This is a genomic window from Telluria sp. RB2R28, from assembly GCF_059685835.1.
Genome location: NZ_JCASIK010000004.1, coordinates 112,703 through 169,497, shown reverse-complemented (window position 1 = coordinate 169,497; position 56,795 = coordinate 112,703). Strand labels below are relative to the sequence as shown.

52 protein-coding genes (1 of these 52 cut by a window edge) are annotated in these 56,795 nt (G+C 65.0%); 18 read left to right on the top strand and 34 right to left on the bottom strand.

The features are described 5' to 3' along the window. Positions 1-846: the 5' portion of an MraY family glycosyltransferase gene (locus AC56LV_RS16455; protein ID WP_499559165.1), read on the bottom strand. 249 nt of this gene lie to the left of the window's left edge; only the first 846 of its 1,095 coding nucleotides appear in the window; it begins with the start codon at positions 844-846; its stop codon lies off the left edge, out of view. 273 nt (positions 847-1,119) lie between these two features. Here AC56LV_RS16455 and AC56LV_RS16450 point away from each other — a divergent pair, with 273 nt between their 5' ends. Then, positions 1,120-1,968 carry a symmetrical bis(5'-nucleosyl)-tetraphosphatase gene (locus tag AC56LV_RS16450; RefSeq protein WP_183556326.1) on the top strand — a complete coding sequence of 283 codons (849 nt, stop codon included), beginning with the start codon at positions 1,120-1,122 and terminating at the stop codon, positions 1,966-1,968. A gap of 1 nt (position 1,969) precedes the next feature. Here the strand turns inward: AC56LV_RS16450 and AC56LV_RS16445 are convergent, their stop codons facing one another. The 6 genes from AC56LV_RS16445 to AC56LV_RS16420 are packed head-to-tail and all read right to left on the bottom strand — an operon-like array spanning position 1,970 to position 6,632. Then, the gene (locus AC56LV_RS16445) at positions 1,970-2,725 is read right to left on the bottom strand and encodes a lysophospholipid acyltransferase family protein (RefSeq protein WP_499559163.1); all 756 of its coding nucleotides are present in this window, start codon (positions 2,723-2,725) and stop codon (positions 1,970-1,972) included. A 55-nt stretch (positions 2,726-2,780) separates the two neighbouring features. Continuing rightward, complete coding sequence (locus AC56LV_RS16440) at positions 2,781-4,076, bottom strand: dihydroorotase (protein WP_499559161.1); 1,296 nt, start codon at positions 4,074-4,076, stop codon at positions 2,781-2,783. Next, positions 4,073-5,047 (bottom strand): aspartate carbamoyltransferase catalytic subunit, encoded by a 975-nt coding sequence (locus AC56LV_RS16435; RefSeq protein ID WP_183556324.1) that lies wholly within the window; start codon positions 5,045-5,047, stop codon positions 4,073-4,075. The genes AC56LV_RS16440 and AC56LV_RS16435 overlap by 4 nt, the downstream gene beginning before the upstream one ends. After that, the gene (gene pyrR, locus AC56LV_RS16430) at positions 5,028-5,558 is read right to left on the bottom strand and encodes a bifunctional pyr operon transcriptional regulator/uracil phosphoribosyltransferase PyrR (protein ID WP_499559159.1); all 531 of its coding nucleotides are present in this window, start codon (positions 5,556-5,558) and stop codon (positions 5,028-5,030) included. Before pyrR ends, AC56LV_RS16435 begins: the two co-directional genes overlap by 20 nt. Positions 5,559-5,562: 4 nt before the next feature. Beyond that, a complete protein-coding gene (gene ruvX, locus AC56LV_RS16425) occupies positions 5,563-5,949 on the bottom strand; it encodes a Holliday junction resolvase RuvX (RefSeq protein WP_499559157.1) in 387 nt (128 codons plus the stop codon). 26 nt (positions 5,950-5,975) lie between these two features. Next, positions 5,976-6,632, bottom strand: a complete 657-nt coding sequence (locus AC56LV_RS16420) for a YqgE/AlgH family protein (RefSeq protein WP_499559155.1) — start codon at positions 6,630-6,632, stop codon at positions 5,976-5,978. A gap of 194 nt (positions 6,633-6,826) precedes the next feature. Here AC56LV_RS16420 and AC56LV_RS16415 point away from each other — a divergent pair, with 194 nt between their 5' ends. Beyond that, complete coding sequence (locus tag AC56LV_RS16415) at positions 6,827-8,317, top strand: cryptochrome/photolyase family protein (protein ID WP_499559154.1); 1,491 nt, start codon at positions 6,827-6,829, stop codon at positions 8,315-8,317. Between the two features lie 17 nt (positions 8,318-8,334). On the opposite strand, the gene AC56LV_RS16410 is transcribed toward AC56LV_RS16415, so the two are convergent. The 6 genes from AC56LV_RS16410 to AC56LV_RS16385 all read right to left on the bottom strand — a co-directional run bounded on the left by AC56LV_RS16410 (position 8,335) and on the right by AC56LV_RS16385 (position 17,592). Beyond that, positions 8,335-13,620 (bottom strand): hybrid sensor histidine kinase/response regulator, encoded by a 5,286-nt coding sequence (locus tag AC56LV_RS16410; protein ID WP_499559152.1) that lies wholly within the window; start codon positions 13,618-13,620, stop codon positions 8,335-8,337. 7 nt (positions 13,621-13,627) lie between these two features. After that, positions 13,628-15,883 (bottom strand): methyl-accepting chemotaxis protein, encoded by a 2,256-nt coding sequence (locus AC56LV_RS16405; RefSeq protein ID WP_499559150.1) that lies wholly within the window; start codon positions 15,881-15,883, stop codon positions 13,628-13,630. Positions 15,884-15,941: 58 nt separating this feature from the next. Then, positions 15,942-16,484: a chemotaxis protein CheW gene (locus AC56LV_RS16400; RefSeq protein WP_499559148.1), complete on the bottom strand. Its 543-nt coding sequence runs from the start codon at positions 16,482-16,484 to the stop codon at positions 15,942-15,944. Next, positions 16,481-16,879, bottom strand: coding sequence for a response regulator (locus AC56LV_RS16395; protein WP_499559146.1), 399 nt, complete (start codon positions 16,877-16,879; stop codon positions 16,481-16,483). Before AC56LV_RS16395 ends, AC56LV_RS16400 begins: the two co-directional genes overlap by 4 nt. 26 nt (positions 16,880-16,905) lie before the next feature. After that, complete coding sequence (locus tag AC56LV_RS16390; RefSeq protein ID WP_499559144.1) at positions 16,906-17,301, bottom strand: response regulator; 396 nt, start codon at positions 17,299-17,301, stop codon at positions 16,906-16,908. Between the two features lie 138 nt (positions 17,302-17,439). After that, a complete protein-coding gene (locus AC56LV_RS16385; protein ID WP_036170087.1) occupies positions 17,440-17,592 on the bottom strand; it encodes a rubredoxin in 153 nt (50 codons plus the stop codon). Between the two features lie 98 nt (positions 17,593-17,690). Between AC56LV_RS16385 and thiD the strand changes: the two genes are divergently transcribed. Both thiD and hemL read left to right on the top strand, forming a co-directional pair. Continuing rightward, a complete protein-coding gene (gene thiD, locus AC56LV_RS16380; protein ID WP_499559142.1) occupies positions 17,691-18,500 on the top strand; it encodes a bifunctional hydroxymethylpyrimidine kinase/phosphomethylpyrimidine kinase in 810 nt (269 codons plus the stop codon). Positions 18,501-18,550: 50 nt separating this feature from the next. After that, the gene (gene hemL / locus AC56LV_RS16375) at positions 18,551-19,849 is read left to right on the top strand and encodes a glutamate-1-semialdehyde 2,1-aminomutase (protein ID WP_499559140.1); all 1,299 of its coding nucleotides are present in this window, start codon (positions 18,551-18,553) and stop codon (positions 19,847-19,849) included. Between the two features lie 18 nt (positions 19,850-19,867). Here the strand turns inward: hemL and corA are convergent, their stop codons facing one another. The 4 genes from corA to AC56LV_RS16355 form a co-directional block, all read right to left on the bottom strand. Then, complete coding sequence (gene corA, locus AC56LV_RS16370) at positions 19,868-20,833, bottom strand: magnesium/cobalt transporter CorA (RefSeq protein ID WP_183556314.1); 966 nt, start codon at positions 20,831-20,833, stop codon at positions 19,868-19,870. A gap of 96 nt (positions 20,834-20,929) precedes the next feature. Further along, positions 20,930-21,700 (bottom strand): monofunctional biosynthetic peptidoglycan transglycosylase, encoded by a 771-nt coding sequence (gene mtgA / locus AC56LV_RS16365; protein WP_499559138.1) that lies wholly within the window; start codon positions 21,698-21,700, stop codon positions 20,930-20,932. Positions 21,701-21,712: 12 nt separating this feature from the next. Beyond that, a complete protein-coding gene (gene aroE / locus AC56LV_RS16360; RefSeq protein ID WP_499559136.1) occupies positions 21,713-22,528 on the bottom strand; it encodes a shikimate dehydrogenase in 816 nt (271 codons plus the stop codon). Continuing rightward, on the bottom strand, positions 22,525-23,409 hold the full coding sequence (locus AC56LV_RS16355; RefSeq protein WP_499559134.1) for an energy transducer TonB: 885 nt from the start codon (positions 23,407-23,409) through the stop codon (positions 22,525-22,527). Before AC56LV_RS16355 ends, aroE begins: the two co-directional genes overlap by 4 nt. Before the next feature lie 362 nt (positions 23,410-23,771). On the opposite strand from AC56LV_RS16355, the gene AC56LV_RS16350 reads away from it, so the two are divergent. Both AC56LV_RS16350 and AC56LV_RS16345 read left to right on the top strand, forming a co-directional pair. Then, a complete protein-coding gene (locus AC56LV_RS16350) occupies positions 23,772-24,245 on the top strand; it encodes a hypothetical protein (RefSeq protein WP_499559132.1) in 474 nt (157 codons plus the stop codon). After that, positions 24,242-24,451, top strand: coding sequence for a hypothetical protein (locus AC56LV_RS16345; protein WP_499559130.1), 210 nt, complete (start codon positions 24,242-24,244; stop codon positions 24,449-24,451). Before AC56LV_RS16350 ends, AC56LV_RS16345 begins: the two co-directional genes overlap by 4 nt. Positions 24,452-24,557: 106 nt before the next feature. On the opposite strand, the gene AC56LV_RS16340 is transcribed toward AC56LV_RS16345, so the two are convergent. The 4 genes from AC56LV_RS16340 to mpl are packed head-to-tail and all read right to left on the bottom strand — an operon-like array spanning position 24,558 to position 29,195. Then, entirely contained in the window at positions 24,558-26,630 is a 2,073-nt protein-coding gene (locus tag AC56LV_RS16340; protein WP_499559128.1) for a ribonuclease catalytic domain-containing protein, read from the bottom strand. A 2-nt stretch (positions 26,631-26,632) separates the two neighbouring features. Then, the gene (locus AC56LV_RS16335; protein WP_499559126.1) at positions 26,633-27,220 is read right to left on the bottom strand and encodes a chorismate--pyruvate lyase family protein; all 588 of its coding nucleotides are present in this window, start codon (positions 27,218-27,220) and stop codon (positions 26,633-26,635) included. Then, a complete protein-coding gene (locus tag AC56LV_RS16330) occupies positions 27,217-27,822 on the bottom strand; it encodes a YqiA/YcfP family alpha/beta fold hydrolase (RefSeq protein ID WP_499559124.1) in 606 nt (201 codons plus the stop codon). Before AC56LV_RS16330 ends, AC56LV_RS16335 begins: the two co-directional genes overlap by 4 nt. Next, on the bottom strand, positions 27,819-29,195 hold the full coding sequence (gene mpl / locus AC56LV_RS16325; protein ID WP_499559122.1) for a UDP-N-acetylmuramate:L-alanyl-gamma-D-glutamyl-meso-diaminopimelate ligase: 1,377 nt from the start codon (positions 29,193-29,195) through the stop codon (positions 27,819-27,821). The genes AC56LV_RS16330 and mpl overlap by 4 nt, the downstream gene beginning before the upstream one ends. 89 nt (positions 29,196-29,284) lie before the next feature. Here mpl and AC56LV_RS16320 point away from each other — a divergent pair, with 89 nt between their 5' ends. The 8 genes from AC56LV_RS16320 to AC56LV_RS16285 all read left to right on the top strand — a co-directional run bounded on the left by AC56LV_RS16320 (position 29,285) and on the right by AC56LV_RS16285 (position 36,110). Further along, positions 29,285-29,917, top strand: coding sequence for a hypothetical protein (locus AC56LV_RS16320; RefSeq protein WP_183556306.1), 633 nt, complete (start codon positions 29,285-29,287; stop codon positions 29,915-29,917). Further along, a complete protein-coding gene (locus tag AC56LV_RS16315; protein WP_332532266.1) occupies positions 29,914-30,480 on the top strand; it encodes a TlpA family protein disulfide reductase in 567 nt (188 codons plus the stop codon). The genes AC56LV_RS16320 and AC56LV_RS16315 overlap by 4 nt, the downstream gene beginning before the upstream one ends. A 143-nt stretch (positions 30,481-30,623) precedes the next feature. Beyond that, positions 30,624-31,055 (top strand): type II 3-dehydroquinate dehydratase, encoded by a 432-nt coding sequence (gene aroQ / locus AC56LV_RS16310; RefSeq protein ID WP_183556304.1) that lies wholly within the window; start codon positions 30,624-30,626, stop codon positions 31,053-31,055. Positions 31,056-31,149: 94 nt separating this feature from the next. Next, positions 31,150-31,608: an acetyl-CoA carboxylase biotin carboxyl carrier protein gene (gene accB / locus AC56LV_RS16305; protein ID WP_499559120.1), complete on the top strand. Its 459-nt coding sequence runs from the start codon at positions 31,150-31,152 to the stop codon at positions 31,606-31,608. Between the two features lie 103 nt (positions 31,609-31,711). Further along, positions 31,712-33,112: an acetyl-CoA carboxylase biotin carboxylase subunit gene (gene accC, locus AC56LV_RS16300; RefSeq protein WP_258835657.1), complete on the top strand. Its 1,401-nt coding sequence runs from the start codon at positions 31,712-31,714 to the stop codon at positions 33,110-33,112. Further along, positions 33,109-34,062: a 50S ribosomal protein L11 methyltransferase gene (gene prmA, locus AC56LV_RS16295; RefSeq protein WP_499559118.1), complete on the top strand. Its 954-nt coding sequence runs from the start codon at positions 33,109-33,111 to the stop codon at positions 34,060-34,062. Before accC ends, prmA begins: the two co-directional genes overlap by 4 nt. A gap of 4 nt (positions 34,063-34,066) precedes the next feature. After that, positions 34,067-35,158: a DUF3426 domain-containing protein gene (locus AC56LV_RS16290; RefSeq protein WP_499559116.1), complete on the top strand. Its 1,092-nt coding sequence runs from the start codon at positions 34,067-34,069 to the stop codon at positions 35,156-35,158. Between the two features lie 10 nt (positions 35,159-35,168). Continuing rightward, positions 35,169-36,110, top strand: a complete 942-nt coding sequence (locus tag AC56LV_RS16285; protein ID WP_499559114.1) for a carbohydrate kinase family protein — start codon at positions 35,169-35,171, stop codon at positions 36,108-36,110. A gap of 100 nt (positions 36,111-36,210) precedes the next feature. On the opposite strand, the gene AC56LV_RS16280 is transcribed toward AC56LV_RS16285, so the two are convergent. After that, entirely contained in the window at positions 36,211-36,741 is a 531-nt protein-coding gene (locus AC56LV_RS16280) for a YggT family protein (protein ID WP_499559112.1), read from the bottom strand. 114 nt (positions 36,742-36,855) lie between these two features. After that, positions 36,856-37,434, bottom strand: coding sequence for a histone (locus AC56LV_RS16275; RefSeq protein ID WP_499559110.1), 579 nt, complete (start codon positions 37,432-37,434; stop codon positions 36,856-36,858). On the opposite strand from AC56LV_RS16275, the gene AC56LV_RS16270 reads away from it, so the two are divergent. Next, the gene (locus tag AC56LV_RS16270) at positions 37,403-38,491 is read left to right on the top strand and encodes a hypothetical protein (RefSeq protein ID WP_499559108.1); all 1,089 of its coding nucleotides are present in this window, start codon (positions 37,403-37,405) and stop codon (positions 38,489-38,491) included. The two genes, AC56LV_RS16275 and AC56LV_RS16270, sit on opposite strands and share 32 nt — an antisense overlap. A gap of 512 nt (positions 38,492-39,003) precedes the next feature. Here the strand turns inward: AC56LV_RS16270 and AC56LV_RS16265 are convergent. The 3 genes from AC56LV_RS16265 to AC56LV_RS16255 form a co-directional block, all read right to left on the bottom strand. Beyond that, complete coding sequence (locus AC56LV_RS16265; protein ID WP_499559106.1) at positions 39,004-39,423, bottom strand: hypothetical protein; 420 nt, start codon at positions 39,421-39,423, stop codon at positions 39,004-39,006. Between the two features lie 99 nt (positions 39,424-39,522). Further along, complete coding sequence (locus AC56LV_RS16260; RefSeq protein ID WP_499559104.1) at positions 39,523-41,232, bottom strand: PQQ-dependent sugar dehydrogenase; 1,710 nt, start codon at positions 41,230-41,232, stop codon at positions 39,523-39,525. A gap of 52 nt (positions 41,233-41,284) precedes the next feature. Continuing rightward, the gene (locus AC56LV_RS16255) at positions 41,285-41,968 is read right to left on the bottom strand and encodes a helix-turn-helix transcriptional regulator (RefSeq protein ID WP_499559102.1); all 684 of its coding nucleotides are present in this window, start codon (positions 41,966-41,968) and stop codon (positions 41,285-41,287) included. A 74-nt stretch (positions 41,969-42,042) separates the two neighbouring features. On the opposite strand from AC56LV_RS16255, the gene AC56LV_RS16250 reads away from it, so the two are divergent. Further along, a complete protein-coding gene (locus AC56LV_RS16250; RefSeq protein ID WP_499559100.1) occupies positions 42,043-42,468 on the top strand; it encodes a VOC family protein in 426 nt (141 codons plus the stop codon). Between the two features lie 80 nt (positions 42,469-42,548). Here AC56LV_RS16250 and AC56LV_RS16245 read toward each other — a convergent pair whose 3' ends face one another. The 6 genes from AC56LV_RS16245 to AC56LV_RS16220 form a co-directional block, all read right to left on the bottom strand. Then, positions 42,549-43,655, bottom strand: coding sequence for a ribonucleotide-diphosphate reductase subunit beta (locus AC56LV_RS16245; protein WP_499559098.1), 1,107 nt, complete (start codon positions 43,653-43,655; stop codon positions 42,549-42,551). A 144-nt stretch (positions 43,656-43,799) separates the two neighbouring features. Continuing rightward, positions 43,800-46,748 carry a ribonucleoside-diphosphate reductase subunit alpha gene (locus tag AC56LV_RS16240; protein WP_499559096.1) on the bottom strand — a complete coding sequence of 983 codons (2,949 nt, stop codon included), beginning with the start codon at positions 46,746-46,748 and terminating at the stop codon, positions 43,800-43,802. Between the two features lie 496 nt (positions 46,749-47,244). Next, positions 47,245-48,687 carry a sigma-54-dependent transcriptional regulator gene (locus AC56LV_RS16235; protein ID WP_499559094.1) on the bottom strand — a complete coding sequence of 481 codons (1,443 nt, stop codon included), beginning with the start codon at positions 48,685-48,687 and terminating at the stop codon, positions 47,245-47,247. Between the two features lie 18 nt (positions 48,688-48,705). Further along, positions 48,706-50,367, bottom strand: coding sequence for a sensor histidine kinase (locus AC56LV_RS16230; protein ID WP_499559092.1), 1,662 nt, complete (start codon positions 50,365-50,367; stop codon positions 48,706-48,708). Between the two features lie 13 nt (positions 50,368-50,380). After that, positions 50,381-50,629 (bottom strand): PP0621 family protein, encoded by a 249-nt coding sequence (locus tag AC56LV_RS16225; protein ID WP_499559090.1) that lies wholly within the window; start codon positions 50,627-50,629, stop codon positions 50,381-50,383. Further along, positions 50,629-51,432 carry a cytochrome C assembly family protein gene (locus AC56LV_RS16220; RefSeq protein WP_499559088.1) on the bottom strand — a complete coding sequence of 268 codons (804 nt, stop codon included), beginning with the start codon at positions 51,430-51,432 and terminating at the stop codon, positions 50,629-50,631. Before AC56LV_RS16220 ends, AC56LV_RS16225 begins: the two co-directional genes overlap by 1 nt. Before the next feature lie 391 nt (positions 51,433-51,823). On the opposite strand from AC56LV_RS16220, the gene ffh reads away from it, so the two are divergent. Continuing rightward, positions 51,824-53,191: a signal recognition particle protein gene (gene ffh / locus AC56LV_RS16215; RefSeq protein WP_482896243.1), complete on the top strand. Its 1,368-nt coding sequence runs from the start codon at positions 51,824-51,826 to the stop codon at positions 53,189-53,191. 233 nt (positions 53,192-53,424) lie between these two features. After that, positions 53,425-53,829: an SWIB/MDM2 domain-containing protein gene (locus tag AC56LV_RS16210; protein ID WP_332532342.1), complete on the top strand. Its 405-nt coding sequence runs from the start codon at positions 53,425-53,427 to the stop codon at positions 53,827-53,829. Positions 53,830-53,928: 99 nt separating this feature from the next. On the opposite strand, the gene AC56LV_RS16205 is transcribed toward AC56LV_RS16210, so the two are convergent. Next, positions 53,929-55,302 (bottom strand): alkaline phosphatase, encoded by a 1,374-nt coding sequence (locus AC56LV_RS16205; RefSeq protein ID WP_499559086.1) that lies wholly within the window; start codon positions 55,300-55,302, stop codon positions 53,929-53,931. A gap of 16 nt (positions 55,303-55,318) precedes the next feature. Then, positions 55,319-56,776 carry an alkaline phosphatase gene (locus tag AC56LV_RS16200; RefSeq protein WP_499559084.1) on the bottom strand — a complete coding sequence of 486 codons (1,458 nt, stop codon included), beginning with the start codon at positions 56,774-56,776 and terminating at the stop codon, positions 55,319-55,321. Positions 56,777-56,795: the final 19 nt, after the last annotated feature.

Sequence of the window (56,795 nt, the reverse complement as noted above, 5' to 3'; positions counted from 1 at the left end):
AATCAAACTGTGCAAGTGAATACCGTCAGGCAGTGTTGGGGATTTGCCGCGCACAAATATGCGGCGGTATGCAGAGAATATGGTTTCAAACGCAGGGTAAATCAGCAATAGCGCCGCATACCAGGTGGAGACAGCCGGATTGCGCATCACCAGCAGCAGAGCGAGCTCGCCCAGCAGGAAGCCAAGGAAATACGCGCCCCCATCGCCCAGGAAAATCAGGCCGACCGGATAATTCCAGATCAGGAAGCCAGCCGTGGCCCCGGCGATGATCAATGCCGCCACCAGCACGAACATATCCCCCACCTGCAAGGCGACGTACGACAGCGACAGCAGCATGAAAATGCTGATCACGCCAGCCAGGCCATTGAAACCGTCGATGATATTGATGGCGTTGGCCACGCCAGCCACGGCGACCATCGTCAACGGCAGCACGATCCAGATGGATTCGAGTGGAACGACCATCCAAGGCAAGTCGAGGCGGCCAATACGCGCATCGAGCAGCCAATAACCAAAGCCTGCCGCAAGCATCGTCAGGAACAGGCGCCGGCTCGGCGAGACCTTTCCCGTATAGTCTTCGGCAATACCGCCGGTCAGAGCAATCGTGGCGCAGGCAATCAGGGTTGCCAGCCAGGCCGCCATTTGCGGCTGGCGCAAGATCGATAAACCGGATGCCACCACCACCGCCAGAAAGATGGGAATACCGCCGATGCGCGCGACCGCATGCGTATGGTTTTTCTGTACGCCAGTAAAATCACCATCGAGTCCCAAGCCATGTTTTCGCGCGGTCTTGATGACCAGCAGCGTGAGCAATGCGCAGGAAAGGAAACTGACAAAAAACGAGAACATTATTGTTTTCTTTCGGAGCGATTCTTGTGCAGCGCTTCGCAAAGGAAGCGAATTGGCGCAGCCACGACACGCTATTCATCAATGGAAAGCCGGCCTCATTGTACCGGACTGGACGTGGATGCCGGCGCGCGTATTTATGTTTTCATCCGCTTGCGCGGCGACGCAGAAAACCCGCCTGGCGCGTAAAATCATTGAGTATCCGCCAAAGTATCATATGCTCCATTTTTCACAACGCCAGGCAGCGGGACCGCAATGTCCTGCCAGAACAAGAATATGACGACTTACGCCATTGGCGACCTCCAGGGCTGCGCACATGAAGCGCAGCTGCTGCTTGACCGCATCGCCCTCGTAGCGGGTGACGACGCGCGCATCCTGTTTGTGGGTGACCTGATCAACCGCGGCCCCGAATCGCTGATGGCGCTGCGGCGCATGAAAGCGCTCAATGAATCGAGCGGCGGGCGCGTCGATGCCCTGCTCGGCAACCACGACCTGCACCTGATCGCGGTGGCCGGCGGCGCCCAGCGCCTGAGCCGCTCCGATACGCTCGACGAGATCCTGGCCGCCCCCGACCGCGATGAACTCATCGCCTGGCTGCGCGCGCGGCCGCTGGCGATGTTCGTCGACAATCACCTGCTGGTGCACGCCGGCGTGGCCCCGCAATGGGATGCCGCGCAGACGATGGCGCTGGCCGGCGAAGTCGAACGCATGCTGCAGGGTGATGGCTGGCTCGACTTCCTGAGCCAGATGTACGGCAACCAGCCCGAGCGCTGGGACGACAATCTGACGGGCATCGAACGCCTGCGCTGCATCGTCAACGCCCTCACGCGCATGCGCCTGTGCGCGCCTGACGGCGCGATGGATTTCAAGCACAAGGAATCCGACACCGGCCCGGTCGGCAGCGACCTGCTGCCATGGTTCGATCTGCCGGCGCGCCGCACGCAGGACGTGACGGTGGTGTTCGGCCACTGGTCGGCGCTGGGCGTGGTGCAGCGCCCCAACCTGGTCGGGCTGGACAGCGGCTGCGTCTGGGGCGGCAAATTGACGGCCGTGTGCCTCGATGACCGCACGCTGCTGCAGGTGGATTGCCCCGAGTACCGCGAGCACGGCGGCAAGCAGCGCTGAATCAGCGTGGGACTGGGTTGGCTACCGCGCTTGCCACGGCAGTTGCCACGGCCTCCTGCGACGCCTGCGCCAGTTCGCGCCGGTGCGCCCCGTAGCTCTCGAGAGGCGCCAGGCAGGTCAGGCGCGCCATGACCGGCGGCCCCTGCAAAATCCGGAACAGGCTGTCGACAAAGGTCGTCTCGCCGACGTACTCGATCGACGGGTGGTGCGCGCCGTCGGCGCCGACATAGGCCAGCGCATACGGCTGCACCCGTACGCCAGCATCGATGGCCGCTTCGAACAGGTTGGCGTGGAATGGCAGCACCTGGCCTTGCAGACTGGTCGTCCCTTCCGGGAACAGCGCGACGCGCTCGCCGTGCTGCAGCACATCGACCAGCCCCTTGAACACGTGGCGCAATTCGCGCCGGTTGCCACGCGCGATGAACACGGTGCCGGCGCCGGCGGCCAGACGGCCCATCACGGGCCAGGCGCGAATCTCTGCCTTGGCCACGAACCGGCACGGGTTCAGCGCATTGATGACGAAGATGTCGAGCCACGACACGTGGTTGGCCACCACCAGCGCATGCGCGAGCGGCGCTACGCCGCCGTCATGGGCGACGCTGACACGGCACAGACGCAGCAGCTGGCTCGACCAGCGCCGCGTGATACGCGCGCGCAGTGGGGGCGACGCAAACGGAAACACCAGCGCGCACGTCGCCAGTCCTTCGCACAGATGGACGGTAACGCGCGCGAGGCGCCAGGCAAGCCGGATATTCAAGGTGGTGGGCGCCGTGAAGGCGCGCGTTTCAGGTGAAGCACGCGCCGTGGTGAAATTAACGCTGGTAGGCGACGCGGCCGCGCACGACGGTCGCGCGCACCTGCCCGGCCAGCTCGTAGCCGAGGAATGGCGTGTGCTTGCCCTGGCTGGCCAGCGCCTTGCCGTCCACAGTCCAGCGCGCAGCCGGGTCGAACAGCACGACATCGGCTGCGGCGCCCACGCCCAGCGTGCCAGCCGGCAGGCCGGCAATGCGCGCCGCTTCGCAGGTGACCTTGCCAAGTGCCAGCGCCAGCGCGGCCTGTGCGTCCTGTGCGCCATGAGGCTGGTCCTGCGCCCACTTGAGCGTGAGCGCCAGCAGCAGCTCGAGACCCGTCGCGCCGGGCGAGGCTTCGCCGAACGGCAGCAGCTTTTCGTCGTCGTCCACTGGCGTGTGGTCGGAGCAGATCGCATCGACCGTACCATCGACGATTGCGGCGCGGATTGCGTCGCGGTCGCGCTGCGAGCGCAGCGGCGGCGTGAGGCGCGCATTGGAATCGAAGAAGCCGATGTCGGCGTCCGTCAGGTGCAGGTGGTGCACGCCCACGTCGACCGTCAGGTCCAGGCCTTCTTTCTTGGCGGTGCGAATCAGGTCCAGGCCTGCAGCGGACGAAATCCGGCACAGGTGCACGCGCGCACCCGTGGAGCGCATCAGCTCAAAGATCGTGTGCAGCGCAATGGTTTCGGACATTACGGGCACGCCGGACAGGCCAAGGCGCGAGGCCAGCGGGCCGGCATGGGCCACGCCGCCGCGCCCGATGTGGGCATCCTGCGGACGCAGCCAGACGGTGTAGTCGAACGTCTTGGCGTACTGCATCGCGCGCAGCAGCACGTTGGTGTCGAGGATGGGTTCCTCGGCCTGCGCGAAGCCGATGCAGCCGGCTTCGGTCAGTTCGGCCATCTCGGTCAGCGCCTGCCCTTTCAGGCCCACGGTCAGTGCGCCCAGCGGGTGCACATTGGCCTGGTCGACAATGCGCGCGCGGTGCTTGAGCATTTCGACCAGGCCTGGTTCGTCGAGCACGGGGTCGGTGTCGGGCGGGCAGACCAGCGTGGTCACGCCGCCCTGCATCGCCGCCTGCAGCTCGGATTCGAGCGTGGCCTTGTATTCGTAGCCCGGCTCGCGCAGGCGCGCCGACAGATCGACCAGGCCCGGGGCGACCACGAGGCCGCTCGCGTCGATGCTCTGGTCGGCCGTGAAGCCTTGGGGGGCGACGCCAAGCGCCGCGATCTTGCCGTCGACGATGAACAGGTCTTGCACGGCGTCGACGCCGTTCGCCGGGTCGATCACGCGCCCGTTCTTGATATGGAGTTTCATGCGTGGGTTCCTGCCAAAATGCTCATCACTGCCATGCGTACCGCGATCCCGAACGTCACCTGCGGCAGGATCACCGCCTGGCTGCCGTCGGCCACCGCCGAGTCGATCTCGACGCCGCGGTTCATCGGCCCCGGGTGCATCACGATCGCATCGGGTTTGGCCAGCGCCAGGCGTTCGGGCGTCAGGCCATAGCTCTTGAAGTACTCTTGCGCCGACGGCAGCAGCGCGCCGCTCATGCGCTCGTTCTGCAGGCGCAGCATGATGATCACGTCGACGTCCTTCAGCCCCTCATTGATGTTGGTGAAGGTGCGCACGCCCATCTGATCCAGGCCGCCCGGCAGCAGCGTATGCGGGCCGATGGCGCGCACTTCGGGCACGCCCAGCGTGGTCAGCGCGTGGATGTCCGAACGGGCCACGCGGCTGTGCAGGATGTCGCCGACGATCGCCACGCGCAGGTTCGTGAAGTCTTTCTTGTAGTGCCGGATCGTGTACATGTCGAGCAGGCCCTGGGTCGGGTGCGCATGGCGCCCGTCGCCGGCATTGACGACGTGGACATCCGAACGGGTCCGGTTCAGGTGCTGCGCAATCATGTACGGCGCGCCCGACTGCGCGTGGCGCACCACGAACATGTCGGCATGCATCGCGGCCAGGTTGTCGATCGTGTCAAGCAGCGACTCGCCCTTGGTGGTCGACGAAGCCTGGATGTTCAGGTTGATGACGTCGGCCGACAGGCGCTTGGACGCGATCTCGAACGTGGTACGGGTGCGCGTCGAATTTTCGAAGAACAGGTTGAACACGCTCTTGCCGCGCATGAGCGGGACCTTCTTGACTTCGCGGTCGGAAATCCCCACGAAGCTCGATGCGGTGTCGAGGATGTGGTCGATGTGCGACTTCTTGAGGCCCTCGATGGTGAGCAGGTGCTGCAGCTCGCCGTTTTTGTTCAGTTGCGGATTATTGTGCAGGATCGGCATTGTCTTGTTCGATGGTGAGCGAAAGTTGGCCTGTCTCATCGCGCTGCAGGCACAGCGACTCGTTGGCCTCGAGCGTGGCGTGGACGCCGACGAAATCGGCGGCCACCGGCAGCTCGCGCCCGCCCCGGTCGGCCAGCGTGGCCAGGCGGATGCAGGCCGGACGGCCATAGTCGAACAGCACGTTGATCGCCGCGCGCGTGGTGCGCCCGGTCTGCAGCACGTCGTCGACCAGCACCACGGTGGCGCCGTCGACCGCGAAGCGGATGTGGGTCGGTTTCACGTCCGGGTGCAGGCCCTTGCGCGCGTAGTCGTCGCGGTAGAACGAGACGTCGATGGCGCCGAGACGGTGCGTCAGGTCGAGGTCGCGCGCAAGGCGCTCGGCCAGCCAGGCGCCGCCGGAATGGATGCCGACGATGGCCGGCTCGGCAACGCCGTTCAGGCCCGTGCGGACCTGGGCCAGCAGCTCGCGGTAGAGCGCTTCGGCATCGAATGCGTGTTTGTTGGTGGGCATAGGGTTAGCGTGATGCGTCAAAATACTGTTGCAAAATAATGGCGGCCGCCTTGTCGTCGATGACGTCGCCGCGCTTTGAAGCGATCACGGCCGACGAATAACGTTCATCGACCAGTTCGACGGGGAGGTTGAAGCGGCCATGCAGCTGGTTGGCAAAGCGGCGGCTGCGCAAGGTCATGTCGTGCTCGGCGCCATCGGGATGGCGCGGCTCGCCCACGATCAGGCGCGCCGGCTGCCATTGGGCGATCAGCTCGCCAATGATCTGGAAGCGGGTGGCGTTGTCGATCGCGCTGACGACTCTCAAAGGCTGGGCTTGCCCGGTCAGGGTGTTGCCCATGGCGATGCCGATCCGCTTGATGCCGAAGTCGAAGCCCAGAACGATATCAATCATGCACGTGTTTCTTGTACGGGAACGCCTTACGCATGGCCGGCTTCGGTGGCGAGCATCAGGGGATCGATGCCCAGCAGCTTGATGGCGGCGTGATAGCGCTCTTCGATCGGGAGGTCGAACAGCACGCGCGCGTCGGCGCCCACCGTCAGCCAGCCATTGCGCGAAATTTCTTCTTCGAGCTGGCCCGGGCTCCAGCCGGCATAGCCGATGGAGACGAGCATGCGCGCCGGGCCACCGCCACTGGCGACGGCCTCGAGCACGTCGATCGAGGTGGTAAACGAGACGTCATCGGTGACGGTCAGCGACGACGAATAGCGCCCGCCCGGCGAATGCAGCACGAAGCCGCGGTCGTCCTGCACGGGGCCGCCGAACATGATCGGCTCGTCGACGACGGTGGCGCGCAAGCCTTCGGCCAGCTTGAGATCGACGCGGTCGAACAGGGTTTCCATCGTCATGTCGGTCGGCTTGTTGATGACCACGCCGAGCACGCCCTTGTCGTTGTGCTCGCAGACGTAGACGACGGTGCCGCCGAAGACGGGATCCTGGATCGACGGCATGGCGATCAGGAAGTGGTTTGCCAGATTCAGGCCGGATGCTGCAGGACCCGCCACGGTGGGGGAGCCATCCTGCTCACGGGGCATGCCCGGCATGGGAAGAGTTTGGCCAACTTTGGTTTTTTTCATACGATTGCTCTCAAAAGGCGCACTCTCGCGTTGTTACTTCTGTTGAACGGCTGCCAGGCATCTGCAGAACAACCTTACGCTTTTCGACAGTTTACACCCATTTGCCCCTGAGGCCATTGGAAGCATTCCTCGGGCGCCACACGTTTCGATGATGGGCAGTAAAATCTGGATCCGCCTTGACCTCGCACACGATGATGAATTTAAGCAAGTCTTTAGTCTGGTTTCGCCGTGACCTGCGCACGTTCGACCACGCCCCCCTGCACCACGCCCTGCGTTCATCGCAGCAGGTGTATTGCGTGTTCGTGTACGACACCGACATCCTCGATGAGTTGCCAAAGGATGACCGGCGTCTGCGTTTCATCCATGCCAGTCTGGCCCAGCTCGACACTGAACTGCGTCGCCTTGGAGGCTACCTGATCGTGCGCCACGGCAGCGCGCGCGATGAAGTAGTTGCCCTGGCGAAAGAACTCGGGATCGATGCCGTGCATGCCGGCACCGACCATGAACCGTCGGCGATTGCCCGCGATCTCGCCGTGGCCGAACAACTGGCCGGGCAAGACTGCGCCTTCCACTCCTACAAGGACCAGGTCATCTTCGAGAAACAGGAAGTGCTCACGCTCGCCGGCGGCGTGTTCTCGGTGTTTACGCCGTACAAGAATGCCTGGCTCAAGCGCCTGGCGGCCCATCCCGAGACGCTGGCCACCTACCCGGTCGACGCCCATGCGCATGCGTTCGCGCCGCCCACCGGTGCGCCGGCCGCCCTGCCGTCCCTGGAAGACATCGGCTTCACGTCGGGCGAGCCGCCACTGCCTGCCGGCATGGATGGGGCCGAGGCGATGTTCGAGGCGTTTGTGACCGAGATGGCCGATTACGGTCGTGCGCGCGACTTCCCGGCCGAGGAAGGCACGTCACGGCTGTCGGCGCACCTGCGCTTTGGCACCACATCCATCCGCCATCTGGTGCGCAGCGCCCGCGACATGGTGCAGTCGGGTACCGGCGGGACCGGTGCGTCCGTGTGGCTGTCGGAACTGATCTGGCGCGACTTCTACGCGATGGTGCTGTCGCAGAACCCGCACGTGGTCGAACGTTCGTTCAAGCCGGCATTCGATGCGGTCGAGTGGGAAACCGGGGACGAGGCCGACGCGCTGTTTGCGGCCTGGTGCGAGGGGCGCACGGGCTATCCGCTGGTCGATGCAGCGATGCAGCAGCTGAACCAGACGGGCTTCATGCACAACCGGCTGCGGATGGTCACGGCGAGCTTCCTCACCAAGGATCTCGGGATCGACTGGCGCCGTGGCGAGCGTTATTTTGCGCTCAAGCTCAATGACTATGAGCTGGCCTCGAACAACGGCGGCTGGCAGTGGGCGGCGTCGACCGGGTGCGATGCGCAGCCGTGGTTCCGGATCTTCAATCCGGTCACGCAATCGACGCGCTTTGACGCGCGCGGAGAGTTCATCCGGCGCTACCTGCCGCAACTGGCAAAGCTCGACGGCAAGCAGATTCACGCGCCGTGGCTGGTAAAGCCCGATGTGCTGGCAGAGCGCGGCGTGGTGCTGGGACGGGATTATCCGGCGCCGGTCGTGGAGCACGACGCGGCAAGGCAGCGGACACTGGAGCGCTTTGCGGTGGTCAAAAAGGTGGTGGCGGAGGTGGGCGACGTGAAGGACGACGCGAACGACGACTGAACGCCGTCGTTACGCCATTACGCTGCTTCGCGCCCCAGCAAGCCCTCGATCGCCGCCAGCAGCACCGTCTCCTGGTACGGCTTGCCGAAGTAGGCATTCACGCCCAGCCCGAGCGCCACGTTGCGGTGCTTGTCGGCCGTGCGCGACGTGATCATGATGATCGGGATCGCCTTCGTTGCCTCATTGCCCCGCACGTTGCGGGTCAGGTCGAAGCCGTCCATGCGCGGCATCTCGATATCGACCAGCATCAGGTCGGGCGCGCCCTGCCCGATCAGTTCCAGCGCCTCGATGCCATCCTTGGCCAGCACCACGCGATAGCCTTCGCGTTCGAGCAGGCGCTGCGTCACGCGCCGCACCGTCAGCGAATCGTCGACCACCATCACAGTGGGGCGCCGTACCTGGGCCGCGATGGCCTGCTTCACGCGCGCCTCACCCTGCGGTTGCTGCGCCAGTGCCAGCGGATCGAGAATCAGGACGATCTCGCCCGAACCCAGGACCGTGGCGCCGTCGATGCCCGGCATGCGCGCCAGCTGGCGGCCGATGTTCTTGACGACCACCTCGCGGTTGCCCAGCACTTCATCGACGCGCAGCGCGATGCGGCGGCTGCCGCCATTCAAGACCAGCACCGGCGTCGAACGCTGCGTCGTGATGCGTTCGTCGTCATCCATGCCCAGCAAATCAGGCAAGCCGTAGAGCGCCAGTTCGTGGCCGGCCAGGTGGATAGTGCCGGCGTCGATCGCGGCGGCCAGGTCGGCCTCGCGTACCTGCTGCACCGCCTCGACCAGCGTCGACGGCACCGCGTGGGTGCGGCCACCGGCCACCACCAGCACGACCTGCGCCACGGCCAGCGTCAACGGCAGCGTGATCGTAAAGCGCGCGCCCTGCCCCGGTTCGGACGCCACCGCGACGCGTCCGCCCAGCGCCTGCGCTTCGGAGCGCACCACGTCCATGCCGACGCCACGCCCGGCCAGTTCGGTCAGCGTGTCCGCCGTCGAGAAGCCCGGCGCGAAAATCAGGTCGGTCACCTGGTCGTCTGGGGCATCGTCGCCTTCGGCAATCAGGCCGCCGGCCAGTGCCTTGGCGCGGATGCGTTCGAGGTCCAGCCCCGCGCCGTCGTCGCTGAAGTTAATCAGGACTTCGTTGCCGTGCTGGCTGACCTGCACCAGCAATTCGCCCGTCTCGGCCTTGCCGGCGTTTTGACGCGCCGCGCGCGGCTCGATGCCGTGCACGATCGCGTTGCGCAGCAGGTGTTCGAACGGCGCGGCCATCTGTTCCAGCACGCCCCGGTCGATTTCGACGGCGCCGCCCCGGATATCCAGGTTGACGCGCTTGTCGGTCTCTTTGGCGGTCTGGCGCGCGACGCGGAACAGGCGCTCGGACAGGCTGGCAAACGGCACCATCCGCACCCGCATCAGGTCGCGCTGCAGGTCGCGCGTCATGCGTGCCTGGGCCGACAGTTCTTCGTTGGCCGAATCGACCGTGCGCGCGAGGCTTTCCTGGAACGAGGCGACGTCGTCGACGCTTTCGGCCAGCATGCGCGTGAGTTCCTGCAGGCGCGTGAAGCGGTCGAATTCGAGCGGATCGAATTCGCGCTCGCCGGCAATCGACAGGCGCGAGGCGATCTGCGATTCGGCCTGCATCTCGATCTCGCGCAACTGGCGCCGCAGGCGGCCCACGTTGTCCGAGAAGTCGCCGAGCGACGACTTGAGCACGCCGATCTGGTTTTCCAGGCGCGAGCGCGTGATCGATACCTCGCCCGCCTGGTTCACCACGCGGTCGAGGATGTCGGCGCGCACGCGCACCAGCGGCGCGCGGGCCGGCTCGGCCGGCGCGGCTGCGGGGGCATCTGCGGAGGCCGGCGCCGAATCGGTGCCGCCGGCCGGCTGCTGCAGGCCCTCGAACAGCAACATCGCGCTGTCGTAGTTGGCCAGCAGTTCGTCGAACGCGGCCGGCGGCAGCGTCGAGGTGCCGGCATGGACCATGTTCTCGATCTGCGTTTCCAGTTCGTGCGCGTGCTGGCCCAGGCGCATCGCACCGGCCATGCGCGCGCTGCCCTTGACCGTGTGCAGGTCGCGCTGCATGCGCTGCGCGACGCCGGCATTGGACGGCTCCTGCTGCCACTGGCGCAGGTCGTGCCCGATGCGCGGCAGCAGGTCGGTGGCTTCTTCGAGGAAGACTGGCAGCAGGTCGGCGTCGATCTCGTCGACGTAACCGCCGGCGCCGGCCAGCTCGGGCTCGTGCAGGTCGTCGAGCGCCAGATCGGGTTCCGGTGCAGGTTCGGGTTCGGATTCTGGTTCTGGTTCGGCTTCAGGTTCCGACACCGGTTCTGACGCAGATTCGGCCAGCACCGCTTCATCGGGCGTCACCGCAACGAAGCCGGCCCCCCCCGGCTGCGGGGCGGCTTGTTCCAGCGCCGGCGCCGCGAACGGGTCGTCGCCGAATGCGCTGAAGATGTCGTCGATATCGTCGGGCTCTGCCGATGCTGGCGCAGCCTCGCGTGGCGCCGGCGCCGTGAATGGCGGCGGCTCGGCCAGCAACTGCTTGTAGGCCTCGGCAAACAGCGTATCGAGCCGGCTGGCCAGGGCCGGTTCGAGCTTGTCGAACGGCGATGTGCCCAGGCGCGCGCGCAGCGCGGCCAGCTGTTCGATCAGGTCCGGCTGCGCCGGGGCCAGTTCGCCCAGCGTGAACACGTGCAGCATTGCGCGCATGCGCGCCAGCGTCGTGTCGAACAGATCCAGCCCGTCCTCATCGACGGGCGCGCCAGGCACGGTGAGCTTCTCGAGCGTTCTTTCCAGCGCATGCGCCAGTTCGCACAGGTCGGTATAGCCGACCGTGGCCGAGGTACCGGCCAGCGTGTGCGCGGCCGTGATCGCGTCGGCCGATGCACGCTGCGCCGGGTCCTGGCGCAGCGCGCCAAACGCGTCTTCCAGCGTGGCGCACAGTGATTCGGTTTCGAGCAGGTACACGTCGTGCAGCGCCTGGCCAATGGTCAGTTCGCCCACGCGCCGCACGCCATCTTCGCCCGGCGGCGTGATCTGCACGTCGAGTACCGGGATATCATCAAACTGCGCATCAAACTGCCCGTTCAGCTGCGCATCCAGCTGGGCATCGGCCGGCGGCTCGAACGCGCCGCCCTCCTGCACCCGCGCCGCTGCCTCGATCAGCGCCGCGCCATCGCGCTGCGGTGCCTGCCCGGCAGCCAGTTCGGCCACCCAGGCATCCAGTTCGGCGTAGGCATGCGCGAGCAGCGCCAGCAGGTCGGCGGTGGCCGCGCGGCCATCGGCCAGCCAGATGTTCATGACCCGCTCGATGCTGGCGGCGGTCGCGCCGAAGGCTTCCAGGCCCACCATGCGGCTGCTGCCCTTGAGCGTGTGGAAGGCGCGGCGCAGGCCCGTCAGGGTATCCTGGTTGCCCGGCTCGTCAGCCGCGCGCGGCAGCGTCTCGACCACGACGCCCAGCACTTCCTGCGCTTCGGCGATGAAGATCCCGAGCAGTTCGGCATCGACGTCGTCCTGTGCGTCGGCGTCGGCGACAGGTGCCACCGGCGTCTCGACGGCGGCGGCGGCAGCTTCGGTGAACTCGAACGGCAGTTCGCGCAGCAGCTGTTTCTCGGTGTCGAACGTGAAGCGGCCGCGCGCCAGCGCGCTGTCCTGCGCCAGCAGGTCGGCAAAGAAGCCCAGGGCGCCGATGTTCTGCGCGATATTGTGCAGCGACGCGTGCTGCGCGGTGACATCGCGCTCGCTGTCGGCCAGCGTGCGCACTGCGTCTTCGACATGGTGCACGGTCAGCACGGCCTGCTCCTGGTCGAGGATGGCAAACGCACCCTGCAAGCCATGCAGCACCGGCCCGGCCTGTTCCAGCACCTGGCGTTTGGATGGGTCGTCGTAATAATCGTCGAGCAGTTTTTCGATCTGGCGCAGGCCGGCCTTGACTTCGCCCGCCAGCACGGCCACGGTCTGGCCCTGCTGGATCTGGCGCGCCAGTTCGCCCTGCCACTGCGGCGCATCGGGCGGGGTTTCGCCGGCGGCCAGCGCCAGCAGGCGCGCGCCGACGGCTTCGGCGTTCTGCGAAAAATCGTCGGGCAACTGGCGCAGCTGGTCCAGGCTGTTCTCGACGAACAGCATGGCGGCCGCCATCTCCAGCCCGAACTGGTCGTCGCGGCCCGACTGCACCGAGTCGCCCGCCGCGCGGCCCAGTTCACGCAGCAGTTGCGCCAGCGCGGGCGCGCCCAGCTTGTCGCTGGCGCCGGCCAGGCGCGCCAGCGCGTCGTTAAAATCGTTCTCGACCGCGGCGTCAGGCTTGCCGTCGCCGGCGATCAGGTCCCAGTCCGACTTGGTGCGGGCCAGCGCTTCGCGCGCCTCTTTCAGCGCCTGCGGATCGAGTTTGCCGTAGCGCCGTTCGGCGTAGTCATGCGGCACCGCGCCGTCCAGGTCCAGGGCCTGGCGCAGCGCGCCTGCCTCGGGGCCCGGCGCGCAGGCGGCGGCCACGAAGAACAGCGCATCGCGCAGCATCGTCTCGGGCGCATCCTGCTGGCCCTTGGCCAGGCGCCGCAACTGCAGGTTGATCTGGCCAAAGAGCTGCTTGACATACAGGTCGGTTGCGACCTGGCCATCGGCCACCACGGTGGCAAACGCATGCATGGCCTGCCAGAACAGGCGCGCGCGTGCGCTCTCCTGCGCGCCGGCGATCGGCGCGATCGCGGCGGCCATGTCGTGCGCCTGTGCGCGGCGCACCGCGTCGTCATCGTCGGCCTTCAGGTAGGGCAGGAGGGCTTTTTCGAAGTGCGCGCGGCAGGCCGCGATATCCACGTCGCCCACGGCAGTGCCAGTGGCCGGCAGCTCGGGCAGCACCGACAGGTCGAGTGGCAGCAGGTCGGCCGGATGGACCTTGGTCTCGCCCTGGCGTTCGACCATGTCGCGGTAATACGGGAACAGGCGCGCCGGCTGTTGCGGGGCCCCGCCCAGGAGTTCATCGAGGTATTCGCCCAGCGCCCCGAAGGCGCCCAGCACCACCTGCACGCTCTCGGCGTTGCATGGCAGCTGGCCATCCTTGAAACGATCGAGCACCGCTTCGGCCGCGGCAGTAAACACGCCAACGCCTTCGACATCGACCATCTGCAAGGCGCCGTGCGCCTGGTGCAGGTGCGATTTCGCATGCAGCAGCAGCGTTGGCTGCGCCTCGGGCGAGCGGCCCGCCGCGTCGCGCAGGGACGTCGCGGCGCGCGTGAGCGCGTCGCGGATTTCGCCAATGACCCAGGACAGCGGGCCGGTATCAAAACTGCTGGAGCGGTTCAAGGTCGTCATCGCCTGGTCAGGATACCACGCGGAAGCGGGACACCGAATCCTTGAGTTCCTGCGCCAGCGCGGCCAGTTCCTGGATCGACTGGGCGGTCTGGCGGGTACCCTGGCGGGTCTGTTCGGTCACGGCGAGGATCTGCTGCATCTTGTCGGCCACGCCGGTGGCCTTGGTGGCCTGGCGTTCGGTGGCGGTCGACATGTCGCCGATCAGGTCACCGAGGCGGTTCGAGACGCGCGAAATGTCCGACAGCGCGGCGCCGGCGGCGTCCGACAGGCGCGCACCCTCCACCACACCCTGCGTCGATTTTTCCATTGCCGCCACCGCATCGTGGGTGTCGGTCTGAATGGTGCGCACCAGCGCGCCGATCTGCTTGGCCGCGTCGCCCGAGCGTTCGGCCAGGCGCTGCACCTCTTCGGCAACCACCGAGAAGCCGCGCCCTGCTTCGCCGGCCGATGCGGCCTGGATCGCGGCGTTCAGCGCCAGCACGTTGGTCTGCTCGGTAATGTCCGAAATCAGCTCGGTGATCTCGCCGATTTCCTGCGACGATTCGCCCAGGCGCTTGATGCGCTTGGAGGTTTCCTGGATCTGCTCGCGGATTTCCTGCATGCCCTCGATGGCGTTCTGCACCGCGGTCGAGCCCTGCGCCGCCGCCGCCACCGACTGGCGCGCCACGTCGGCCGATTCCAGGGCCGAGCGCGACACGTCGGTAATCAGGCCGGCCAGGCGCAGTGTCGTGGCCGACGCATCCTGAATCTCGCGCGACTGCTGCTCGGCCGCGCCCAGCAGCTCGGTCGAGACGTCCTGCGCACCGTTCGATGCGCGCGCCACCTGCTCCGCAGTGCGGATGACCCGCACCACCAGCTCGCGCAGTTCTTCGACCGTGTAGTTGACCGAGTCGGCAATCGCGCCGGTGATGTCTTCCGACACCGTCGCCTGCACCGTCAGGTCGCCGTCGGCGACGTCCTGCAGTTCGTTCATCAGGCGCAAAATGGCGGCCTGGTTCTGTTCATTGGTGGCCTTGGCTTCTTCTTCCTTGGCCTGCGCCAGGTGGCGCATCGCTTCGGCTTCCTGGCGGCGCCCTTCGGCGCCCGCGGCGCGCTCACGCGACTCCTGCAGCATGGCGCGGGTGGTGCCCAGCGTGGCGAGCAGCGTGAACACGCCGGCGCCGATGGCCAGCCAGAACCACGGGCTGATCTCGGCCTGGTCGCGCTGGTAATCCATGTGCAGCCTGGCGAGCATCACGCGCAGCGGTTCGCTGTCGCGCGAGATCAGGCGCTCGGCGGCGCGGGCGCCGGCGTAGCTGGTCAGGTTGCCGATCAGCGGCGAAACGGTCTTGACGTATTCGCGCAGGCTGTCGCGGGTGCGCGACAGCCGCACGCGCATTTCGAGGTCCGTCAGCGGGGCCAGCCCATAACGGCCGCCGCCATCGAGCAGGCCATCGACGAGCGCTTCGAGCGAGGCGATGTCGCCCAGGATGTAGGTCACCGCGTTCTGGGTCGAACCCGGCGTGTTGAAGGTCTGGGCGCCGGCCGTCAGGCGCTGGGTCACCGACAGCAGGCTCAGTGCCGCCATCTGGCGCCGCGCGTCGGTGGCCTCGTCGCGCTGCAGGCGTTCGGCAATGGCGACCAGTTCCGGGCCCACTTCTTCGTACTGGGCCAGGCTCGCGCCAAAGGCGATCAGGTTGCGCCGGTTGCCGAGAATGTTGGCAGCGGCCTTGGACGAGCGGTTCCACAGCACGATGGCTTTTTGCAGGTCGTCGGCGCGGGGGCCGCTGGCGGCGGGAATGCGGCCGGTCGGCGACTGGCCGCCACGCGCCAGCAGATCGAGTTCGCGGCCCAGCTCCGTGCGGCTCTCTTCCAGCTGGAAGAAGGCTTGCGCATCGCCACGCAGCGCGATCGGCGCCGCCTTGGCGAAACGCTGCGAGTGCATCACGGCGTCACCGGCGACCTGGCTCTGCCCCGCCAGGCGGGCGTCGCTGGCGGCGTTCTGCCACATGGCCAGCACGGTCAGCACCGCACCGGCCGCAACGGCGCCCAGTAGCAGGCGCAGGCGATTCGGCTGGAAGCTGCTGCCCATGAGCGTGGCGCGCATGTCGCCCCCGCCATCGGCGACGGCGTCGTCACGGCCACGAAAGCCGCCCAGGCGCCGCGCCGCTGCGGCAGCCGAACCACTGGCCGCCCCGTCAGGCGCCGCAGCGTCGGCGACGGGCACCGGCGTTACCGGGCGCACCGCGTCATCGGCTGCGCCACCCCTGGCGAAGACATTCATGGTCAATTTCGAGGCGAATCCCATTCCGGCTCCCTGTGCTGCAAGTTAGTGTGTTCGGTTAGCGTGCAATGTGCAGGAAGCGCTCTTCGCGCACCAGCGCCGCCAGCGACAGCGGCATCCATGTGTTGCCATCGGCATCGCGCAGGGCGTCGCCGTCGCGCGTCATCGTCCCGGCATGGCGCAAGCCATATACCGTGGACGCGAGCAGCGCGCAATTCAAGCCCAGGGCTGGTGCAAACACCAGCAGGCGCGGGGTGCTGCCAGGGACCGCCGATGCGGCCACGTGCCCGTCATCGAGATAGCGTGCCAGGTCGATCACGCCCAGCAGGCTGCCGCGCACATTGGCCAGCCCCAGGTACCACGGGCGGGTCAGCGGCACGGGCGTGACCGGCACGGGTGCGACGATCTCGCCCACTTCGGCCAGGTCGACCAGGTAGCGCGCGCCGCCGATGGCCAGGCCCAGTTGCGCCACGCTGGCGCCGGCGCCGTTTTTCGCCGCCTGCATCCGTTCAAGCAGCTGCTCCTGGTACAGGCGCAGGCGGGTGCGCCGCGCCGCGGGATCGCGGCGGCCTGCACGTTCGTCCGCGCCGCCGGTGGTCATGCCTTCACGCTGCCGGCTGCGTCGCCCGGCACGGCCAGCGCCGCAATGGCCGCCAGCAGGCGCGCCGGATCGACCGGCTTGACCAGGTATTCCCTGGCGCCCTGGCGCATGCCCCAGATACGGTCGGTTTCCTGGTCCTTGCTGCTGCAGATGATGATCGGCAGCGCCGCCAGTTCCGGGTCGCGCGAGATGGCGCGGGTCACCTGGAAGCCGTTCGCGCCGGGCATGACCACGTCCATCAGGATCAGTTGCGGGCGCTCGGCGCGAATGCGCTCGATCGCTTCGTCGCCATTGACGGCGGTGCACACGGTAAAGCCGTTCTTGACCAGGATGTCGGTCAGGTACAGTCGTTCGGTCGGCGAATCGTCGACGATGAGAATCTTTTGAATGGCCACGCAGGGCTCCAGCGTTGGTTGAACCGTCAGTCTGCCGCCGGCGCATGCTCGCGCACGGCCGCCAGCAGGCTGTCTTTGGTAAAGGGTTTGGTCAGGTAGGCGCTGGCGCCGACCATCGCGCCGCGCGCGCGGTCGAACAGGCCGTCCTTGGACGAGAGCATCAGCACCGGGGTCGCGTGAAACCGCACGCTCTTCTTGATCAGCGCGCAGGTCTGGTAGCCATCGAGACGCGGCATCAGGATGTCGCAAAACACGAGCGCTGGATGGTGGTCGTTGATCTTGGCGAGCGCGTCGAAGCCATCGTCGGCCAGCACCACGTGATAACCCGCCTGGGTCAGAAAAATCTCTGCTGACCGGCGGATCGTGCTGCTGTCATCGATCACCATGATGGTCAGGCTTGATGATTGCGGCGATGTCGTCATGGTCGTTTCACTTCGGCTTGAAGCGTCACGATAGCACAACGAATCTTTCTTGTGCGCAAAGTGTTGCAGGGAGTCAACTACTCCTTTGCGATGGCATCAGGGGATTGCAAATATGCCATGCAAGCACGACAACAGGTGTTATATCGCTGTCATTTCAAAGTCGTCCTTGCGTGCACCGCACTCGGGACAGGTCCAGTTCATCGGTACGTCGGCCCAACGGGTGCCCGGCGCAATGCCGTCCTCCGGTGCGCCGGCAGCTTCATCGTATACCCAGCCGCAGATCAGGCACATCCAGGTCAGGAACGGGGCGGTGGATTCAGTACTCACGGTGTTGATCCTTGTATCTAGTAAAATGTGGAATCAGAATCCGGCATCTTAATCTACCCGTCGTGCAAAACCAACCGTTACCCCTCATCCTGAGTTTTGGCGTCTGCGATCCCGTCGGCGCGCTGGGCGTGCAATCGGACGTCGCCGCCTTTGCCGCCCTCGGGTGCCACGGGCTATCGGCCATTGCGGGTTTGCTCGTGTGCGACAGCGCCCGCGTCGAGCACATGTATGAGCTCGACAGCGACTGGATGGCCGAACAGGCGCGCGCGCTGCTCGAAGACATGCCGATCGCTGCCTTCAAGGTCGGCGCCGTCGGCACTGCGATGCACCTGGCCGCCATTGCCGAGATCGTGTCCGACTACCCGGACGCGCCGCTGATCCTCGACCCATTCCTGTCGGCCCTGCCCGACGCCGGCATGGGCGACGAAGAAATGCTGATGGCCCTGCGTTCCATTCTGGCGCCGCAAGCCACCGCCCTGATCCTGTCGCAGGCCGAACTGGGCCGCATGGCCGAGCTGTGGCGCGACGGCGGCGATGCCGATCCCGGCAACCTCGACGAAGACGTGGCCGAACTGACCTCGTCCGGCCTGCAGTACGTGCTCGTCACGGGCACGCGCGACACGGCCGGCGCCTGCTCGAACCGCCTGTTCGACACCAGCGGCGAAGTCGCGCGGGTCGACTGGCAGCACCTGCCCGGCCCGTTTCTGGGCGCCGGCAATACCTATTCGGCCGCGTTCACCGCCCTGATGGCGCGCGGCATGGATGCGCCGACGGCGCTGGCCGTGGCACAGGAATACACCACCGGCGCGCTCGAGAACGCACAACGCTTCGGCATGGGCAAATTCATTCCCGCCAAATTCTTCCGTCCCTGAGTTTCAAGCGCGCCGCGCGGGACGGTCTTTCCTCTTCTTGAAACGTCAACATGACCACTGAACAAGCCACCTCGCGCAACGATACCCTGTTCGCCCGCGCCCAACTGACCACACCCGGCGGCGTCAATTCGCCCGTGCGCGCCTTCCGCTCGGTCGGCGGTACCCCGCGCTTCATCACGCGCGCCCTCGGCCCGCACTTCTGGGACGCCGACGGCAAGCGCTATATCGACTACATCGGCTCGTGGGGCCCGGCCATCCTCGGCCACGCCCGTCCTGAGGTGGTGTCGGCCGTGCAGGCCGCCGCCGCCAATGGCCTGTCGTTCGGCGCGCCGACCGAAGGCGAAATCGAGATCGCCGAAGAAATCTGCCGCCTGCTGCCATCGATCGAGCAGGTGCGCCTGGTCTCGTCCGGCACCGAAGCGACGATGAGCGCGCTGCGCCTGGCGCGCGGCGCCACGGGCCGCGACAAGATCGTCAAGTTCGAAGGCTGCTACCACGGCCATGCCGATTCGCTGCTGGTCAAAGCCGGCAGCGGCCTGCTCACCTTCGGCAATCCGACCTCGGCCGGCGTGCCGGAAGACTTCGTCAAGCACACGCTCGTGCTCGACTACAACGACGTGGCGCAACTGGAAGACGCGTTCGCGACGATGGGCGACGAGATCGCCTGCGTGATCGTCGAGCCAGTGGCCGGCAACATGAACCTGATCCGCGCCACGCCTGCATTCCTGCAGAGCATGCGCGACCTGTGCACGAAGCACGGCGCCGTGCTGATCTTCGACGAAGTGATGTGCGGCTTCCGCGTCGGCCTGCAGGGCGCACAGGGCATGTACGGCATCCAGCCCGACCTGACCGCGCTGGGCAAGGTCATCGGCGGCGGCATGCCGGTGGCAGCCTTTGGCGGGCGCGCCGAGCTGATGCAGAAGATGGCGCCGATCGGCCCGGTGTACCAGGCCGGCACGCTGTCGGGCAATCCGGTGGCGGTGGCGGCGGGCATGACGACGCTCAAGCTGATCCAGGAAGCCGGGTTCTACGAGCGCCTGAGCGCCACGGCAAACCGCCTCGTGGCCGGCTTGAGCGAGGCGGCGCGCGAAGCAGGCATCGACTTCTGCGGCGACGCCGTGGGCGGCATGTTCGGCATGTACTTCTCGAAGGAAGTCCCGGGCAGCTACAGCGAAATGATGGCCGGCGACAAGGAGCGCTTCAACCGCTTCTTCCACGGCATGCTGGACGAAGGCGTGTACTTTGCACCGGCGATGTTCGAGGCGGGCTTCGTGTCGATCCAGCATGACGACGCGGCGATCGATGAGACCATTGAAGCGGCGCGACGCGTGTTCAAGCGGATCGGGTGACCCGCAGGGCTGGCTGGCTTATTTCAGCCAGCCACGCCTTCTGAAATACCACAGCGGTGCCACGCCGCAGCCAATCATCAACGCAATGGCGAACGGATAACCGAAGCGCCATTGCAGCTCGGGCAGCACGGCGAAGTTCATGCCGTAGACGCTGGCGATGAGGGTCGGCGGCAGGAACGCGACCGAGGCCACCGAGAAGATCTTGATGATCTTGTTCTGGTTGATGTTGATGAAGCCGACGGTGGCGTCCATCAGGAAGTTCACCTTGTCGAACAGGAACGAGGTGTGGCCGTCGAGCGACTCGATGTCGCGCAGGATCTGGCGCGCCTCTTCGAACTGGTCCGAGTTCAGCAGGCGCCCGCGCATCAGGAAGCTGACTGCGCGGCGCGTGTCCATCATGTTGCGGCGAATGCGGCCGTTCAAGTCTTCCTCGTGCGCGATCGCGTTCAGCGCCGCGGCCGCGTCCTGGTCGGTAAATTCCTTTTGCAGCACGCGGGTCGAGACTTCTTCGAGACTTTCGTAGATGCCCTCGAGCGAGTCGGCCGAATACTCGGCGTCGGTCGCGTACAGGTCGAGCAGCACGTCCATATAGTCTTCGATCGAGCCGGGCCGTGAACGGGCGCGCATGCGCACCAGGCGGAACACCGGCAAGTCGTCGTTGTGCACCGAGAACAGGATTTTGCCCGAAAGGATGAACGCCACCGTGATCACGCGCGACGGCCCGTCTTCTTCTTCGAGCAGGAAGTCGGTGCGCAGGTGCAGGTCGCCATTTTCGGCTTCGTAGTAACGCGCCGACGCTTCGATGTCCTGGACTTCGTCTTCGCCCGGCAGGATCACGTTGTACTTGGCCTTGACCCAGACGCGCTCTTCCTCGCTCGGGTCGGTCAGGTCGACCCAGACCGGCGCCACGCTCTCGAGTTCCTCGCGGGATTCGATCGTGACCTGGTTCAGGCGGCCGTTCTGTAGGACGAATACATTGATCATGCGGTGGGTCTCGCTATTCTTGGCCGGTCGACAAAAGTAGCGCAAGTGTAACCGTTTGCCCGCCGCGGAGCCAACTCCAGCGCCATAAACGCGCGTTTACGGCCGCTCATCCGCACGTGGCACGTCGGCCGACGGGATCCGGCGCTGGATCGTGCTGGTGCGGCGCTCCAGGTAGCGGGTCGAGCGGTTCTTGTCGTAGAAGCGCGGATTGGGCAGCATCACGGCCAGCCGTGCGGCCTGCGCCGTGCTCAGTTTGGCGGCGGACGTCTTGAAGTAGTAGCGCGCCGCCGCTTCGGCGCCGAACACGCCGCGCCCGAACTCGGCCACATTCAGGTAGATTTCCAGGATGCGCTGCTTGCTCATCACGGCTTCGAGCATGAACGCGATAATCGTTTCCTGGCCCTTGCGCAGATAGCTGCGCGAGCCGGACAGGAACAGGTTCTTGGCCAGTTGCTGGGTGATGGTCGAGCCGCCCCCCACCAGCTTGCCCCGGCGCTCATTGCGCTCGTAGGTGCGCTCGATGGCTTTCAGGTCCACGCCGTAGTGCTCGTTGAAATTGGCGTCCTCGGACGCCACCACCGCACGCTTCAGATTGTATGAAATCCGCTCGTACGGCACCCATTCGTGCTTGAGCGTCGCGTTGGGATTGGTCTCGCGCAGCACCGACAATTGCGCGCGCATGAAGCTGGTCGAGCCCGGATCGACCTGCGAATACCAGCACACCATCAGGAAGAAATACAGCTGGACCAGCAGCACGATCAGCAGCGGCCCCAGAAAGAGCCACTTGATCCAGCGCCGCTTGGCTGGCGCCTTCGATGATCCCTTCGCTGAACCTTTCGATGCTCCCTTAGTGCGCGATGTAGCCACGGGTTACCCCTGTTATTGTGATTGACGCATCGATGCCAGCACGTGCGCCGTGCCCGGCCGCTTGCCCCGCCACAGCGCGAACGCTTCGGCGGCCTGCTCCACCAGCATGCCCAGGCCGTCGCGCACGGCGGCGCCATGGCCGGCAGCAAACGCCATGAACACGGTTGGCTTGTTTCCGTACATCATATCCAACGCGAGCGTGTCCGGGCCGAATACGGTTGCCGGCACCGGCGGCACGGCGGCGTCCAGGCTGGCCGACGTCGCATTGATGATCACGTCGAACGGGCCGTCGACATCGGCGAAGCCGCTGACCGCCAGGCGCGCCGCATGGTCGGCAAATTCCGCCACCAGCGCCTCGGCGGTGGCCAGCGTGCGGTTGGCAATCACGATCTGGCGCGGACCGGCGTCCAGCAACGGCAGCAGCGCGCCGCGCGCGGCGCCACCGGCGCCCAGCAGCAGCACCCGCTTGCCGTACAGCGACACGCCCGCATTGCGCACGATGTCGGCCACGAGGCCCACGCCGTCGGTGTTGTCGCCGACGATCTCGCCGCCATCGAACACCAGCGTATTGACGGCGCCGGCCGCCTGCGCGCGCGGGGTCAACCGCGTGGCCAGGCGCGCGGCGTCGAGCTTGAATGGCACGGTGACGTTGGCGCCCTTGTAGCCTTCGCCGACCAGGCGCGCCACCGTGGCGGTAAAGCCATCGACGGGCGCCAGGCACTGTTCATACTGGAGATCTTCGCCCAGCTCTGCGGCATATTGCGCGTGGATCCGTGGCGACTTGCTGTGGGCAATCGGGTTGCCGATAACGCAATAACGGTCGGTCATGGCGATGCATTCCCCAGGGTTGCGCGCAGACTGTCTTCGCGGGTGAACCGGAAGCGCGTAAATACTTCCCACAAATCGTCCTTGCCCTTGGTGCGCATATTGGCCGGGAACGCGCCGTACGGCGCCGAGCGGCGCACGATGTCCAGCGCCGCCTTGTCGAGCGCAGGATTGCCCGAGCTGCGCTCGACCTTCGGGCCGCCATCCTTCAGGTACAGCGTGCCGTCCTGATAGACGGGGATGTACACCACCAGCTCGCCATACAGCTTCTTGCCGGCCTGCTGCGGGAAGTTCAGCGTGCCGACTTCCTCGATCCGCTTCTGCATCGCCTTGTAGTACAGCGCGTACCCGGCCTCGCGCGTGCTCGGCGTGATCTTCGTGCGCTTCGGGCGGCGGTTTTCTTCTTCGATGCGTTCGAAGATTTCAGCGGCGCTGCGCGAGATGGCGCGCGACGTGTCGAGGTTGTCCTCGCCCGTGCGCGACGGATCCGGCTTTTCACGCTCGGTGACCGGTGGCGCGGTGAAACTCGACGTGCGGGCGCGCGTGACGACGTTCTGCTGGATCTGCTCGAGCGCGGCGATGCGGCGCTGAAGTGCCTTGATGCTGTCGCCATCCTCGACCTTGCGCAGGTCGGGCAGCGGCGACTTGGCGCGGCCCGCTTCGGCAGCGCCGCCACCGTCCAGGTTCGCCTGGGCCAGTGCATCGGCCTTGGCCGGCGCGCGGTCATGCTTGGCGTTGACCAGAATGACCTCGAGGCCCGGGTCGGCCGGGGTCTGGCGAAATGTTTCAGGCGCAGCAAAGCGCACCGCCAGCAGCGCCGCGTGGGCTGCCACCGATACGGCCAGGGCAATGATCAGGGGACGGTTGTGTAGGAGAGACTTCACGCGCTGCGGGTGAGAATTGAATCGGAGAATTGATTCATTCTAACCTGAGGCGAACCCATAGGGGGAGGTGGAATTGGCGTGCGGGATAACGTGGTGTGTTCGGCAATAGTAGCCGAAGGGTTGAATGGTCTTGCCAATCCTTCAATGTCCACTTGATCTCAGGCACCTGCGACCCTGACTCGTGACAAGCCTACAGCGCCATACAGGGTGAATAATCGTCGGTCTTATCCAACTCACACCGGAGAGCCACATGGCGAACGATGCATACCTCAGGATCAAAGGCGTCGCCCAAGATCCCTCGGCCGACAAGCACGGCAATCAAATCCTGTTGCAGAATTGCGCAGCCAACAAGGAGTGCTGAAATGGGCCGTGCCACCAATAGCGCGATCCAGGCGAACGCCAACAAACCTCAGCCCGTACCCTACGACGGCGATGTCATGGTTCATAACGTCATCAGACCGTCGGACTTCAAGCACTGCTGTGCTGTCGTCGTCACGGGCACCTCTGCCAACTTCTGCGGTCACGCCCTGTTGCATACGGGCGGAGGCCTGTACTTCCACATAGCGGGATTCAACAACAAACCGAAGATCATGACGCAGAACGGCTACCTGCGCTATTTGAAGGAGAACGGCAAAAGGGAGATTCGACGCTGGGTGGTGTCCATCCCCGACCCTGCAGGTGCACACAGGAAGCTGGAAGAGCTGCTCGCAAAGCGATGGTTATGGCTGATGCTTCCTCAAAACTGCGCGTCATTTGTCGAGGAAGTTGTACGGGCTGGAGGCAGCAAAGCGGGCCAATATTTCAATTGCCCATCAATAGAACCATTCAAACCATGAAAGCCATTCTCAGTACCTTGAAATACTTGCTGATCGCAATTGGCTCGACCCTGTCAGTTGCGGTACTCGTCTGGCTGGCGATCTTCCTCTTCGCTCAGACTATCAGCATTGACAAGGCGTTCGCGCTGATCTTCTACCCGTCCGTCGTTGCGGGTGTCATTACGCCGTTGGCGTGGTGGCTACGAGCGCGCAGGCTGGAAGTCTGAGCAGCGGGCGACCTGCAAAATCCCGCACTCAGTCTCCTTGCCAACGGCCCACAGAGCCTGCGGCTTCAGATGACGTCCATGCCTTCGGCTTCTTTTGCCAAATCGATTATGGTGCCGAAGTACTGGACGGTGTCGCTGACGACGCTGGTTCCGTCACGTCAGCCGTTTCCACCACGGCAACCGCGCCTTCCGCTTCCACCGCTTCGGCCGCTGCCGCTTCGCCAGTGTCGGTATCGGCTTCGGCGTCCTCTTCATCCCCGATGGTCGCATCCGGCGTGCTGCTGGCCACTTCCAGCAAACGCGCCTCGAGGTTCAGCTCGATCTCGTCCCAGCGGACGATGTCGAGCTTGACCTGCGCGCCGCGCGCCACCTGCGACATGCCCGGCAAACGCACCACCAGCGGCACGTCGGTCAGGCGCACGAGTTCGTCCTTGAGCACGACGGCGTCGACCATCTTGACGCCCTCCTGCCCCAGCCAGCGCAGGCACCAATAGCGCTCCATGTTCTGCTGGAACTCGTTGTAAGCCGCGTACGCCGCGTCGAAGCTCGACACGATCGAGAACAGCGTCGCATCGCGGTGCTTGAACGGCGCGACCAGCGGCGCGGTGACGCCGTTTTCGGCCGCCGCGATGATCTGCCACTGGTTGACCAGGTCGGTGTAGCGGCGCAGCGGCGACGTGCTCCATGCGTACTGGTCCACGCCCAGGCCCTGGTGCGGCGCGGCGTGCGTGACCATGCGCACCTGCATCTTGGCGGCCCAGCCGCCGGCGCCCGGCCCTTGCGAGCGGTAGATGCCCGGCACGCCCGAGTCGTGCAGCAGCTTGCCCCAGGTGCTGTTGGCAAAGATCATCAGCTCGGCGACGATCTTGTCCAGCGGCGCGCCACGCTTGCGGCGCACGATCGAGACCACGTCGTCTTCGACGTAGAAATTGAAGTCCATGCGGTTGGCCTGCTCGGGCTTGAGGCCAAAGGCTTCGCGCTTTGCCATGCGGCCGGCTTCGAGCTGCAAGGCCCACTGCCACAACTGGCCCAGTTCTTCCTTGTGCGGATACTCGCCCTCGCCGCTGGCCAGTGTTTCTTCATTGACCAGGTCGTCCAGGTCGTTGTGGCGCAGATTGCTCTTGATCGGCACCAGCTCGGCGCGCGTCGTCGTCGAGATGACGCTCCAGTCTTCGGGATTGAGCACGGCGTACAGCGACAGCGCCGGGCAATCGTTGCCCTCGGCCAGCGTGAACGCGTTGACCACCTCGTCCGGCAGCATCGTGATCTTGTCGCCCGGCATGTACACGGTCGACATGCGCGCGCGGGCGATCTTGTCGATTGCATCGTCCGGACGCACGGCCAGGCCCGGCGCGGCGATGTGGATGCCCACGCGCACGGTGCCATCGTCCAGCTTGACGACGGAGAACGCATCGTCGATCTCGGTCGTGGTCACGTCGTCGATCGAGAATGCGGCGACGTCGGCGCGCGGCAGGTCGGTCGGCGCTTTCGGTACATCCACCGGCGCAAAGCCGGCGCCGCGCGGGAAGTTCTCGAACAGGAAGCGGCCCATGTGCAGGTCTTTGGGCGAGGCCAGGCCGCCGACGTCCAGCATCAGGCGCGCTGGGTTGGTCTGCAGTTCGTTGGCCGCAGCCTCGAACGCCTTGTATTCGATCGTGTTCTTGTCCGGCTTGAACAGCAGCTGGTGTACGAGCGGCTGCATCGATTCGGGCAGCTTGCCGGCCTTCAGCTCATCGACATAGCCGGCCTGGATGATCGCCTGCTGTTTTTTCTTTTCGATACCGGCCAGCGCGGCCTTGAGCGAAGCTTCCGGCGCGGCCTTGTAGCGGCCACGGCCCTTCTTGTAGAAATAGATCGGCGAGCCGTGCAGCGTCAGTACGAGGCCGGCCGCTTCGTGCGGCAGCGGTGCGTGGCCGAAGTATTCGGCGCCCAGCTCGGCAAAGCCGAATTCTTCTTCGCCCGCGACTTCCCACAGGAACTCGAGGTCGACGTCGGCCGCCACGGCCCTGGCCGCGTCCATCAGCTCTTGCGGGCCGGGCTTTTCAAATTGCAGCAGCACGTCGCGCGTCTTCACCTTGGTGCGCTTGCCGCTGGCCAGTTCGACCTGGTATGCCTCGCCGGCTTGCGACAGGATGGCGCCGACCTTGAAGTCGCCCGATTCCTCAAAAAATACATTCATGATTATTCTGTGTTGTTCGTGGTTGCGCCCGCTCCCAGGCTGAGCACCGCCGGCAAGAATACCTCGGTGACCAGGAGCAGGCCTTGACGGCGGCGATAGACGCAGCGCCGCGCATGGTAAATCGGCTGTTGGGCGCCCGCGCCGCCAATGGCCGCGTGCGCACGGCGCACGAGCGGATGGTCGGCGCCCAGGCGCGCAAATTCAAGTGATCCGCGCCGCACGAGCGGATCGTAAAACAGGGTCGAACCGAGCGAACGTTCGCCCAGCGCCGAAAACAGCGGCCAGTCGCTCGCGTCGGCATCGGGCGGCACGACCGTATGGGCAAAGACCACCGGCGTGCCGTCGCAGACGAGCAGCACTTCGCGTTCCCACACCCGTTGTGGCCGTGCCAGGCCAATCGCCGCCGCTTCGTCGGCCAGGCACACGGCGCTGTACTGGTGCAGGCGGCGCACGCGAAACGCGTCGCTGCTGGCGACCAGGCGCGCGGTCAGCGAGCCGGGCGTGATGAGCCAGTCGTGCATTGGTGCAGAAGCACGCACGGCGCGCGCATGCGGCTGCCAGGCGGCCAGGCGCAGCGAACGGTTCCTCACCGCGTTCCGTCCCCGACTGCATCCATCCCGCAGAACGCCAGCACCTCGTCGACATACATCGGAAACTCCGACACCGCATGGTCGCTGCCGTAGATCACGTGCTGGCGCGCGCCGGCGTAGTGGGCCACCATGTCGCGGTAGTCGAGCACTTCGTCGCCCGTGGCGGCCAGCAGAAAATAGCGCTCGGGCTGCGTGATGGCCGCGACGCGCAGTGCCTTGAGTTCATCGATGTATTCGGCGCGAAACTCGAACGGCTCGTCCGAATGCCAGTTGGTCGTCACGCCCACGTGGTGTTCGAGGTTGCGGGTCGGGTCGACCGACGGATTGATGACGACGGCCGGCACGTCAAGGCGCTCGGCCAGCGCGCACGCATAGAAGCCGCCAAGCGACGAGCCGACGATCGCGAGATTGCCCGGTGCGTGCTGCGCGGCCAGGTCCAGCGCCAGCGCGAACGCGGCCTTCGGGGACGCCGGCAATTGCGGGCAGATCAGGCGGTCGAGCAAGCCGCGCTCTTCGAGCGCCGCCTGCACGACGCGCGCCTTCATCGATTTGGGCGACGAGCGAAAGCCGTGCAAGTAAAGAAGATACGGCGCCGACGTCATGGGGCCAGCGCGTCCAGCAGCTTCTGGTGCACGCCGCCGAAGCCGCCATTGCTCATGACCAGGATATGGTCGCCCGGCTGCGCCTGCTGCACGATGGCCTGCACCATATAGTCGATCTGGTCAAAGCTGTGCGCAATCGTCCCCATCGGCTTGAACGCATCGGCCAGCGACCAGCCCAGCGCCTGCTGGCTGCCGAAGCCGAACACCAGGTCGGCATCCTTCAGGCTGCCCGGCAGCGCATCCTTCATCGCGCCCAGCTTCATCGTGTTCGAGCGCGGCTCGAGCACGGCCAGAATACGGCCGGAACCTTGCGCGCCCAGCTTCTGACGCAGGCCGCCGACCGTGGTGGCAATCGCCGTCGGATGGTGCGCGAAGTCGTCGTAGACAGTGATGTTATTGACCACGCCGCGCACTTCCATGCGGCGCTTGACGTTCTCGAAACGGGCCAGCGATTCGATGGCCTGCGCGACCGGCACGCCGACGTGGCGCGCGGCGGCAATCGCGGCCAGCGCGTTCGAGCGGTTGTGCTTGCCGGTCAGGTCCCAGTGCACGGTGCCTTGCGGCGCGCCCTTGAAGATGACGTCGAAGCTGGCGCCGCCCGGATGCTCGACCATCGTCCAGTCGACACCGTCGGCGCCGCCGAAGCTTTCCTTCTCGCTCCAGCAACCGCGCTTCAGTACGCGACCGATCGATGCTTCGTCGCCATTGACGACCAGGCGGCCCACGCCCGGCACGGTGCGCACCAGGTGGTGGAACTGGGTTTCGATGGCGCCGATGTCCGGGAAGATGTCGGCGTGGTCGTATTCCAGGTTGTTCAGCACGGCCGTCTTGGCGTGGTAGTGCACGAACTTGCTGCGCTTGTCGAAGAACGCCGTGTCGTATTCATCGGCTTCGATAACGAAGAAGTCCGATGGCTTGTCGCCATGCAGGCGCGCCGAGACGCCGAAGTTCATCGGCACGCCGCCGATCAGGAAGCCCGGCGCATACCCGGCATCTTCCAGGATCCAGGCCAGCATCGATGTGGTCGTCGTCTTGCCGTGCGTACCGGCCACGGCCAGCACCCATTTTTCGCGCAGGATATGCTCGCCGATCCACTGCGGCCCCGACACATACGGCAAGCCGCGGTTCAGGATTTCTTCGATCAGTGGATTGCCGCGCGTCATCACATTGCCGACCACATACAGATCGGGATTCAGCGCCACCTGCTCAGGGCCATAGCCCTGGATCAGCTCGATCCCCTGGGCTTGCAACTGCGTGCTCATCGGTGGATAGACGTTGGCGTCGCAACCGGTCACGCGGTGACCGGCTTCCTTGGCCAGGACCGCCAGGCCACCCATGAAGGTGCCGCAAATACCGAGAATATGAATGTGCATGGGAAGGTGCGCGGGTGCGATGTAAATGGACGAAACCGGGATTCTACCCGAGGCGCTGCCAAATTAAGGTTCAGAGTATGATCTCGATCATGATGCCGAACTTGAACAACGATCTTATTCAATTGCGCGCAGAGATCGCCCTCGTGGCTGCGCGCATGGTTGCCCAGGATGGCGCCGACATCGATACCGCGCGCCGCAAGGCGGCCCGCCAGGTGCTCGGCGTGAACCAGCCTGTTCCCAATATGATGCCCGACGACATCCAGGTCGAAGACGAAGTGCGCAAGTACCTGGCGCTGTTCGGCGGCCCGGACCACAGCGAGCGCCTGGCGCAATTGCGCGCCACGGCGCTGCAGGTGATGGAGGCGCTGGCCGACTTCAATCCGTACATCACGGGGCCGGTGCTGCAAGGCACGGCCGGTGAGCACGACGATATCCATCTGCAATTGTTCGCCGACAGCGCGAAAGAAGTGCAGATCTATCTGCTGAATCGCAATGTTAATATCGAGATCTCGGAAACCCCGCATTTCAAGGGGGGGCGCCATGCGCCCGTCGAGACCGTCAGTTTCCCGTGGATGAAGGAAACTGTGCATGCGCAATTGTTTGAATACCAAGACCTGCGCGGCGCGCTCAAGCCGCGCGCGGATGGCCGCCCGCAACGTCTCGACGCTGCCGGCCTGCGCGCGCTGATCGCTGCCGACTCAACACTGGAACAGAACGAATGAACAAGAAACACCTGGCCACCTACGTGGCAGTGGCCGCGCTGTTTGGCGTGATGGGCGCCGTCGTCGCGCTCTATAAAAAGGCGCCGGCACCGGCCTCCCCCCAGATCAGTACGGCTGCCGGCGCCGGCGCAGTGACCAATGCCGTCACCAATCTGTATGCGCAGTCGCTCAACAACCTGGCGGGTGAACCGCAGCCGTTGGCCCAGTGGAAGGGCAAGCCCCTCCTGGTGAATTTCTGGGCGACATGGTGCGGCCCATGCGTGCAGGAAATGCCGGAGCTGTCGCACCTGGCGGGTGAAGACAAGGGCAAGCATTTCAATGTGATCGGGATCGGCATCGATTCGCCGACCAATATGAGCGAATTTGCCGCCAAGCACCAGATTGCTTATCCACTCTACGTGGCGGGCATGGGCGGGACCGAGCTGTCGAAGGAATTGGGCAACACGATGGGCGGCTTGCCGTACACTGTGCTGATCGGCGCCGACGGGCAGGTGCTCAAGACGTATATTGGCAAGCTCAAGTTCGACGAATTGCGCGCCGACCTGGCCAAATTGAAGGGTTGAACGGGCGTTGATCGTGCATTTAACGAACGACCGTACGATTTGCAATTGCGGCCAATTTCGGCTAATCACCAGCAATTTTACCGCTTGCCAACAGCCGAGCTAGGCGGCACAATGCCTGACTTTCGGGCTACCAGACTCTCATTATGGCGAAAAAGCTACTGCTTCTCAACGGCCCCAACCTCAATTTATTGGGGACGCGCGAGCCTGCGGTGTACGGCACGACCACCTTGGCCGACATCGAGAACGCAGCAGTTGCACAAGCCACGAACGCCGGCGCAGCACTGGAGCATTTCCAGAGCAACCATGAGGGCGCCCTGATCGATCGCATCCACGCCGCACGCACCGAAGGCGTGGATTTTATCGTGATCAATCCTGGTGGCTTGACCCATACCAGCGTAGCACTGCGCGATGCGTTCGCGTCGGTGGCCATTCCATTCGTCGAGGTGCACGTGTCGAACGTGCATGCCCGCGAATCGTTCCGGCAGCATTCCTATCTCTCCGGCATCGCGCGTGGCGTGATCTGCGGACTGGGGCCGGACGGATACAGGTTTGCCATCGACTTCGCACTTAAATAGCGTTAATCTACGTCAACTTCATGTATCAGCGGCTGCGCGGCCTGTTGGACGCGCCGGCCTGCTCTCTAAAACGAATAATTCCAAGGGGTTTCACATGGATCTACGAAAACTCAAGACCTTGATCGACCTGGTCGCTGAATCGGACATCGCCGAACTCGAAGTGACCGAAGGCGAAAGCAAGGTCCGCATCGTCAAGTCGTCCGCTGTTGGCCAGGGCCAGATGATGATGATGCCGCAACAAGGCGTGCAACAATTCGCGGCGCCAGCCCCGGCCGCGGCGCCTGTCGCTGCAGCACCGGTCGTGGCCGCCGAGCCAACCGGCCACGTCGTCAAGTCGCCGATGGTGGGTACCTTCTACCGTTCGTCCGCACCGGGCGCTGCCGCGTTCGTCGAAGTGGGTGCGAACATCAAGGAAGGCGAAACGCTGTGCATCATCGAAGCGATGAAGCTCCTGAATGAAATCGACGCCGATGTCTCGGGCGTTGTCACCAAGATCCTCGTGGAAAACGGCCAGCCGGTCGAATTCGGCCAGCCGCTGTTCGTGATTGGCTAAAGCCTCAAGCTGGGCGGCAGTCCTGCCACCAGCTCACCCATGACGTGTCCGGCGCCGCTTGTCTTTCAGCTGCGCCGGTTTTCACTGAACCACCGGACCAACCATGTTTGAAAAAATCCTCATCGCCAACCGTGGTGAAATCGCGCTACGTATCCAGCGCGCCTGCCGCGAGCTGGGCATCAAGACGGTCGTCGTGCACTCCGAGGCCGACAAGGACGCCAAGTACGTGAAACTGGCGGACGAGTCGGTCTGCATCGGCCCGGCGCAGTCGAGCCTCAGCTATCTGAACATGCCCGCGATCATCAGCGCGGCCGAAGTGACCGACGCCGAAGCGATCCACCCGGGCTACGGCTTCCTGTCCGAAAACGCCGACTTCGCCGAGCGCGTCGAGAAATCGGGCTTCGTCTTCATCGGCCCGCGTTCCGAATCGATCCGCCTGATGGGCGACAAGGTCTCGGCCAAGCAGGCCATGATCCGCGCCGGCGTGCCGTGCGTGCCAGGCTCGGACGGCGCCCTGCCGGACGACCCGAAAGAAATCGTGCAGACGGCGCGCCGCGTCGGCTACCCGGTGATCATCAAGGCTGCCGGCGGCGGCGGCGGACGCGGCATGCGCGTGGTGCACACCGAAGCGGCCCTGATCAACGCTGTGGCGATGACCAAGACCGAAGCCGGCGCCGCCTTCGGCAATCCGGAAGTCTATATGGAAAAGTATCTGGAAAATCCGCGTCACGTGGAAATCCAGATCTTGGCCGACGAACACAAAAACGCCGTCTGGCTCGGCGAGCGCGATTGCTCGATGCAGCGCCGCCACCAGAAGGTCATCGAAGAAGCGCCGGCGCCGGGCATCCCGCGCAAGCTGATCGAAAAGATCGGTGACCGCTGCGCCGAAGCCTGCCGCAAGATCGGCTACCGCGGCGCCGGCACCTTCGAATTCCTGTACGAAAATGGCGAGTTCTACTTCATCGAAATGAACACGCGTATCCAGGTCGAGCATCCGGTGACCGAGATGATCACCGGGATCGACATCGTCCAGGAACAGATCCGCATCGCCTGCGGCGAAAAGCTGCGCTTCCGCCAGCGCGACATCATGCTGTCGGGTCACTCGATCGAGTGCCGCATCAATGCCGAAGACCCGTTCAAGTTCACGCCGTCGCCGGGCCGCATCACCAGTTGGCATCCGCCGGGTGGCCCTGGCATCCGCGTCGACTCGCACTCGTACGCCGGCTACTACGTGCCGCCGCACTACGACTCGATGATCGGCAAGGTCATCGCGTATGGCGCCACGCGCGAGCAGGCGATTCGCCGCATGCAGATCGCGCTGTCTGAAATGGTGGTCGAGGGTATCCTGACCAATATTCCGCTGCACCGCGAACTGATGGTCGACGCCCGCTTCATCGAAGGCGGCACCAACATCCACTACCTGGAGCAGAAACTGGCCGCCAAGCCCGACCTGCCGAAGGAAACGGCGCTGTCCGCCAAATCCGAAGTCAAGGTGAACGAATGAGCTGGACTGAAGTCGTCATCGAACTGGCGCGCGAACACGCCGAAGCGCTGTCGGACGCCCTGATGGAAGCCGGCGCGCTGTCGGTGTCGGTGGAAGACGCCGACGAAGGCACCGAGGACGAAAAACCACTGTTCGGCGAGCCGGGCATGGAGCCGACCGAAGCGGCCTGGGACCACAGCCGCGTCGTCGCTTTGACCGAGCTTGAGGCCGACCAGCTGGCGATCGTCACCGAGGCCGCGCAAGCGATCCGGCTGCCCGTCGTGCCGGCGTTCACCACCCGCAAGGTGGAAGACGCCGACTGGGTGCGCCTGACGCAGTCGCAGTTCGAGCCGATCCACATCGGCACCAATATCTGGGTCGTGCCGAGCTGGCACGTGGCGCCGGACCCGAACGGCCTGATTCTCGAGCTGGACCCGGGCCTGGCCTTCGGCACCGGCAGCCATCCGACGACGCGCCTGTGCATGGAGTGGCTCGAAGCCCATCCTGCGCCGGGCAAGTCGGTGCTGGACTACGGCTGCGGCTCGGGCATCCTGGCGATGGTGGCCAAGAAGCTGGGGTCGCAGGACGTGGCCGGTGTCGACATCGATCCGCAAGCGATCGAATCGGCACGCGCCAACGCCGAGCGCAACAACGTCGAAATCGACTTTTACCTGCCTGACACGTTTGCCGCTTCCGGCAATGCGCGCCATGCCGGCGGCAAGTTCGACATCGTCGTGGCCAACATCCTGTCGAGCCCATTGAAGCTGATGGCGCCAATGCTGGCCGGCCGCGTGGCCGATGGTGGCTCACTCGTGCTGTCGGGCGTGCTGGCACGCCAGGCCGACGAAGTGGCTGCAGCCTACGCGCCATTCATCAAGCTGGGCGTCTGGGCCGAGCAGGATGGCTGGGTTGCCCTGCACGGCACGCTGGGCCAGGACACACCGCCGGCGCGCACTGCTACTACCGGCTAAAGGCATGGCGCTCGCCACACAATGCCCCCACTGCGGCACGCAGTTCCGCGTCGCCGCGGACCAGCTCAAGCTGCGTGGGGGCATCGTGCGTTGTGGCGCATGCCAGCAGATTTTTGACGGGAACAGCGCGCTGATCGATCTGGCGGCTGGGCCGGCGCCGGTTGTTGCGGCGCCTGCTGATGCAACGCCTGAAGTTCCCTCCCCTGCTCCCGTCGACGAGACGCCGGTCGAGACGCTCGCACCGGTCAGCGAGCCGGTAAGCGAGCAGATAAGCGAGCCGGTCGCGCAGCAGGAGCCAGAACCAGAACCGGTGCCGACGCCGGCATCAACGCCCGAACCGGACATCCTCCCCGCCCCCGAGCCAAGCCGCGAACACACGGCAGACTCGATCGGCCCGCCGACCCTGCTGCTGCGCGAATCGTCGGGCGGCTCGCCGCCGATCGCATCCAGCGTGCCTGCCTCGCCGCGCAACCGCGCCGCCGAAGCACGCGCACGCCGCGTCAAGGCCGCACCGCCGCGCATCGACGAGGCGCCCAAACCATCACCGCCACCGCCCAAGCCGAAGCCGGACATCGATGAACCCGAGTTCGTGCGCAGCACACGCCAGCGCGAAGCTTCCAGCAAGACGCGGCGCATCGTGCTGGCCGTCGGCAGCGTGCTGCTGCTGATTGCGCTGGTCGTGCAGGCAGCGGTGAGCTTTCGTGACGTGCTGGCGGCGCGCCATCCGGGCCTGCGTCCGGCGCTGGTGTCGACCTGCGCCCTGTTCGGCTGCAGCGTCAACCTGCCGGCGCGACCGGAGCAACTGGTGATCGAGACCGGTGAACTCATCACGCTGGGCGGCAACGCCTATACCTTCAGCACCGTGCTGCGCAACCAGGGCGACATGGCGCTGGCCTGGCCCAGCCTCGAACTGACGCTGAACGACCTTGACGACAAGCCGCTGGTACGCCGCGTGTTCGGCCCGCGCGATTATGCCGGCGCGGCCGCTGCCGCACCCACCGGGTTCGCCGCACGCGGCGAGCAGCAGGTGCGCATCCATTTCAGGCTGGAGGGCGCAGAGCCGTCCGGCTACCACATCGCAGTGTTCTATCCATGAAAGCCACACCATGACCAAAACCGCCCTGATCTGCGGCTCGCTCGCGTTCGACAAAATCATGCAGTACCACGGCCGTTTCGGCGACACGCTGCTGGCCGACCAGCTGCACCGCGTGAACGTGTCGTTCCTGGTGCCGACGCTGCGCACCGAATACGGCGGCTGCGCGGCCAATATCGCCTACAACCTCAAGCAGCTGGGCGGCGAGCCGTTGATGATGGGTACCCTGGGCCAGGACGGCGGCGACTACCTCAAGCGCATGCAGGAACAAGGGCTCGAGACGCGCGGCATCCGCACGATCCCCGAGGCCTACACCGCGCAGTGTTTCGTGACGGCCGACCAGGACAACAACCAGATCAACGCCTTCCACCCGGGCGCGATGGAATACTCGAACCAGAACAACGTGGCCGACCAGGGCCCGATCCGCGTGGCGATCATCTCGCCCGACGGCCGCGACGGCATGATCAAGCACGCGCGCGACTGCGCCGAACAGAAGGTGCCGTTCATGTTCGACCCGGGCCAGCAACTGCCGATGTTCTCGGGCGAAGAACTGATCACGTTCATCGGCCAGGCCAGCTACCTCGCGTGCAATGACTACGAATTCGAGATGGTCATGGACCGCACGGGCCTGAGCCATGCCGACATCGCGGCGCGCCTGGATGCCTTGATCATCACGCGCGGCGAAGCCGGTTCGGACATCTACGCGAACGGCGAACACATCAAGATTCCAGCCGTGACGGCCACCAACGTGGTCGACCCGACCGGCTGCGGCGACGCCTACCGCGCAGGCCTGCTGTTCGGCATCACCAATGACCTGGACTGGGCCACGAGCGGGCGCATCGCCAGCCTGCTGGGCGCGATCAAGATCGCCTCGGCCGGTGGCCAGAACCACCACTTCACGCCGCAGGAATTCGACGCGCAGTTCGAGCAGGCGTTCGGCAGCAAGTTCCGCTAAAACGAAGGCACCGCGTAATACAAAAAAAGGCCTCTGCATGCAGAGGCCTTTTGTCATCGCCGTTGAACGCGTGGGCGGGAAACCCGCCCACCCTACCGATCTACACGTAGCCGAACACCTGCCGCAGCACGAACAGCAGGATCTGGATCAGCACGAGCGCCACCAGCACCGACAGGTCCATGCCGCCGATCGGCTTGACGACGCGCCGGATCGGGCGCAGCAACGGCTGATTGAGCGCGTGCACGAACGGCGCCAGCGGCGCATTGGGATTGACCCAGCTGAAGACCGCTTCGATGATCAACAGCGCCATGAAGCCGTACAGGATCCACGTCAAGAAGCGGTGCAGCGCGTACAGCAGCATCGTCTCGCCGCTGGCGCCGGCCAGCAGCAGCACCGTACTGGCCACCAGGACCACCAGGAAGGCGCCGATGAGGCTTGCCCAGTCGTAGCCGCGGGTACCGGGCACCACGCGCCGCAGCGGCATCACCAGCCAGTCGGTGATGGTGTGGACGAACTGGCGAATCTGGTCGGGAAGACGCACGCGGATGGCATTCGTCCAGAAGCGCAGCAACAGCACCCCGCCCAGCAGGCCTGCAACGATATCGACGATAAACTGAAGAATGGACAGCACGGACTCTCCTCAAAAAAAAACCGCTGTGCGAAGGATCACACAGCGGCATTGTGCCTGAAGCGCGCCCCACTTGCCATGCTGCGCAAGACGCGCGGCAGGCAGGGACGTTCGCGGTTACGGACGGCTGCTGGTCGGGAATGGCCAGGCGGTTGGCGCGATCACGCTTTTTGCTGGCGTGGCTGCTGACGCCGCCGGTGCGGCTGCAGGCGTGTCGCCCGCTTTCGCGTCAGCCGCTGCCGGCTTGGTCGCTGCCTTCTTGGCGGCTGGCTTCTTCGCTTCCGGCTTGGCGTCGGCCTTGCTGTCCGCTTTCACGTCCGCTTTCACGTCTGCTTTCGCATCGGCTTTGACGTCGGCTTTCGCGTCGGTGATGATTTCCGGCTTGGTGTCGGCTTTGATGTCGGCCTTCGTGTCCGGCTTTGCGGCAGCTGGCTTGGTGGTGGCCGGCTTGGCGGCGACGGTCTTGGTCGCAGCGGTCTTGGCGACAGCTGGCTTGGCCGTGGCCGTGGCCGTTTTTGTAGCAGCGGTTTTGGTAGCAGCGGGCTTGGCAGCAGCAGGCTTGGCAGCAGCAGTCGTGGTCGCAGCAGCTTTGGTCACAGCTGGTTTGGCGGCGGCGCTGGTGGTGGTCGCTTTTTTCGCGGCTGGCTTGGCAGCAGCGGTCTTGGTGACGGCCGGTTTGGCTGCGGTTTTGGTCACCGTTGCTTTTTGCGCTGCCGGCTTTGCCGTTGCTTTGGTCGTGGCCGCTTTTTTGGCGACTGGCTTGGCGGCTGCCTTGCTGGTGCCCGCTTTTTGGGTGACCGGCTTGGCTGCAGCTTTGGTCGTCGTTTTAGCGGCCGGCTTGGCGGTGGTTTTCTTTACTGCCGGCTTGGCTGCTGATTTAGCGGTCGACTTGGCCGGCGATTTAGCTGCCGTCTTGGTGGTCGATTTAGCAGTCGACTTGGTGGCCGATTTAGCGGTCGACTTGGTAGCCGATTTGGCCGTCGATTTAGTAGCGGCCTTGGCCGACGTTTTCGTGGCTGCAGGTTTGGCTGCTGGTTTGGCTGCTGCTTTCTTTGCGGCCGGCTTGGCTGCAGGTTTCGCTGCTGCTTTCTTTGCCGCTGGCTTGGCTGCCGGTTTGGCGGCTGCTTTCTTCGCTGCGGGCTTGGTTGCTGCTTTAGCCGCTGGCTTGGTTGCTGCTTTAGCCGCTGGCTTGGTTGCTGCTTTAGCTGCTGGCTTGGTTGCTGCTTTAGCCGCTGGCTTGGTTGTTGCTTTAGCTGCCGGCTTTACTGCGGACTTGGCAGCGACTTTCTTGGTTGCCGGCTTCGCTGCAGTTTTAGCGACGGCTTTCTTTACCGTTGGCTTTGCTGCAGTTTTGGCGACGGCTTTCTTTACTGCCGGCTTTGCAGACGACTTGGCGGTCGATTTAACTGCGGTCTTGGCAGCAGTGGTTTTGGTTGCCGTGGTTTTGGTTGCAGCGGTCTTGGTTGCAGTGGTTTTCTTTGCAACAGGTTTCGCGGCGGTTTTCGTCGCTGGCTTGCTCACTGCGCGGGCTGCCGGTTTGGCTGCTGCCTTGGCAGTGGTTGCCTTGGCAGTGGTTGCCTTTGCCGTGGTGGCCTTGTTGGTGGCGGCCTTGGTCGCGGCTTTTTTCGCGACTGGTTTCTCTGCTGCAGCCTTTGCGGTCGACTTCGTCGTGGACGAAGGCGCGCTCTTCACTGCTGCCTTTACAACTGTTTTTTTAGCGGTTGCCATTTTAATTCTCCTTCATCTGCGATGAGAAATACGCTCAGGGTTTAAAACCCGCCAGGTCGTTGTTGACCGGCGAGTTATTCATCGACGCAAACCGAAGATCGATATGCGTCAATGAATCCGGCACCGGCTGAACTGCTGCAACTCCTCACAGTTGCAGCGCTTCAGCCAACGTCGACAGGCCACCGTTCCAGCGTCGTCACAGCGCTACCCTTGCGGGTGCGAAAAGAAAAAGCCGCCTTGCCTGAGCAATTGGTCAGGCAAGGCGGCTTGTTCTTTTCGCTTCGCTTCCGTGCATACTGTTTGGTTCAGCGCCCTATTATTCGATCGATTTGCCCGATGCCCGCGACAATATCACATCTTCTCGATTTGACAAATTCAATCGCGTAAAGGACGTACTTTCTTTGTGTGTGCGCAACCGGGAATCGGAAACAAGGCGCGCAATATGGCCAGTCAAATAAGCAAGCGCGCCTGAATTGACGGGGATTCTGCAAATGGCGCCGGATTCACACGCGCCTTTCAACCCAAGGTTGAATCGATTCACAGATCGAACGGTCCGAACCAATAGATACTGTCGATCACGCCGCCGCGTTTGGCAATATAAGCCAGTCGAGTTTGGCAATTGACGAATACCGAATGGAACGAGCCATCCAGTTGCCGCGCCATTCGCTCCACCGGGTGGCTGCCGAGCGGCACCAGATAGACGGAGCGCGGCGCCGCATCCGCCGGCGCGCCGGCCAGGGGTGCGACCGCCATCTCTTTCGCCACCAGATTGAAACCGTGCTTGGTGGCGCGGGCGCGCGCGCCGTCGTCCAGCGCCAGGCACGCCGCATCGCGCGGCGCGCCGTCCACGTAGTCTTCGAGAACCAGTGTCTGCTTGACCGCCGTGGGTGGTGTGCCGGCGCAGCCAGCCAGCAAGGCCGCGCCACAAAGGGCCAGCTTGAGCGTATGCGAATTCATGAAAGTCCCCTACCAATAGTAGATCACCATCCTAGCGCATGCGCGGTCGCTTGTGCACGCGCGTGTCCACCCGCGTGCCACTCCCGTGTCCAGGTTGCGTCAGCGCCCCGGCGCCACGCGCCACAGCGTGCCGCCGGCATCGTCGACCACCAGCAGCGCGCCATCGCGTGCGACTTCGACTGCGGCCGGCCGGCCCCACACATCGCGGTCGCTGACCACCATGCCGCTCATGAAGTCCTGGTACTGCCCGGTGGGCACCCCGTTCTTCATGAACACGCGCACGACCTTGTAGCCGGTGCGCACGCCACGGTTCCACGAGCCGTGCAGCGCCACGAACACATCGCCCTCGTACTCCTTCGGGAACGCACTCGTCGCACCTTTGGGCGCGTGATACGCCACCATGCCCAGCGGCGCCGAGTGGGCCTGCAGCAGCACGTCCGGGGTGATCGTCTTGCCCTTCAGGTCGGGCCGGTGACCTGCCAGGCGCGGGTCTTCGTTGTCGCCGATGTAGTACCACGGCCAGCCATAGAAGCCGCCCTGCTTCACGCGCGTGAGGTAGTCCGGCGGCAGGTTGTCGCCCAGCGCATCGCGCTCGTTCACATTGCACATGACGTCGCCCGTGGCCGGCAGCACCAGCAGACCCACGCAGTTGCGCAGGCCGGTCGCGAAGGTGCGGCGGTTCTTGCCGTCCGGGTCGAACGCCATCACGGTGGCGCGGTCCGTCTCGACGCCCCAGGCGCCGCCCACGCCGTGCTGGCGCTCCCACTGCGCCAGCGGCACGGGCGGCGTACGACCGATGTCGGCCGCGACGTTGGTGGCCGAACCGATCGACAGCAGCAGCGTCTTGCCGTCCTTCGAGAATGCCAGCGTGCGCGTCGTGTGCCCGCCACTGGTCTCGGACAGTTCGGCAATCACGACCTCCGGCGCGGCGCGTGCCGTCAGGTCGCCATTGCGGTACGGGATGCGCACCACCGAATTGACGCCGGCCACATACAGATACTGCGGATTGGCGCCGCTCGGCCAGAACGCCATGCCATACGGACGCGCGAGGCCAGTGGCAAACACGCCGGCGCTGTCGGCCTTCTTGCCATCGCGCGAGCGCAGCACCTTGATCGCGCCGGCACCGGTCGCGGCCAGGAACACGTCGCCATTCGGCGCGCGCAGCGCCACGCGTGGCTTGTCGGCGTCCTGCGCGAACACGCTGACCGTAAAGCCGGGCATCACGGTCGGCAGCGTGCCGTTGGGCCGCGCCTGCACGCGCGCGCTGTTGCCGGCGCTGTCCGTCGCAAACGGCGCAGCCAGGTCGGTCGGCTTGATGTGCCAGATCTTGCCGGGCTGGTTTTCGGTCCAGGCACCGGCGCGGGAGGCAGGTTGTGCATCGGCCTTCGCAAGCGCTGGCGCGGCAGCAACAGCTGCAGCCCCCTGCAGGCTGGCCAGGTAATCGATCAGCGCGCCGCGCTGTTTTGCGTCCGGCACGCCGACCGGCATGGTCGTGCCAGGCACGCGTTTGGCCGGGTCGAGCAGGAACACGTCGAGTTCGTCGCGCGTCCACACGGTGCCGCTCGCGCCGGCCTTGGCCAGCGCCGCCGAATAATTGAACCCGGCGACACCCGCCGCCTTGCGCCCGACAACGCCGAACAGGCCCGGGCCAGCCAGCTGCGCCATCCCGGTATCGACTGTGTGGCAGCTGGCGCAGTTGTTCTGGAAGATGGTGCGGCCGGCGGCTACCTGAGGCGCAGCGTGGGCGACTGAGACTGTCGCCAGGCCGGCGAGCATGAGGGCGTGCAGCAGCGGGGTGCGGGAATTCAAGGGTGTCTCCTGGTCAGGCTTGAAAGACCGCCATCATAGGGTATGCGCGCCGTTACGTCGCGTCGAGAATCGCCTGGTAGTCGCGCAACAACGCTGCCCGCCGCGGCCGAAAGCTCGCGCCCGTTGGCGCGAGCGCCGCGATGCGCTCGGCGCGGAACATGCGAAAGTCCTCGCGCAGGCAGCAGCGTGCCAGCACGACCAGCATCCCGTCGAGATACACGATGGCGAGCGGCCAGATGGTGCGCGTGCTGGCCGCGCCGTGGCGGTCGCGGTAATCGATCGCCAGCGCTTCTTCGCGCCAGCAGCAGGCGCGGATCGTGGCCATGTCGGGCAGGCTGGAAAAGCGCTGACCGAAACGGTGGACCTGCGACACCGCATGCAGCAGGTGCTGCTGGCCAAGCGACGGCAGGGTCGCGGCCACCTTGGCCAGTACCGCGTTGGCCGCACTGGCCAGCGCCGGGTCGCCCATCTGCCGTACTTCGGCCATGCCGAGTGTGAGCGCTTCGATCTCGATGCGGCTGAACGTGTGCGGGCGCAGCGTGCCGTCGTCCACCAGCGTGTAGCCAAAACCGCGCTCGCCGCCGATCTCGGCGCCGCCCGCGCGCAGGGTCTCGATATCGCGATAGACCGAGCGTACCGAGACGCCGGTGTCGTGCGATAGCTGCGCTGCCGTGACGGGGGGCGGCAGGCGGCGAAGTGCATCGAGCAGGCGAAACAGGCGCTGTGGGCGGGACATCGGCAACTGACAAAAAGTGACAGGAGGGATTGCTATCGTAGCACCTGTCTTCCAACCCTCATCAGGAGTTCTTCATGTCCGTTCAGGCAGTCACCCATCTCAACTTCCAGGGCCAGGCGCGCGCCGCGCTGGCCTTTTATCAACAGGTCTTTGGCGGCCAGCTGATGCAGTTCACTTACCGTGACGCGGGCCGCACCGCAAACGAGGCAGACCTGGACCTGATCGTCTGGGGCCAGGTCGAGGCGCCCAACGGCTTTCGCATCATGGCCTTCGATGTGGCGGGTGACAAGCCGTGGCACCAGGGAGAAAACGCGTTCTACGTCTCGCTGCGCGGGGACACGCAGGAGGAAATCCAGGCCCTGTGGGACAAGCTGGTCGACGGTGCGGCGATAGTGCAGCAACTCGCGCCCTCCAGCTGGTCACCGATGTACGGCATGGTGAAGGACCGGTTCGGCATCGCGTGGGTGGTCGATGTGGTGGAACACGCCCGCGTCGCCTGACGCGCAACAACAAAAAAGCCCGGCTGATCCAACGCCGGGCTTTTGTTCGTGGCTGACGCAGGGCGATCGACGCCCCCGCATCAATCCCAGCTCAGCGTGCCGCCGGTCTGGTACTCGGTCACGCGCGTCTCGAAGAAGTTACGCTCTTTCTTCAGGTCGATCATTTCGCTCATCCACGGGAACGGGTTTTCTTCGTTCGGGAACAGCGGCTCGAGGCCGATCTGCACCGCGCGGCGGTTGGCGATGAAGCGCAGGTAGCCCTTGAACATCGGGGCGTTCAGGCCCAGGACGCCGCGTGGCATCGTGTCTTCGGCGTAGCGGTATTCCAGGTCGACAGCTTCGAGGAACAGGGCCTTGATCTCTTCGCGGAATTCCGGCGTCCACAGCTGCGGGTTTTCCATCTTGATCGTGTTGATCAGGTCAATGCCGAAATTCACGTGCATCGATTCGTCGCGCAGGATGTACTGATACTGCTCGGCAGCGCCGGTCATCTTGTTCTGGCGGCCCAGCGCCAGGATCTGCGTGAAGCCCACGTAGAAGAACAGGCCTTCCATCAGGCAGGCGAAGACGATGATCGACTTGAGCAGCTTCTGGTCGTTCTCGGTCGTGCCGGTCTTGAATTCAGGGTCGGTCAGCGTGTCGATGAACGGGATCAGGAACTGGTCCTTGTCGTGGATCGATTCGATTTCGTTGTAGGCGTTGAAGATCTCGGCTTCGTCCAGGCCCAGCGACTCGACGATGTACTGGTAAGCGTGCGTGTGGATCGCTTCCTCGAATGCCTGGCGCAGCAGGTACTGGCGGCACTCGGGGGCCGTGATGTGGCGGTAGGTGCCCAGCACGATATTGTTTGCGGCGAGCGAGTCAGCCGTCACGAAGAAGCCCAGGTTGCGCTTGACCAGGCGGCGCTCGTCTTCCGACAGACCGTTCGGGTTCTTCCACAGCTCGATGTCGCGCTGCATGTTCACTTCTTGCGGCATCCAGTGGTTCGCGCAGCCGGCCAGGTACTTGTCCCATGCCCATTTGTACTTGAATGGCACGAGCTGGTTCACGTCGGTCTGGCCGTTGATGATGCGCTTGTCGTCGGCATTGACGCGTTTTGCCACTTCGGCGGCAGGTGCAATGGCAAGGCCGGCGTCGGCTTGCGGAGCGCTTGGCGCGCTGGTTGGTTCGTCGTCCCAGTTAAGCATGGTGGTCCCTTCTGTGGTGCGCTGGCGCAGCGACTGCGGCCCGGGCACGTTGATGCATTGGTTATTCGTGTTGTCGGCGACTGGCGCCGTTGTACTTGCTGGAGGGCGAGCCGGCCTTGCAGGGGGCTCGCCTCCTTTACTTCATTACTGGCAGGCTTCGCATTCCTCGAAACCGTCGTCGCCCGGACGCAGATAGCAGGCGGCGCCGTCTTCTTCGGTCGCTGCTGCTGCCGTATTGGCCGCCGGTGCCGGCGCCGGAGCAACTGGCGCTTTCTCGCCAGCCGACAGGCCACCGGACAGGCCGCCCGAGACCGACACGGCGTTCAGCGCGCCGGTGCGGGTGGTCGACTTTTCCAGGTGCGTCGCGGCGATCGTGCGCAGGTAATACGTGGTCTTCAGACCGCGCAGCCAGGCCAGCTTGTAGGTTTCGTCCAGCTTCTTGCCCGATGCGCCGGCCATGTAGATGTTCAGCGACTGGGCCTGGTCGATCCACTTCTGACGGCGCGACGCAGCGTCGACCAGCCACTTCGGCTCGACTTCGAATGCCGTTGCGTACAGGTCGCGCAGGTCTTGCGGTACGCGGTCGATTTTCGACAGCGAGCCGTCGAAGTACTTCAGGTCGGCGATCATGACTTCGTCCCACAGGTCGCGTGCCTTCAGGTCGCGCACCAGGTACGAGTTGATCTCGGTGAATTCACCCGACAGGTTCGACTTCACGTACAGGTTCTGGAACGTCGGCTCGATACAGGCCGAGACGCCGATGATGTTCGAGATCGTCGCGGTCGGGGCAATCGCCACGCAGTTCGAGTTGCGCATGCCGAACTGCTTGATGCGCTCGCGCACCGGAGTCCAGTCCATCTTCGACGACGTGTCCTGCTCCAGGTACTGGCTGCCACGTTCGTCGGCCAGCAGCTGGATCGAGTCCTGCGGCAGGATGCCGCGGTCCCACAGCGAACCGGTGTAGGTCTCGTAGCGGCCGCGCTCTTCGGCCAGTTCGGTCGACGCCAGGTAAGCGTAGTAGCAGACCGCTTCCATCGACGTGTCGGCGAACTGCACCGCCCGGTCGGACGAGAACGGGATGCGCATCATGTGCAGGCAATCCTGGTGGCCCATCACGCCCATGCCGACCGGACGGTGGCGCAGGTTCGAATTGCGCGCTTTTTCGACGGCGTAGTAGTTGATGTCGATGACGTTGTCGAGCATGCGCATCGCGGTGCGGATCGTCTTTTGCAGCTTGACGTGATCCAGGCCATCGCCCTTCATGTGCTGCGGCAGATTGACCGAGCCCAGGTTGCAGACGGCGATTTCATCGGCGCTGGTGTTCAGCGTGATCTCGGTGCACAGGTTCGACGAGTGCACGACGCCCACGTGCTGCTGTGGCGAGCGGATGTTGCATGGGTCCTTGAACGTGATCCATGGGTGGCCGGTTTCGAACAGCATCGACAGCATCTTGCGCCACAGGTCGAGCGACTCGATCTTTTTGAAGACGGCCATTTCGCCGCGCTCGGCCTTGGCTTCGTACGCCAGATAGGCTTGTTCGAAGGCCTTGCCGGTCAGGTCGTGCAGGTCAGGCGTCTCGGATGGCGAGAACAGCGTCCAGTGCGACTTTTCCATCACGCGCTTCATGAACAGGTCGGGAATCCAGTTCGCCGTGTTCATGTCGTGGGTGCGGCGGCGGTCGTCGCCCGTGTTCTTGCGCAGGTCGAGGAACTCTTCGATGTCGAGGTGCCAGGTTTCCAGGTAGGCGCAGACAGCGCCCTTGCGCTTGCCGCCCTGGTTGACCGCGACGGCCGTGTCGTTGACCACTTTCAGGAACGGGACCACGCCCTGCGAGCGGCCGTTGGTGCCCTTGATGCGCGAACCGAGTGCGCGCACTGGCGTCCAGTCGTTGCCCAGACCGCCGGCAAACTTCGACAGCAGCGCGTTTTCCTTGATGGCGTCGTAGATGTCTTCCAGATCGTCACCGACGGTGGTCAGGTAGCACGACGACAGCTGCGAACGGCGGGTGCCCGAGTTGAACAGGGTCGGGGTCGAGCTCATGAAGTCGAACGACGACAGCAGGCTGTAGAACTCGATGGCGCGCGCTTCGCGGTCGTCTTCACGCAGGGCCAGGCCCATTGCCACGCGCATGTAGAACGCCTGCGGCATTTCGATGCGCACATCGCGCACGTGCAGGAAGTAGCGGTCGTACAGGGTTTGCAGGCCGATGTAGCCGAACTGCAGGTCGCGGTCGGCGACGATGGCCTTGGCCAGGCGCTCGAGGTCGTACTTGCCCAGTTCTTCGTCGAGCAGCTCGTTGGCGATGCCCTTGGCGATGTATTGCGGGAAGTAGGTCAGGTATTCGGCGGCGGCGCCGGCTTGCGCCACTTCGCGGCCGAAGACTTCCTTGCGGATCGTGTGCAGCAGGATGCGGGCGGTGACCTGGCTGTAGGCCGGGTCTTTTTCCATCAGCGCGCGCGCAGCCAGGATGGCCGATTTGTGCAGCTCTTCGACTGGCACGCCGTCGTACAGGTTCTTCATGGTCTCGGCCAGGATCGCGTCGGCGTCGACGTGCTTTTCGAGGCCGGCGCAGGCGGCGCCGATCAGGTTGATGACGGTGTTGATGTCGAGCAGGCGGCGCTCGCCGCCATCGACGATGTGGATCTGCGGTGCGACGACGGCGCCACCGCCACCAGCGGCTTCTTTCGCGGCGCGGCGCTCTTCCATGCGCTTGGCGCGGTAGAGCACGTATTCACGCGCGACATCGTGTTCGCCCGAACGCATCAGCGACAGCTCGACCTGGTCCTGCACGTCCTCGATGTGGAACGTGCCGCCGTTCGGCTGGCGACGCACCAGCGCGGTGACGACGTTGTTGGTCATCTGCTCGACCAGCTCGCGGATGCGCGCCGAGACGGCGCCCTGGCCACCGGCGATTGCCAGGAAAGCCTTGGTCATCGCGACCGAGATCTTGTGCGGCTCGAACGCCACCACCGAACCGTTGCGGCGGATGACGCGGTAGTCGCCACGGGCGACGATGTCGGCCGGGGTGGCCCCGGCGGGCGCCGATCCTGGGGTTACATGTTGGTTGATCGAACTATTCTGTGCTGTTTGCATTGCGCCTCCAGGAGCGGTCGGACCGCCGTTGTTTACGTGGCAACCGTCTTGCCGTAGTGCGCAAACCCGGTCCGTCAACAAATTAAAAAACGATGCCCTGCCAGCCGGTGGCCTGTGGTGGCAAACCAGAGAAGCAGGGTAAGAATCAGTAAATAATGCGTGTCGACAAGTGCTTAATTAACCGATCGATGGATAAGTTTGTGTGCAACTTGTGGACAACGCATGAACAACTTGCCGCAGCCTGCAATCCTGGTGCCTTTTCAGTCACTACCACTATATCTAGTGCCGGGCGTTGATATCAGACTAATTGTAGTACCTCGTTTGCGGTACAGGCAAGCAAATAAATGTCCAAAATTTTCAGTTTTATCGCGTGCGAGCCTTGACTTTCGAGAGTCGCCATAAGGACGGGGAGTACGCGGTAAGCGACTACTAACCTTAAAAAACTGTGGGGAAATGACCGGGCGTGCGGGACCGCCGCCCGGCTGCAGAGCAGCCGTCAATCGTCCGGCGCGCTGATATCCAGCTTCTGCATCTGGTAGCGCAACTGCCGGACACTGATGCCGAGCAGGCTGGCGGCCTGGGTCCGGTTGAACTGGGTTTGCTGCAGGGCGCGGCCGATGATGTCGCGCTCGACCTGCTCCAGGTATTCGGGCAGGTTGCCGGGCAATTCGGCGGGACCGACGCCCGGCGGCGCCGATACCGTTGGCGCGACCGGCGCGGCCGGCGCGACTGGCGCCGCGGCAACGGGCGGTGCAACCGCCGGCGGGGCCAGTTCCGCCCGGGCCGGTTCGATCGGCCGCGCCGCCTTGAGCGACAGGTCGCCCACCTCGATCACGCCATCGTTGGCAAACGCCAGCGCCCGCTCCAGCACGTTTTCCAGCTCGCGCACATTGCCGGGGAACGAATATGCCCGCAGCGCGTCCAGCACCCCGGCCCCAAGCGTGGCCTGCCCTGCCCCGGCCAGGCGCTGCAGGATGCCGTTCACCAGCGGCGCCAGATCGTCCAGCCGCTCGCGCAGCGGCGGCAACCCCAGCTCGATCACGTTCAGCCGGTAGAACAGGTCTTGCCTGAACTTGCCCGTCTCGACGCAGCGCGCCAGGTCCTGGTGCGTCGCGCTGATGATGCGCACGTCCACCGGCTCCTCGACCGTCGCGCCGATCTTGCGCACGCGCCGCTCCTGGATCGCGCGCAGCAGTTTCACTTGCATCGCCAGCGGCAGGTCGGCCACCTCGTCGAGCATCAGCGTGCCGCCGTTGGCCGCCTGGAAGAAGCCGTCGCGCTCGTCGGACGCGCCCGTGAACGCCCCCTTGCGGTAGCCGAAAAATTCGGCCTCCATCAGCGTTTCGGGAATCGCGCCGCAGTTCACGGCAATGAACGGTTTCGCGGCGCGCGAGCTCTGGGCGTGGATTTCGCGCGCGGCCAGCTCCTTGCCGCTGCCGGATTCGCCCGTGATCGAGATCGGCGCCATCGAGCGCGCCAGGCGGGCGATCTGGGCCCGCAATGCCGCCATCGCGGGCGAGCTGCCGATCATGCGCGAGTCGGGCGCAGTGTCGTCACCCGCCGCCGCGCTTTCGGATTGCTTGAGCGCCGCGCGCACCATCACGCGCAGCGCGTCCAGCGCCACCGGCTTGGCGATGTAGTCGAACGCGCCGGCCTTCAGCGCCACCACCGCGTTTTCGGCGCTGCCGTAGGCGGTGATCACGGCCACCGGCGTGCCCTTGCCGGAGGCACCGATTTCGCGCACCAGTTCGAGGCCCAGGCCGTCCGGCAGGCGCATGTCGGTCAGCACCAGCGCGTAATCGCGCTCGTCGAACAGCGCGCGCGCCTCGCGCAGTGTGGCGGCGCTGTCGACGTCCAGGCCCATCTTGAGCAGCGTGATCTCGAGCAGCTCGCGCAGGTCGGCCTCGTCGTCGAGCACCAGGACGCGTGGCGCGCTCATGACGGCTCCCCGGCCACGTCAGGCAAGGGCAAAGGTGATGACAAAGCGGCCACTGGCCTTGCGCGGGCCCAGCGCGGACGGGTCGAACCGGTATTCATAATCGAGTTTCGCATCGTTGTTGAGGCACAGTTCGCGCGCCAGGTAGAGTCCAAGGCCGGTGCCCTTGCTCGAGGTGGTATAGAACGGCTCGAACAGGTGGTCGCGCACTTCGGGCGTGATGCCGGGGCCGTCGTCCTGCACGTGCAGCTCGCGCCGTCCGGCCGCGTCGCGCGCAGGAAAGATGCGGATGCTGGCCGGCTGGCGGCTGGCATAGCGCACCGCGTTGTTCAGCAGGTTAAGCAGGACTTCGTGCAGGTGCAGCGGATCGAAGCGCACCGCGCTGCCGCCCGGATCGCCGATATAGACTATATCACCGGCCAGGCCGTGGATTTCGCAGAACTCGGCCTTGAGCTGTTCGAGAAACGCGCCCAGCGGCACCGGCTCGCCGTTGGGCTGGGCCTTGCGCGAGAGCTGCAGGATGTCCTCGACCATGCGGTTCACGCGCGCGACGTTATCGCCGACGATTTTCAGCAGCCGCACTTCGGCCGGGCTGTGCAGGTCTTCGGCCAGCAGCGCCGTCGCGTGACCGATGGCCGACAAGGGGTTGCGGACCTCGTGCGCGATGCTGGCGGTCAGGCGTCCCATCGACGCCAGCTTGAGTTGCTGCGCCTGGTTTTCGATGGCGCTCACGTCCTGCATGAAGATCACGCTGCGGCTACCGCCCTCACCCACTGCATCGGCCGGCGCGGCGACGCGGGCAAAGCGCAGCTTGACGTGCACCGGCTGGTCGCGCCGGCCGCGCACGTCGCCAGCGCCATCGCCTTCGCGGTAGGGCTTGACGGTGACGAAGGCGGTGTCGTTCTCGGGCGCGGCGAGCCAGGCATTGAACGCTTCGGCCAGCGGCTCGAACGCCGGCGCCGCGTTCAGCAGGAAGCCCGACGTGTCGGCCTGCAGCCCAAGCATGCGGCGCGCCGCCGGGTTACCTGTAAACACTGCGCCGTCGGCGCCCACCACCAGGATGCCGTCGCCCACGTCGGCGATCACGATTTCATTGATCGCCTGCTGGATGCGCAGGTCGGCGCCGCGCTGGGCTGCCAGTTCTTCCTGTCCCAGCAGGCGCGCGGCCATGCGGTTGGCCACCAGCACGGCGGCGAAAAAGGCTGCGCCAAACAGGCCCGCCTGCATCAGCGGCGGATCGAACCCTTCGACCAGTTGCCATACGCTCAGGCCGAGCAGGAACAGCGTGGCCACCGCCGCCGCGAACAATGCCAGCAGCAAGGGCGCGAGGATCGCAGCGCCGGCCAGTGGAAACAGATACAGGATGCCAAGGCCGCTGCGCAAGCCGCCGGCGGCCAGGTACAGCAGCGAAATGACCAGGAGGTCGAGCGCGACCTGCACGCCGAGCTGCACCAGGAAGCGGCGCTGTCGGCGCGCGGCGAGCGAAAACACCAGCGCCATGATGGCGTAGCCCAGGCAGATCTGGGCAACCTGCTGCGTGATGCGCAGCACGCCGTTCTCGAAATCGACACCGAAATACAGCAGCAGCACCAGCGCGATGACGATGCGCGTGAGCGTGAAGGTCTGCAGCGAGCGCCACAGGGCGACGCGCGCTTCGGGCGACAGGATGCGGCGTTGCGTCAAGGCCGGCCTGCGCCTACGGCGGCGGCAGGCGCACGTGGCCTGGCGAACAGTAGTCGTGGCCGTCGGCGCGCACCGATTCGGACGCCGGGAAGTACATGCCACAGTGGGAACATTGGGCCATCGCTTCGATCTGCACCGGCGCCTTGGCCGCGCCGGGGCGCGCCTGCGGCGGTACGGCCGCACGTTTGCTCATGGCGCGCAGCTTGTTGCGCACCGCGAAGACGACGAGGGCGATGAAGGCAATCCAGAATAATAGTCGCATCAGATGGTTCCCCGGTGCAGGATAACTTCAAGCACGAAACGGCTGCCGACATAGGCCAGCGCCAGCGTGGCAAACCCGGCCAGCGTGAAGCGCAGCGCGGTCTTGCCGCGCCAGCCTTGCCAGCGGCGCCCCGCCAGCAGCGCCGCAAACAGCGCCCACGACAGCAGTGCGAACACGCTCTTGTGGTCGAGCAGCAGCGGCCTGCCGAACACCTGTTCGGAGAACACGAAGCCCGACAGCACCGTCAGGCTGAGCAGGACGAAGCCGATCCAGATCACACGGAACAGGAGTTTTTCCATGGTGAGCAGCGCCGGCAGCTGGTCGAGCGCGGCGCCAAAGCGGCCACCACCGGCGGTGCGGGTATGCAGCCGCGCTTCTTGTAACGCCATCAGCACGGCGTGGAAGGCGGCAATGGTCAGGGTGCTGTAGGCCAGTACCGCGACCGCGATATGCCAGCCAAAGGCCGGCGACTTGCCGGCCAGCGGTGTCAGGGTGCCGGGGAACAGCAGCGGCAGCAGCGCGGCCACGGCGGCGAACGGCATCACCAGGCGGCGCATCCCGTCGAGGGCGAAATTGCGGTTCTCGAGCCAGTAGGCGGCCACGGACACCCACAGCGCGGACGAGAGCATGATGGCGAAACCGACGCGCAGCCGGCCCGGCACCATCACGTCCATGCCGAGCGAGACGCCGTGCAGCGCCCACGCGCCGGCCGTCACGGCCGAGATGGCAGGCGCGCGGCGCGATGGCAGCAGGGCGCATACCGCGTACAGGAAAGCCGCGGCAAGGAAGAGGAAATTCTGCATAGCGGGAGTCTACACCATTGCATGATGTCGCCGTGGGGTGGGCGGTTTTTCCATCCACGCAGTAATGGTTTGCCACCATATCATCCGGCACGCGAGCGGCGCCGGTAACGATCACCGCGTGGAAGGCAGAGCCTTCCACCCTACGTAGGGTGGGCGGGTTCCCCGCCCACGCGGTGATAGTTAGCAGTCAGATCATCCGGCACGCGAGCGACGCCGCCCACGCTTTCCTCCCGCGCAAAACGCCACGGTTTGCTGAAAAAATGTGCGCCTGCCACCCGCCGGAAGAACCACCGGCACCTGCGCAAGGTAAAATGCCGCTTTGGCGGCGCTCGCCCACCGGCATTTCGCTCGGGACCGCGCGTCCGATGTGCCCTTACTAATTAGGTTGAACATGCTAGATAACCTCACCCAACGCCTTGCCAAGGTCGTCAAGACCATGCGCGGCGAGGCACGCCTCACCGAGGCGAACACTGCAGAGATGCTGCGCGAAGTGCGCATGGCCCTGCTCGAGGCCGACGTGGCGCTGCCGGCAGTGCGTGAATTCATCGCCAAGGTCAAGGAAAAAGCCCTCGGCGAAGAAGTCGTCGGCTCGCTCAGCCCGGGCCAGGCGCTCGTCGGCGTGGTGCAAAAGGAACTGGCGGCCCTGATGGGCGCCGACCTTGGCCCCGAGGCCAGCCAGCTCTCGTTCGCCCAGCAACCGCCGGCGATCATCCTGATGGCCGGTCTGCAGGGTGTCGGTAAAACCACCACCACCGGCAAGCTGGCCAAGTACCTCAAGGAACAGAAAAAGAAGAAGGTCTTGACCGTCTCGGCCGACGTGTATCGCCCGGCCGCGATCGCGCAGCTAGAATCGGTGACCAAGCAGGTCGGCGCCGACTTCTTCCCGTCGACCGCCAACGACAAGCCGGTCGACATCGCGCTGGCCGCGCTGGACTGGGCCAAGAAGCATTACCACGACGTCCTGATCATCGATACCGCGGGTCGCCTCGGTATCGACGAAGCGATGATGCAAGAGATCGCGGCGGTGCACGCCGCAGTCAACCCGATCGAAACGCTGTTCGTCGTCGACGCCATGCTGGGCCAGGATGCGATCAACACCGCCAAGGCGTTCAACGACGCCCTGCCCCTGACCGGCATCGTGCTGACCAAGCTCGATGGCGACTCGCGCGGCGGTGCGGCGCTGTCGGTGCGGCACGTGACGGGCAAACCGATCAAGTTTGCCGGTGTCTCCGAAAAACTCGATGGCCTCGAAGCCTTCGATCCGGCCCGCATGGCCAACCGCGTGCTGGGCATGGGCGACATCCTGGCGCTGGTCGAAGAAGCGCGCAAGGGCGTCGATGCCGAAGCGGCGGCCGAACTGGCCAACAAGATCAAGGTCGGCGGCCGCTTCGACATGAACGACTTCAAATCGCAGCTGACGCAAATGAAAAAGATGGGCGGCATGGCCGGCCTGATGGACAAGCTGCCGGCCCAGTTCCAGCAAGCCGCGGCAGGCGCCAACATGGGCCAGGCCGAGAAGTCGGTGCAGCGCATGGTCGGCATCATCGATTCGATGACTCCGCTCGAGCGCGCGAAACCCGAACTGATCAAGGCCAACCGCAAGCGCCGCATTGCGGCCGGCGCCGGCGTGCAGGTGCAGGAAGTCAATCGCATGCTCAATCAGTATGACCAGATGCAGACGATGATGAAAAAGCTCAAAGGCGGCGGCCTGATGAAGATGATGCGCGGGATGAAGGGCATGATGCCCGGCATGCGCTAATCCATCGTTTTCCGCCCGCAGAACCGCGCAAAGTATCGCTTTGCGCGGTTTTTTTACGCCCCTTGTCGGCGTTTTATCGTTCCCGTGCGTTGTTGTGTGCGATAGCACCCATTTAGCCGCTTATCAGAGTGAAAAAGTTTGGAAAAAGACTTGCACGAACAGTAAAACGCTACCAATATAGGCGTGCGATAAATTACGCATTTTTCCATGTGTTCGTTTTAGGAGGCTCGAAGATGGCAACAGCCAAAAAAACCACTGCAGCACCAGCAAAAAAAGCAGCTGCCAAGCCTGCTGCAGCGGCCAAGCCCGCAGCAAAAAAGGCAGCAGCACCAGCAAAAGCAGCCGCTAAAACGGCTGACAAATCGGCCGACAAGCCAGCAGTTGCACGCAAGCCAAACGCCGCGTTCATGAAAGCCATGACCCCGTCGGCCACGCTCGCTGCAGTCGTTGGCGACAAGCCGCTGCCACGCACCGAAGTGACCAAAAAGGTCTGGGATTACATCAAGTCGAAAGACCTGCAAGATCCGGCAAACCGTCGCATGATCAATGGCGACGACAAGCTCAAAGCAGTCTTCGGCGGCAAAGAGCAAGTGTCGATGTTTGAAATGACCAAACTGATTTCGGATCATCTGAAATAAGTTCAGGTTATATTCACTCGGCGTCTCGCTGATTAAAAAAGCCCCGGATTCAAACCCGGGGCTTTTTGTTATTCAGGTGTAAATAACCTGAATCTGAACTTACAAGCCGCCGGCAGCCTTCATCAGTTCGAACACGCGGGTATTCTCCATCGTGCCTTTGAATGACGCCGAGCCGGCGCCAGTCGCATACAGTTTCACGTCGCCGCCGCCATGGGTTTCGGACGACTTGTGCACGCCCGTCTCCTGGTGGTAATCGTCGCCCTGCGCGATCACGCCATCGACATCGGCGCGCACGTCCGGGCGATTCGGGCCGTTGCCAAACACCAGCGTGGTGAACGTCTTGCCGTCTGCATCCTTCTTCGGCTCGCCCGTCGCGTAGTCGCGCACGATATCCAGGATCGGGTTGCCGCGCTTCGGGTAGCCGTTGATCTGCATCGTGTGGTCATGGTCGGCGGTGAGCACGATCAGCGTGTTCTGCAGGCCCGGATCGATCGCGCGCATGCGCTCGATTGCCAGTTGCAAGGCGTCGTCGAACGCCACCGTCTCTTCCAGCGCGTGCTTGGCGCGCGTGTCGTGCAGCGCGTGGTCGATCTTGCCGCCTTCGACCATCAGGAAGAAGCCGTTCGGATTGGTCGACAGCAGGTCGATCGCCTTGCCCGTCATCTCGGCCAGCGTCGGCTGCTCGGGACGGCGCTGGTACGCATAATCGAGGTGGCTGCTAGCACTGTAGATGCCAACGAACTTGCGCCCCGCCTTGGCCGACATCATGCCGGCGCGGGTGCCCGCCACGTAATAGCCGGCGCCGGCAAATTCGGCCATCAGGTCGCGTCCGTCGGGCCTGCCCTTCGGATTGAGCGCCGCGTCGCGTGGCGTGAAATGATTGCGCCCGCCGCCCATCAGCACATCGACGCCATCGCCCAGCGCCGCGTTATAGCCGACGCCACCCGGCACAAGCTGCTGCGCGATCGTGTAGGCCGCATCGCGGCTGCAGGTGTGCGCGAAGGTCGATGCCGGCGTGGCGTGCGTCAGTTCAGTGGTGGTGATGGCGCCCGTGGCGCGGCCCCGGGCCTTGGCCAGCTCCAGGATCGTCACGGCAGGCGTGCCGTTGTTCGGGCCGCACTGGTCGACGCCGTCTTTGGTCGGGTTGATCGTGCGTGCGCCGGCCTGCGAGATGACGTCGTTATTGAGCTTCATGCCGGTCATGTACGAGCCCATCGACGGCGCGCTGTCGGTGGTCTGGTAATCGAGCGAATAGGTCTTGATGCGCGCGGTGCGCTCCATCAGGCGCTCGAAGTGCAGCAGGCTGTCTTCGCCGCCGCGGTAGATGCGGGCGGCGGTGGTGACGGACGGGCCCATGCCGTCGCCAAGGAAGAAGATGATGTTCTTCGCTTTTTGCTGGGCCGAAGCCGTTGCCGGCAGCGCTGCGCCAAAGGCGGCGGCCAGCAGCAGCGGGAGAATGCGTCGTGAAGTCATGGTGGATTTCTCGTGCTTACAGACCGGCTGCGGTCTTGATCAGATTGAAGACGCGCGTGTTGTCGATGGTCCCGCGAAACAGCTCCGCGTTCGCGCCGGCCGCGCCCAGGTAGACGTCGCTGCCGCCATGCGTCTCGGCGCCCGCGCGCGTGCGCACGACCGCTTGCTGGTGGTAGTCGTCGGCCGTCACGACGGCGTCGGTCAGCGGCGTGGTGCGCCCGCCCTGGTGGCGATTCTCGCCCGTGCCGAAGCCGATGATCGTGTACGGCATGCCCTGGCTGTCGAGCGTCGGCTTGCCGTCGGCCGTGCGCACCAGGCCCAGTACACCCGGGTTGGCAGGTGTGGTCTTGCCGGTGCGCGCTGCATAGCCGTTCAGCAGCAGTGTGTGGTCATGGTCGGCGGTGGCGACGATCAGCGTGTTTTTCAGGCCCGGGTCGAGCGCTTCCATCCGCTCGAGCGCGGCCTGCAACGCGGCGTTGTACGTCACCGTCTCCTGCAGCGCGCGCTTGCCAAGCGTCGCATGCAGCGCATGGTCGATCAGGCCGCCCTCGACCATCAGGAAGAAACCACCACGGTGCGGCGCCAGCAGGTCGATCGCCTTGGTCGTCATGGCCGGCAGCGCCGGTTGGCGCGCGGCGTCGCGGATCGCGTCGAAGTCCATGTGGTTGGCGGCGAACAGGCCCACGACCGGCGCGCCCGGCGTCAAGGCATTGAACCCGGCGGTGTCGCCCACGACCCGGAAGCCCTTGGCCTTGAACTCGGCCTGCAGGTCGCGGTTGTCGGCGCGCTTGCCGCCACGCGCGAACGGCGTGAATTGCTGCGCGCCGCCGCCGAACAGGACGTCCAGGCCATTGGCGCCCAGCGCCCCGTTGTAGCCGGCGCCGCCGGGCACCAGGCTGGCGGCGATGTCGGTTTCCAGCCTGCGGTGGCAGGCATGGGCATAGGTCGCGGCCGGGGTGGCATCGGTCACGCTGGTATTGGTGACCACGCCCACGGCCATGCCGCGCTTGCGGGCCAGTTCGAGCAGCGTGACGGCCGCTTCGCCATTCTCGCAGCGGCTCACCAGGCTATTGCCGTTGGCGTCCCTGGCAGGGGCGATCGAGCGCGTGCCGGCCGACATCGAGATCACGCCGTTGTTCTGCTTCACACCCGTCATGTAGGCGGCCATCGAAGCGGCGCTGTCGGTGACCTGCGCATCGTTGGAGAAGGTTTTCACGAACGCCGATTCGGGCAGGCGGTCAATCGCCAGCTCGCCCTCTTCGCCGGCGGCAAAGATGCGCGCGGCAGTCAGCGTGTTGACGCCCATGCCGTCGCCCAGGAAGAAGATGATGTTCTTTGCGCGCTGGTCGACCGGGTTGGCCGTCAGGGCCGGGGTCGCGGTCGCAGTCGCGGTCGTAGTCGAGGCAGGTGGCGTGGCCGCGCAGCCGGTGAGCGCCGCCAGCAGTGCGCCAGCGGTGAAAAGAATGGGTCGCATGCAGTCCTCACTGGGGAAA

Bases quoted from the DNA above. Each gene is read 5' to 3' on its own strand.
- AC56LV_RS16290 (WP_499559116.1), top strand. From the start codon at position 34,067: ATGGCGCTCGCCACACAATGCCCCCACTGCGGCACGCAGTTCCGCGTC.
- AC56LV_RS16320 (WP_183556306.1), top strand. From the start codon at position 29,285: ATGATGCCGAACTTGAACAACGATCTTATTCAATTGCGCGCAGAGATC.
- ffh (WP_482896243.1), top strand. From the start codon at position 51,824: ATGCTAGATAACCTCACCCAACGCCTTGCCAAGGTCGTCAAGACCATG.
- accB (WP_499559120.1), top strand. From the start codon at position 31,150: ATGGATCTACGAAAACTCAAGACCTTGATCGACCTGGTCGCTGAATCG.
- AC56LV_RS16225 (WP_499559090.1), bottom strand. From the start codon at position 50,629: ATGCGACTATTATTCTGGATTGCCTTCATCGCCCTCGTCGTCTTCGCG.
- AC56LV_RS16315 (WP_332532266.1), top strand. From the start codon at position 29,914: ATGAACAAGAAACACCTGGCCACCTACGTGGCAGTGGCCGCGCTGTTT.
- AC56LV_RS16235 (WP_499559094.1), bottom strand. From the start codon at position 48,687: ATGAGCGCGCCACGCGTCCTGGTGCTCGACGACGAGGCCGACCTGCGC.
- AC56LV_RS16390 (WP_499559144.1), bottom strand. From the start codon at position 17,301: ATGACGACATCGCCGCAATCATCAAGCCTGACCATCATGGTGATCGAT.
- AC56LV_RS16350 (WP_499559132.1), top strand. From the start codon at position 23,772: ATGGGCCGTGCCACCAATAGCGCGATCCAGGCGAACGCCAACAAACCT.
- AC56LV_RS16285 (WP_499559114.1), top strand. From the start codon at position 35,169: ATGACCAAAACCGCCCTGATCTGCGGCTCGCTCGCGTTCGACAAAATC.
- AC56LV_RS16250 (WP_499559100.1), top strand. From the start codon at position 42,043: ATGTCCGTTCAGGCAGTCACCCATCTCAACTTCCAGGGCCAGGCGCGC.
- AC56LV_RS16255 (WP_499559102.1), bottom strand. From the start codon at position 41,968: ATGTCCCGCCCACAGCGCCTGTTTCGCCTGCTCGATGCACTTCGCCGC.
- AC56LV_RS16240 (WP_499559096.1), bottom strand. From the start codon at position 46,748: ATGCAAACAGCACAGAATAGTTCGATCAACCAACATGTAACCCCAGGA.
- hemL (WP_499559140.1), top strand. From the start codon at position 18,551: ATGACCACTGAACAAGCCACCTCGCGCAACGATACCCTGTTCGCCCGC.
- pyrR (WP_499559159.1), bottom strand. From the start codon at position 5,558: ATGCCCACCAACAAACACGCATTCGATGCCGAAGCGCTCTACCGCGAG.
- corA (WP_183556314.1), bottom strand. From the start codon at position 20,833: ATGATCAATGTATTCGTCCTACAGAACGGCCGCCTGAACCAGGTCACG.
- AC56LV_RS16435 (WP_183556324.1), bottom strand. From the start codon at position 5,047: ATGCCGATCCTGCACAATAATCCGCAACTGAACAAAAACGGCGAGCTG.
- AC56LV_RS16200 (WP_499559084.1), bottom strand. From the start codon at position 56,776: ATGCGACCCATTCTTTTCACCGCTGGCGCACTGCTGGCGGCGCTCACC.
- AC56LV_RS16205 (WP_499559086.1), bottom strand. From the start codon at position 55,302: ATGACTTCACGACGCATTCTCCCGCTGCTGCTGGCCGCCGCCTTTGGC.
- AC56LV_RS16440 (WP_499559161.1), bottom strand. From the start codon at position 4,076: ATGAAACTCCATATCAAGAACGGGCGCGTGATCGACCCGGCGAACGGC.
- AC56LV_RS16345 (WP_499559130.1), top strand. From the start codon at position 24,242: ATGAAAGCCATTCTCAGTACCTTGAAATACTTGCTGATCGCAATTGGC.
- AC56LV_RS16400 (WP_499559148.1), bottom strand. From the start codon at position 16,484: ATGACCACCGGCGGCGCGGACGAACGTGCAGGCCGCCGCGATCCCGCG.
- AC56LV_RS16245 (WP_499559098.1), bottom strand. From the start codon at position 43,655: ATGCTTAACTGGGACGACGAACCAACCAGCGCGCCAAGCGCTCCGCAA.
- AC56LV_RS16385 (WP_036170087.1), bottom strand. From the start codon at position 17,592: ATGTGCCTGATCTGCGGCTGGGTATACGATGAAGCTGCCGGCGCACCG.
- AC56LV_RS16405 (WP_499559150.1), bottom strand. From the start codon at position 15,883: ATGAATGTCTTCGCCAGGGGTGGCGCAGCCGATGACGCGGTGCGCCCG.
- mpl (WP_499559122.1), bottom strand. From the start codon at position 29,195: ATGCACATTCATATTCTCGGTATTTGCGGCACCTTCATGGGTGGCCTG.
- AC56LV_RS16410 (WP_499559152.1), bottom strand. From the start codon at position 13,620: ATGACGACCTTGAACCGCTCCAGCAGTTTTGATACCGGCCCGCTGTCC.
- accC (WP_258835657.1), top strand. From the start codon at position 31,712: ATGTTTGAAAAAATCCTCATCGCCAACCGTGGTGAAATCGCGCTACGT.
- AC56LV_RS16220 (WP_499559088.1), bottom strand. From the start codon at position 51,432: ATGCAGAATTTCCTCTTCCTTGCCGCGGCTTTCCTGTACGCGGTATGC.
- prmA (WP_499559118.1), top strand. From the start codon at position 33,109: ATGAGCTGGACTGAAGTCGTCATCGAACTGGCGCGCGAACACGCCGAA.
- AC56LV_RS16340 (WP_499559128.1), bottom strand. From the start codon at position 26,630: ATGAATGTATTTTTTGAGGAATCGGGCGACTTCAAGGTCGGCGCCATC.
- aroE (WP_499559136.1), bottom strand. From the start codon at position 22,528: ATGACCGACCGTTATTGCGTTATCGGCAACCCGATTGCCCACAGCAAG.
- AC56LV_RS16415 (WP_499559154.1), top strand. From the start codon at position 6,827: ATGAATTTAAGCAAGTCTTTAGTCTGGTTTCGCCGTGACCTGCGCACG.
- ruvX (WP_499559157.1), bottom strand. From the start codon at position 5,949: ATGATTGATATCGTTCTGGGCTTCGACTTCGGCATCAAGCGGATCGGC.
- AC56LV_RS16450 (WP_183556326.1), top strand. From the start codon at position 1,120: ATGACGACTTACGCCATTGGCGACCTCCAGGGCTGCGCACATGAAGCG.
- AC56LV_RS16210 (WP_332532342.1), top strand. From the start codon at position 53,425: ATGGCAACAGCCAAAAAAACCACTGCAGCACCAGCAAAAAAAGCAGCT.
- AC56LV_RS16420 (WP_499559155.1), bottom strand. From the start codon at position 6,632: ATGAAAAAAACCAAAGTTGGCCAAACTCTTCCCATGCCGGGCATGCCC.
- AC56LV_RS16265 (WP_499559106.1), bottom strand. From the start codon at position 39,423: ATGAATTCGCATACGCTCAAGCTGGCCCTTTGTGGCGCGGCCTTGCTG.
- AC56LV_RS16330 (WP_499559124.1), bottom strand. From the start codon at position 27,822: ATGACGTCGGCGCCGTATCTTCTTTACTTGCACGGCTTTCGCTCGTCG.
- aroQ (WP_183556304.1), top strand. From the start codon at position 30,624: ATGGCGAAAAAGCTACTGCTTCTCAACGGCCCCAACCTCAATTTATTG.